Annotated in this window: 61 protein-coding genes and 5 pseudogenes (1 of these 66 cut by a window edge); 45 read left to right on the top strand and 21 right to left on the bottom strand. The window is 54.4% G+C overall.

What is annotated here, in order from left to right; all coding sequences use genetic code 11:
- The 8 genes from IEY38_RS19865 to IEY38_RS19830 all read left to right on the top strand — a co-directional run.
- Window positions 1-148, top strand: the 3' portion of a protein-coding gene (locus IEY38_RS19865) for a DEAD/DEAH box helicase (protein WP_188980550.1). The gene continues 1601 nt to the left of window position 1, outside the view; the window shows 148 of its 1749 coding nt (coding positions 1602-1749); its start codon lies beyond the left edge, outside the window; it ends in the stop codon at window positions 146-148.
- The gene (locus IEY38_RS19860; protein WP_188980548.1) at window positions 141-1298 is read left to right on the top strand and encodes a hypothetical protein; all 1158 of its coding nucleotides are present in this window, start codon (window positions 141-143) and stop codon (window positions 1296-1298) included. The genes IEY38_RS19865 and IEY38_RS19860 overlap by 8 nt, the downstream gene beginning before the upstream one ends.
- Before the next feature lie 131 nt (window positions 1299-1429).
- Window positions 1430-2467, top strand: a complete 1038-nt coding sequence (locus IEY38_RS19855) for a hypothetical protein (RefSeq protein WP_188980546.1) — start codon at window positions 1430-1432, stop codon at window positions 2465-2467.
- Window positions 2468-2519: 52 nt separating this feature from the next.
- Complete coding sequence (locus tag IEY38_RS19850; RefSeq protein ID WP_188980544.1) at window positions 2520-3398, top strand: beta clamp domain-containing protein; 879 nt, start codon at window positions 2520-2522, stop codon at window positions 3396-3398.
- Window positions 3399-3519: 121 nt separating this feature from the next.
- Window positions 3520-3783, top strand: a complete 264-nt coding sequence (locus tag IEY38_RS19845) for a hypothetical protein (RefSeq protein WP_188980540.1) — start codon at window positions 3520-3522, stop codon at window positions 3781-3783.
- A gap of 46 nt (window positions 3784-3829) precedes the next feature.
- Window positions 3830-4039, top strand: a complete 210-nt coding sequence (locus tag IEY38_RS19840; protein ID WP_188980531.1) for a hypothetical protein — start codon at window positions 3830-3832, stop codon at window positions 4037-4039.
- Between the two features lie 180 nt (window positions 4040-4219).
- A complete protein-coding gene (locus tag IEY38_RS19835) occupies window positions 4220-5179 on the top strand; it encodes an ArdC family protein (RefSeq protein WP_188980529.1) in 960 nt (319 codons plus the stop codon).
- A 74-nt stretch (window positions 5180-5253) separates the two neighbouring features.
- Window positions 5254-6006, top strand: coding sequence for a hypothetical protein (locus tag IEY38_RS19830; protein ID WP_188980527.1), 753 nt, complete (start codon window positions 5254-5256; stop codon window positions 6004-6006).
- Here IEY38_RS19830 and IEY38_RS19825 read toward each other — a convergent pair.
- Window positions 5991-6857: an HNH endonuclease signature motif containing protein gene (locus tag IEY38_RS19825; protein WP_188980525.1), complete on the bottom strand. Its 867-nt coding sequence runs from the start codon at window positions 6855-6857 to the stop codon at window positions 5991-5993. The genes IEY38_RS19830 and IEY38_RS19825 overlap by 16 nt on opposite strands.
- A 100-nt stretch (window positions 6858-6957) precedes the next feature.
- On the opposite strand from IEY38_RS19825, the gene IEY38_RS19820 reads away from it, so the two are divergent.
- Window positions 6958-7899: a DUF6610 family protein gene (locus IEY38_RS19820; protein ID WP_188980523.1), complete on the top strand. Its 942-nt coding sequence runs from the start codon at window positions 6958-6960 to the stop codon at window positions 7897-7899.
- 499 nt (window positions 7900-8398) lie between these two features.
- Here the strand turns inward: IEY38_RS19820 and IEY38_RS21715 are convergent, their stop codons facing one another.
- Both IEY38_RS21715 and IEY38_RS21885 read right to left on the bottom strand, forming a co-directional pair.
- On the bottom strand, window positions 8399-8521 hold the full coding sequence (locus IEY38_RS21715; RefSeq protein WP_268238781.1) for a hypothetical protein: 123 nt from the start codon (window positions 8519-8521) through the stop codon (window positions 8399-8401).
- 57 nt (window positions 8522-8578) lie between these two features.
- Window positions 8579-8860 (bottom strand): annotated as a pseudogene (locus tag IEY38_RS21885) (HNH endonuclease); the annotation flags it as partial.
- A 200-nt stretch (window positions 8861-9060) separates the two neighbouring features.
- Between IEY38_RS21885 and IEY38_RS19810 the strand changes: the two are divergent.
- The 5 genes from IEY38_RS19810 to IEY38_RS19790 all read left to right on the top strand — a co-directional run bounded on the left by IEY38_RS19810 (window position 9061) and on the right by IEY38_RS19790 (window position 12257).
- Window positions 9061-9741 (top strand): hypothetical protein, encoded by a 681-nt coding sequence (locus IEY38_RS19810; RefSeq protein WP_188980519.1) that lies wholly within the window; start codon window positions 9061-9063, stop codon window positions 9739-9741.
- 35 nt (window positions 9742-9776) lie between these two features.
- Window positions 9777-10241, top strand: a complete 465-nt coding sequence (locus IEY38_RS19805; protein ID WP_188980517.1) for a hypothetical protein — start codon at window positions 9777-9779, stop codon at window positions 10239-10241.
- Between the two features lie 38 nt (window positions 10242-10279).
- The gene (locus tag IEY38_RS19800; protein WP_188980515.1) at window positions 10280-11047 is read left to right on the top strand and encodes a hypothetical protein; all 768 of its coding nucleotides are present in this window, start codon (window positions 10280-10282) and stop codon (window positions 11045-11047) included.
- Window positions 11044-11571: a hypothetical protein gene (locus IEY38_RS19795; protein ID WP_188980513.1), complete on the top strand. Its 528-nt coding sequence runs from the start codon at window positions 11044-11046 to the stop codon at window positions 11569-11571. The genes IEY38_RS19800 and IEY38_RS19795 overlap by 4 nt, the downstream gene beginning before the upstream one ends.
- A 134-nt stretch (window positions 11572-11705) precedes the next feature.
- The gene (locus tag IEY38_RS19790; protein WP_188980510.1) at window positions 11706-12257 is read left to right on the top strand and encodes a hypothetical protein; all 552 of its coding nucleotides are present in this window, start codon (window positions 11706-11708) and stop codon (window positions 12255-12257) included.
- Between the two features lie 300 nt (window positions 12258-12557).
- On the opposite strand, the gene IEY38_RS19785 is transcribed toward IEY38_RS19790, so the two are convergent.
- Window positions 12558-13946: an ApeA N-terminal domain 1-containing protein gene (locus IEY38_RS19785; RefSeq protein ID WP_188980508.1), complete on the bottom strand. Its 1389-nt coding sequence runs from the start codon at window positions 13944-13946 to the stop codon at window positions 12558-12560.
- A gap of 194 nt (window positions 13947-14140) precedes the next feature.
- Between IEY38_RS19785 and IEY38_RS19780 the strand changes: the two genes are divergently transcribed.
- From IEY38_RS19780 to IEY38_RS19740, 9 genes are all read left to right on the top strand, one after another.
- The gene (locus IEY38_RS19780; protein WP_188980506.1) at window positions 14141-14431 is read left to right on the top strand and encodes a hypothetical protein; all 291 of its coding nucleotides are present in this window, start codon (window positions 14141-14143) and stop codon (window positions 14429-14431) included.
- Window positions 14428-14742 (top strand): hypothetical protein, encoded by a 315-nt coding sequence (locus IEY38_RS19775; protein ID WP_188980504.1) that lies wholly within the window; start codon window positions 14428-14430, stop codon window positions 14740-14742. The genes IEY38_RS19780 and IEY38_RS19775 overlap by 4 nt, the downstream gene beginning before the upstream one ends.
- Window positions 14733-14939: a hypothetical protein gene (locus tag IEY38_RS19770; RefSeq protein ID WP_188980502.1), complete on the top strand. Its 207-nt coding sequence runs from the start codon at window positions 14733-14735 to the stop codon at window positions 14937-14939. Before IEY38_RS19775 ends, IEY38_RS19770 begins: the two co-directional genes overlap by 10 nt.
- A complete protein-coding gene (locus IEY38_RS19765; protein ID WP_188980500.1) occupies window positions 14936-15166 on the top strand; it encodes a hypothetical protein in 231 nt (76 codons plus the stop codon). The genes IEY38_RS19770 and IEY38_RS19765 overlap by 4 nt, the downstream gene beginning before the upstream one ends.
- Window positions 15167-15223: 57 nt before the next feature.
- Window positions 15224-15427, top strand: coding sequence for a hypothetical protein (locus IEY38_RS19760; protein ID WP_188980498.1), 204 nt, complete (start codon window positions 15224-15226; stop codon window positions 15425-15427).
- The gene (locus IEY38_RS19755; protein WP_188980496.1) at window positions 15420-15635 is read left to right on the top strand and encodes a hypothetical protein; all 216 of its coding nucleotides are present in this window, start codon (window positions 15420-15422) and stop codon (window positions 15633-15635) included. The genes IEY38_RS19760 and IEY38_RS19755 overlap by 8 nt, the downstream gene beginning before the upstream one ends.
- Window positions 15636-16053: 418 nt before the next feature.
- On the top strand, window positions 16054-16740 hold the full coding sequence (locus IEY38_RS19750; protein ID WP_188980494.1) for an SWIM zinc finger family protein: 687 nt from the start codon (window positions 16054-16056) through the stop codon (window positions 16738-16740).
- 55 nt (window positions 16741-16795) lie between these two features.
- The gene (locus IEY38_RS19745; protein WP_188980492.1) at window positions 16796-17695 is read left to right on the top strand and encodes a transcription initiation factor IIB; all 900 of its coding nucleotides are present in this window, start codon (window positions 16796-16798) and stop codon (window positions 17693-17695) included.
- A gap of 798 nt (window positions 17696-18493) precedes the next feature.
- The gene (locus IEY38_RS19740; protein ID WP_188980490.1) at window positions 18494-19423 is read left to right on the top strand and encodes a hypothetical protein; all 930 of its coding nucleotides are present in this window, start codon (window positions 18494-18496) and stop codon (window positions 19421-19423) included.
- A gap of 279 nt (window positions 19424-19702) precedes the next feature.
- Here IEY38_RS19740 and IEY38_RS21445 read toward each other — a convergent pair whose 3' ends face one another.
- Window positions 19703-19918, bottom strand: coding sequence for a hypothetical protein (locus IEY38_RS21445; protein ID WP_229775395.1), 216 nt, complete (start codon window positions 19916-19918; stop codon window positions 19703-19705).
- 106 nt (window positions 19919-20024) lie between these two features.
- Between IEY38_RS21445 and IEY38_RS19730 the strand changes: the two genes are divergently transcribed.
- The 4 genes from IEY38_RS19730 (at window position 20025) to IEY38_RS19715 (ending at window position 21985) form a co-directional block, all read left to right on the top strand.
- Window positions 20025-20465, top strand: a complete 441-nt coding sequence (locus tag IEY38_RS19730; RefSeq protein WP_188980488.1) for a hypothetical protein — start codon at window positions 20025-20027, stop codon at window positions 20463-20465.
- Between the two features lie 53 nt (window positions 20466-20518).
- A complete protein-coding gene (locus tag IEY38_RS19725; RefSeq protein WP_188853918.1) occupies window positions 20519-20791 on the top strand; it encodes a helix-turn-helix transcriptional regulator in 273 nt (90 codons plus the stop codon).
- 57 nt (window positions 20792-20848) lie between these two features.
- The gene (locus IEY38_RS19720; RefSeq protein WP_188980486.1) at window positions 20849-21667 is read left to right on the top strand and encodes an N-6 DNA methylase; all 819 of its coding nucleotides are present in this window, start codon (window positions 20849-20851) and stop codon (window positions 21665-21667) included.
- Between the two features lie 63 nt (window positions 21668-21730).
- Window positions 21731-21985 carry a DUF7389 domain-containing protein gene (locus IEY38_RS19715; protein WP_188980484.1) on the top strand — a complete coding sequence of 85 codons (255 nt, stop codon included), beginning with the start codon at window positions 21731-21733 and terminating at the stop codon, window positions 21983-21985.
- Window positions 21986-22114: 129 nt separating this feature from the next.
- Here the strand turns inward: IEY38_RS19715 and IEY38_RS19710 are convergent, their stop codons facing one another.
- The 4 genes and pseudogenes from IEY38_RS19710 to IEY38_RS19700 form a co-directional block, all read right to left on the bottom strand.
- A complete protein-coding gene (locus IEY38_RS19710; RefSeq protein ID WP_188980482.1) occupies window positions 22115-22504 on the bottom strand; it encodes a hypothetical protein in 390 nt (129 codons plus the stop codon).
- A 295-nt stretch (window positions 22505-22799) separates the two neighbouring features.
- Window positions 22800-22904, bottom strand: a pseudogene (locus tag IEY38_RS21880) (site-specific integrase); the annotation flags it as partial.
- Between the two features lie 624 nt (window positions 22905-23528).
- Window positions 23529-24071 (bottom strand): hypothetical protein, encoded by a 543-nt coding sequence (locus IEY38_RS19705; RefSeq protein WP_188980480.1) that lies wholly within the window; start codon window positions 24069-24071, stop codon window positions 23529-23531.
- A gap of 173 nt (window positions 24072-24244) precedes the next feature.
- Window positions 24245-24691 (bottom strand): hypothetical protein, encoded by a 447-nt coding sequence (locus IEY38_RS19700; RefSeq protein WP_188980478.1) that lies wholly within the window; start codon window positions 24689-24691, stop codon window positions 24245-24247.
- A 105-nt stretch (window positions 24692-24796) separates the two neighbouring features.
- Between IEY38_RS19700 and IEY38_RS19695 the strand changes: the two genes are divergently transcribed.
- The 3 genes and pseudogenes from IEY38_RS19695 (at window position 24797) to IEY38_RS19685 (ending at window position 26535) form a co-directional block, all read left to right on the top strand.
- A complete protein-coding gene (locus IEY38_RS19695) occupies window positions 24797-25267 on the top strand; it encodes a hypothetical protein (protein ID WP_188980476.1) in 471 nt (156 codons plus the stop codon).
- Window positions 25268-25382: 115 nt separating this feature from the next.
- A pseudogene (locus IEY38_RS19690) lies at window positions 25383-25571 on the top strand (site-specific integrase); the annotation flags it as partial.
- 169 nt (window positions 25572-25740) lie between these two features.
- Window positions 25741-26535: a hypothetical protein gene (locus IEY38_RS19685; protein ID WP_188980474.1), complete on the top strand. Its 795-nt coding sequence runs from the start codon at window positions 25741-25743 to the stop codon at window positions 26533-26535.
- Between the two features lie 655 nt (window positions 26536-27190).
- Here IEY38_RS19685 and IEY38_RS21440 read toward each other — a convergent pair.
- The gene (locus tag IEY38_RS21440; RefSeq protein ID WP_229775394.1) at window positions 27191-27685 is read right to left on the bottom strand and encodes a hypothetical protein; all 495 of its coding nucleotides are present in this window, start codon (window positions 27683-27685) and stop codon (window positions 27191-27193) included.
- Between the two features lie 333 nt (window positions 27686-28018).
- Window positions 28019-29041, bottom strand: a complete 1023-nt coding sequence (locus IEY38_RS19675) for a tyrosine-type recombinase/integrase (RefSeq protein WP_188980472.1) — start codon at window positions 29039-29041, stop codon at window positions 28019-28021.
- Between the two features lie 580 nt (window positions 29042-29621).
- Between IEY38_RS19675 and IEY38_RS19670 the strand changes: the two genes are divergently transcribed.
- The 3 genes and pseudogenes from IEY38_RS19670 (at window position 29622) to IEY38_RS19660 (ending at window position 32930) form a co-directional block, all read left to right on the top strand.
- The gene (locus tag IEY38_RS19670; protein ID WP_005533831.1) at window positions 29622-31070 is read left to right on the top strand and encodes a cytochrome ubiquinol oxidase subunit I; all 1449 of its coding nucleotides are present in this window, start codon (window positions 29622-29624) and stop codon (window positions 31068-31070) included.
- Window positions 31063-32058 carry a cytochrome d ubiquinol oxidase subunit II gene (locus IEY38_RS19665; protein ID WP_005533830.1) on the top strand — a complete coding sequence of 332 codons (996 nt, stop codon included), beginning with the start codon at window positions 31063-31065 and terminating at the stop codon, window positions 32056-32058. Before IEY38_RS19670 ends, IEY38_RS19665 begins: the two co-directional genes overlap by 8 nt.
- Window positions 32059-32165: 107 nt before the next feature.
- A pseudogene (locus IEY38_RS19660) lies at window positions 32166-32930 on the top strand (deoxyhypusine synthase family protein).
- Between the two features lie 90 nt (window positions 32931-33020).
- Here the strand turns inward: IEY38_RS19660 and IEY38_RS19655 are convergent.
- The 7 genes from IEY38_RS19655 to IEY38_RS19625 form a co-directional block, all read right to left on the bottom strand.
- Window positions 33021-35456, bottom strand: coding sequence for a heavy metal translocating P-type ATPase (locus IEY38_RS19655; protein WP_005533828.1), 2436 nt, complete (start codon window positions 35454-35456; stop codon window positions 33021-33023).
- A 1-nt stretch (window position 35457) separates the two neighbouring features.
- Window positions 35458-36285 carry a sulfite exporter TauE/SafE family protein gene (locus IEY38_RS19650; protein WP_390182275.1) on the bottom strand — a complete coding sequence of 276 codons (828 nt, stop codon included), beginning with the start codon at window positions 36283-36285 and terminating at the stop codon, window positions 35458-35460.
- 605 nt (window positions 36286-36890) lie between these two features.
- Window positions 36891-37304: a hypothetical protein gene (locus tag IEY38_RS19645; RefSeq protein ID WP_188853970.1), complete on the bottom strand. Its 414-nt coding sequence runs from the start codon at window positions 37302-37304 to the stop codon at window positions 36891-36893.
- Window positions 37305-38132 carry a ParA family protein gene (locus IEY38_RS19640; protein ID WP_005533825.1) on the bottom strand — a complete coding sequence of 276 codons (828 nt, stop codon included), beginning with the start codon at window positions 38130-38132 and terminating at the stop codon, window positions 37305-37307.
- A 332-nt stretch (window positions 38133-38464) separates the two neighbouring features.
- Window positions 38465-38995: a hypothetical protein gene (locus IEY38_RS19635; protein WP_188980471.1), complete on the bottom strand. Its 531-nt coding sequence runs from the start codon at window positions 38993-38995 to the stop codon at window positions 38465-38467.
- Window positions 38996-39004: 9 nt separating this feature from the next.
- The gene (locus IEY38_RS19630; RefSeq protein ID WP_005533816.1) at window positions 39005-39589 is read right to left on the bottom strand and encodes a DUF7437 domain-containing protein; all 585 of its coding nucleotides are present in this window, start codon (window positions 39587-39589) and stop codon (window positions 39005-39007) included.
- A 352-nt stretch (window positions 39590-39941) separates the two neighbouring features.
- Window positions 39942-40268 carry a PadR family transcriptional regulator gene (locus tag IEY38_RS19625; protein ID WP_005533815.1) on the bottom strand — a complete coding sequence of 109 codons (327 nt, stop codon included), beginning with the start codon at window positions 40266-40268 and terminating at the stop codon, window positions 39942-39944.
- Between the two features lie 122 nt (window positions 40269-40390).
- On the opposite strand from IEY38_RS19625, the gene IEY38_RS19620 reads away from it, so the two are divergent.
- The 11 genes from IEY38_RS19620 (at window position 40391) to IEY38_RS19570 (ending at window position 53021) form a co-directional block, all read left to right on the top strand.
- Window positions 40391-40660: a hypothetical protein gene (locus IEY38_RS19620; protein WP_005533814.1), complete on the top strand. Its 270-nt coding sequence runs from the start codon at window positions 40391-40393 to the stop codon at window positions 40658-40660.
- 68 nt (window positions 40661-40728) lie between these two features.
- Complete coding sequence (locus tag IEY38_RS19615; protein ID WP_188980469.1) at window positions 40729-41562, top strand: hypothetical protein; 834 nt, start codon at window positions 40729-40731, stop codon at window positions 41560-41562.
- A 44-nt stretch (window positions 41563-41606) separates the two neighbouring features.
- On the top strand, window positions 41607-42803 hold the full coding sequence (locus IEY38_RS19610; RefSeq protein WP_049943795.1) for an ABC transporter substrate-binding protein: 1197 nt from the start codon (window positions 41607-41609) through the stop codon (window positions 42801-42803).
- A 318-nt stretch (window positions 42804-43121) separates the two neighbouring features.
- A complete protein-coding gene (locus tag IEY38_RS19605) occupies window positions 43122-44606 on the top strand; it encodes an ABC transporter substrate-binding protein (RefSeq protein ID WP_229775393.1) in 1485 nt (494 codons plus the stop codon).
- A gap of 156 nt (window positions 44607-44762) precedes the next feature.
- Window positions 44763-46286 carry an ABC transporter substrate-binding protein gene (locus IEY38_RS19600; RefSeq protein ID WP_188853945.1) on the top strand — a complete coding sequence of 508 codons (1524 nt, stop codon included), beginning with the start codon at window positions 44763-44765 and terminating at the stop codon, window positions 46284-46286.
- A 5-nt stretch (window positions 46287-46291) separates the two neighbouring features.
- On the top strand, window positions 46292-47242 hold the full coding sequence (gene nikB, locus IEY38_RS19595; protein ID WP_188853943.1) for a nickel ABC transporter permease: 951 nt from the start codon (window positions 46292-46294) through the stop codon (window positions 47240-47242).
- Window positions 47239-48129 carry a nickel transporter permease gene (nikC, locus tag IEY38_RS19590; RefSeq protein ID WP_005532835.1) on the top strand — a complete coding sequence of 297 codons (891 nt, stop codon included), beginning with the start codon at window positions 47239-47241 and terminating at the stop codon, window positions 48127-48129. The genes nikB and nikC overlap by 4 nt, the downstream gene beginning before the upstream one ends.
- A 2-nt stretch (window positions 48130-48131) precedes the next feature.
- Window positions 48132-49223 carry an ABC transporter ATP-binding protein gene (locus IEY38_RS19585; protein WP_188980467.1) on the top strand — a complete coding sequence of 364 codons (1092 nt, stop codon included), beginning with the start codon at window positions 48132-48134 and terminating at the stop codon, window positions 49221-49223.
- The gene (locus tag IEY38_RS21875; RefSeq protein WP_188980465.1) at window positions 49210-50295 is read left to right on the top strand and encodes an oligopeptide/dipeptide ABC transporter ATP-binding protein; all 1086 of its coding nucleotides are present in this window, start codon (window positions 49210-49212) and stop codon (window positions 50293-50295) included. The genes IEY38_RS19585 and IEY38_RS21875 overlap by 14 nt, the downstream gene beginning before the upstream one ends.
- A gap of 1061 nt (window positions 50296-51356) precedes the next feature.
- Window positions 51357-51941: a hypothetical protein gene (locus tag IEY38_RS19575; protein WP_005533807.1), complete on the top strand. Its 585-nt coding sequence runs from the start codon at window positions 51357-51359 to the stop codon at window positions 51939-51941.
- A gap of 66 nt (window positions 51942-52007) precedes the next feature.
- Window positions 52008-53021 carry a hypothetical protein gene (locus IEY38_RS19570; protein WP_005533806.1) on the top strand — a complete coding sequence of 338 codons (1014 nt, stop codon included), beginning with the start codon at window positions 52008-52010 and terminating at the stop codon, window positions 53019-53021.
- Here the strand turns inward: IEY38_RS19570 and IEY38_RS19565 are convergent, their stop codons facing one another.
- The 3 genes from IEY38_RS19565 to IEY38_RS19555 form a co-directional block, all read right to left on the bottom strand.
- Window positions 53022-53513 (bottom strand): DUF3368 domain-containing protein, encoded by a 492-nt coding sequence (locus IEY38_RS19565; protein ID WP_005533805.1) that lies wholly within the window; start codon window positions 53511-53513, stop codon window positions 53022-53024.
- Window positions 53503-53748 carry a UPF0175 family protein gene (locus IEY38_RS19560; RefSeq protein ID WP_005533804.1) on the bottom strand — a complete coding sequence of 82 codons (246 nt, stop codon included), beginning with the start codon at window positions 53746-53748 and terminating at the stop codon, window positions 53503-53505. Before IEY38_RS19560 ends, IEY38_RS19565 begins: the two co-directional genes overlap by 11 nt.
- Window positions 53749-54350: 602 nt before the next feature.
- Window positions 54351-54545 (bottom strand): hypothetical protein, encoded by a 195-nt coding sequence (locus IEY38_RS19555; protein WP_229727367.1) that lies wholly within the window; start codon window positions 54543-54545, stop codon window positions 54351-54353.
- A 460-nt stretch (window positions 54546-55005) separates the two neighbouring features.
- Between IEY38_RS19555 and IEY38_RS21425 the strand changes: the two are divergent.
- A pseudogene (locus tag IEY38_RS21425) lies at window positions 55006-55330 on the top strand (hypothetical protein); the annotation flags it as partial.

The following is a 55330-nucleotide window of genomic DNA, read 5'->3' as shown; positions in this document are numbered from 1 at the left end:
GGTCAACGCTAATTCCGAGGTCGATCTGGAGAATGATTTCGATGACATGGCTATTAACCTCCAAGAGCAACGAGATCTTGCGGATAAATTGGAGGAGTTCAACAGCGGCGTATTTGATGGGTTCGACTTGGGGGCCAGCGATGACTGATGCTGCTGTTCCTGTCACACAGTCCGCTGTGGAAAACTTCGCTGAACAGTATCTTCGGTCAATTGGTTGTGATATTGATAAACAAGGCAATCAATGGACAGTAACTGCTCCAAACGAGGTTGATAACGAACTACTGACGGAATCAGTGACGTTAGTCTGTGGTGACAACGTTGACGATGAGGCTGCCGAGGAACTCCACCCAGAGAGTCCGTTTTTCCAGACACTTCTTTCGGAGGCAAGTGATAGAGCACCGACGGGAAAACTCTCTCTCGAAGCAGACAACGCTGATGCTCAACTCCCCGACTGGCTTCAGGAAAGTGATCTAGAGGTGAGTTCAGCGAAATTCACGCCATACTACGACCGAACGGCACTCGTGGTGCTATTCCGTGCGCGTGTTGAGACAGTCAGCGAATACCAGACTGAACTTCTTCAGGCTGTAGCAATTGATACTCGCTCTGAAAGCTTTCTGCCCACGTTAGAACAAGCCTTTCTCCAGAGGGTGTCGTCAGATACCGAATTAAAATCGAGTGACTCAATGGATATGCAGGCTGCTGACGTTCGGCCTCTTCTTGACACTGCGAGCGGGCAAGTTGTCGACCGGATTCAGAGGACTATCGATGAGATCCATCAGGAAGCTTCCCGAGCTGCCGACGCCGAAGTTGAGGAGTTTCGTCAGATGCAACAGCAGCGTATCGGCGAGTTGGAAGAGCAGCTATCGAACCTCTCCGCGAGAATTGCCGACCTGAGTGACCAAATCAATAGCAGCGACGAAAGCAAACGTGTCGAAGCGCTCAAAGAGCGCAAAACACTCAAAAATGAGCACGAAGATATTCAGGCCGAACTTGATGATTTGCGACAGCGGCGCGATCAGGGTTTTCCCAAGAGACAACGTGAGATTCGCGAGAGGCATGCACTGGACGTTCAGGTGGAGCCACTGACGATTACCGAAGTAGAGTACGAAAGGGGAGACCTCGAAATAGTATTGACCACTGACGAGCACACGTTGGAATTTACTGCTGGATACGGAACTGGCGTTGGAATTACTGAGACAGTCAATTGCAGCAAGTGTGGGAGAGCGTTCACTGATACAAACCCTGTTGAGGATATCGCTGGCGGATTGATCTGTCTAGACTGCTCTCCACAAGAGTAGGTCAGATATTGTTACAAAGCACAGTGCAACAGCTGGTTTTTCCCTCCTTCTCATGTGGATAGCTACGGAAACGATGGAGGGAGATCTCCGAGTTCAGTGCAAAATTTTGTGTTCCTCTGTCGGGTGAGAGGATGGCTGACTTGACACTCGGTACGTTCGGAGACGGAGACAGCGCCGACAACGACCTCGATCCCGATGCTGCAAGCATTGCCCGGTGCGCGACGACGTGTCGTGCCCCTGACCGTGACGACGGCAGTTGGGCAGCCCCGGACGAGGACTGGGGGCTGGCAACGCAGCGGCCGGTGTCGTCGATCAACACGTCGGCTGGTCGAGCAACCAAACAGCAAACGCGGTGGGCCGTCGACGGGGACGTCGGGGCATATGTTGAACAGTACGCGACCGGCGACCTGCTGCAAATCCCAAACACGTACGGCGAGTTCAGTTCGGTCGATACTCGAGTCACATTCGTCGATGGACTCGCTGACAGCTACGGGTACGGGATTGACGCCCAAGCACTGGAAAAGGCATTCCGGGTCCTCACTGGTGGTGGCCGATACACTGCGTCGCAATATACCGCCATCCCGTGCGGGAAACAGCCGTGGGTTCTGACGGGGCCAGAAGGGACGCTCCTGTGTAGTTGTATGCCCGTTGAGCGGCCGGAGGACTCATACACGAGGGAGCTCCGGACGTCAGAGACGACCCTGCAGATCGAGGAGCAGAACCAAACAGTTCGTACGGGGGCCGCTGAGTTTGCCCACCTGCTGTCCGACGCTCTCGGTGTCGATATTGAGGAGGTGAGGTACTCGACTGTTAGAGGGGACACCCAGCACACATTCGTCGGAGAGGAGGATAAGTACACGATCAAGGCTGGTGACTTAGCACAGTTGCATGGGTTGACACCCGATCCATCCGTCATCCAAGGGGGAGTCAGCAGTGGAGTCCAGCCCCCAGGTAGTGACGATCTAATCTCAGTTGAATGGGACGGCCCCGACCATCCGGTTGGATATCTCGACGAGGGAGATGTGGTCGCCGGCTACGAATTTACTTGGGAGCAGCCCGAGGAGTCGCTGGAAGACGTTGCAGTCGTTCGAGAATATCGGATAACACAGAACTACTCACGTTGGATAGTCGACTATCGCACCCATCGCCTCGCGTCGGTCGTTCCCTGACGTTGACGCCGCCCCATTTTGTGCGCCCTCCGGGAAGTGGAGGGTAATCGAGATGTCACAGTCCACAGCGGCCAGTAGCACCGAAGCAGCAACCACAGACGCCGAGGAGAGCATCCCAGAGACCTCGGCGGCTGACGAGACGCAAGCAGACATAGACAGTACGGACCTGCTAACGCTTGATGCGCTGAAGCATCTCCAGATTAGCGGCGAGGTTCAGCTGTTTGAGCGGATCTTCTCGGCGGCTGGCACGGTCACAGACAAGACGCGACTGGGGATTGCAGAGTCGGGAATCGCCATCCGGGCGGCCGATCAGCAGGGACACGCGATGGTCGACCTGCGTGTTTCTGGGAGTTCATTCAGCACCTTCGACGCGGGGACGGGGACGTTGGGAGTGGACGTCGGACGAGTTCGAGATGCACTCTCGATCGGCGATGCAGGCGACCTTGCACAGTTCGCACTCGATGCAGCGAATAGCACACTGGAAATCAACATCGACGGCATAACGCGCACCATCGAGCTTGATCCGGTTGAATCGCTCCGCTACCCCGTTGAAATGCCGGATATTGACATCCCGGCAACCGTCCACCTGAGTCCAGACGACATATCCCTCGGTCTCGATGCAGCAGATATGCTTGACGACCGGTTTGACCTCTCCGTTGACCCGGAATCCGGAGAAATGCAGTTTGCCGCAGACGGTGACACTGACAGTATGACGTACCGGAGGGAAGACACCGATCTAATTGCCTTCGAGCCTGCGGATGTCGAGGTAAAACTGGACTCGTCGCTCGTCAAATCAGCGAACGCTAGCCTTCCAGACGGCACGAATCGGGTGTTACGCATCGGCAACGAGGTCCCGCTCGTGCTGAAATCAGAGTTCCCTGACGCCGATGGAGCGATGCAGTTCGTGATAGCGCCGAAGCTCCCGAACTGACTCGGGTTCCCGTGGTTTTGCAGAAACGGTGGTGTGTCTTAACCAACAGCGACCGCCATACTCTTCCATTGTTGGTTAGCGCTAATTTTGTGTCTCCCCGGTCGAGTGAGGGATTTCCTTCATGGACCCGACCGAAACAGTTCCAGACTACGAGCGCTTCGAGCGTGAACAGATCGCCCAGGACCGCGACCGGCAGCGTCCCGATACTGTCGAGATCGACGAGCCACGAGGCCGTGAGGTCGTTACTGGTCTACTCAATGAGGGTATGGTTGAACCTATCCCTGAACACGAAGTCTTGCAGCACGTTCCATCCGGGCAGTGTTTTGACTCCGACATGGCGTTGGTGTACTTCCACAAGGGCTGGGAGGCTAGAAGCGAGGAGTAGACAAACGCGAGAAACTATTTATCAGAAGACGCCAATATGAATTATAATGCTCCGATCCAGAGCTGAAAGACTAGTTGACTGGGTTACTGGCTGCACATTTGGGGCGATTGGCCTTGTCCTCATGATGCCTTACTTCTTTGCAGCAGTGTCCGGCATACCAATTAATACGGATATAGGAAGCATGTGTGCCCTTGGATTCTTTATCTGTCTTTATGCACAGATGGAGATTCGCGGACTGCCAGTGTTTGGAATCTAATAACCACTGATTTATATCCTCTCGCGGTTGCGGAATGAAGTCACAGCATCGGCAGGTACAGCGAATCAGTGACTCCTTCCGCCTTCTGGAGCGATACGGGTCCCAACGTCAGTAGTCAATTTTCTGTCCCCCAGTGGAGGTGCGGGGGCGTGTCCGAGAGCGCGTCCCGGAGATAGATCAATGTCAACGATACAGTCAGATACGCCGGAGCAGTCCAGCCAGCAGACCACTTGCACCTTCGACGATTCCGACTCCCGGGACGAGGAGATGCGTGACAAACTCGATGCGTGGGTCGAGGATCTCGTCGACCTCACGAACGAGGCCCAGGCCAGCGAGCAGTTCCAGCAGTGGCTTGACGTGCAATCAAAGTTCCACGACTATTCGGCCCGGAACACGCTGCTCATCAAGCTCCAGTGTCCCGAGGCAACCCGGGTCGCCGGCTACAATACGTGGCAAAATGAGTTCGACCGGTACGTCCGGAAAGGCGAGGACGCCATCTGGATCTGGGCTCCAATCATCACGAAGAAGTGCCCTGCGTGCGGAAACTCGCCGTCGTATCACGAGAACACGGACTGTGAGTACGATGAGACAGACCCCGAGCAGTGGCGTCGAGGGTTAGTCGGGTTTCGGCCAACGTCGGTATTCGATATCTCCCAGACCGATGGCGAGCCGCTTCCCGAACTGGAGACAGAAGCCCACGGCGAACCAGATGGACTTGTCGAAGACCTGTTGGACGCCACTGACGAGATCGGCGTCGACGCGAGAATCGTCGCTCCCGAAGAATGGAAGCATGGGTCTGCAAGGGGCGTTTGCGAGCGTCGGAGCGTGACGACCACGAATCCGATAGTGGAAGCAATCGACCGGGATAATCGGGCCGCTCTTGCGAGTACACTGATTCACGAGTTCGCACACGCCGATCTTCATTTCGATGTTGAGGATGAGGCGGAGCGGTCGAAACGCGAGGTCGAGGCTGAGGCAGTTGCCTACGTGGTCAGTCGCCACTTTGGGCTGGACCCCGACAACTCGGCGTTCTACCTCGCGGCGTGGGACGGTGACGCTCCCGAGACGTTACGGGACCGGCTGGACCGGATCTCATCGACTGCAGCGGATTTGATCGATGCCGTCGAAGGTGACAGCTGAGAGGGAGCGGTGTCTTTCCAGTCGTGCTTGAGAGCCATATTTTGTGACTCCCCTTGGGAGTGAGGGAGTCCAAGATGCGTTCAACAGCAGCGTCGGGCGGCAGCCCTGTCGGACAGTTTCTGAGTGTCTTAGCAGAGTTACGTGACCAGATCGGCGGGCCGTACTACCTCGGAGATGTCAACGGTCGGTTAGAGTGGCCCGACCGGGGAGTCTACTTTTTCTTCTCGCCAGCAAGCGACCTTCGCGCAGCGACAGCGGTCGACTGGCGACTCTCCCGGATCGGCACCGTCGGTGTCAGTGCCGGCTCGTCGAATACGCTCTGGAACCGACTCAGGCAACATCGTGGGAACGTTCGCGGGAAGTACGCCGGCGGCGGCAACCACCGAGGCTCGATTTTCAGGTTGCACGTTGGACGGGCACTGATCGAGAAGCACGGCTGGCACGACGAGTATCCCCACTGGGGCGAGCAAAATCCCGACGCCGAGACGACTGCTGTTCGCGAGCAGGAACACGAACTTGAACAGCGTGTATCGGAGTATATCCGTGATCTGCCGTTTCTCTGGGTTGACGTTCCGGGCGACCCCGGACCCGAGTGTGACAGAGCGGTAATCGAAGCGAACACCATCGCGATGGTATCGCATCATCGTCGATCCGCAGGACCGTCAGACCTCGATTGGCTTGGATATCACTCGCCGAAATCTGAGGTGTATCAATCTGGGTTGTGGAACGTGCGACACGTCTCTGACGAGTTTGACCCCTCTGTCGTGGACCAGTTGTCGGCGTATATTTCGTCAACAGAAGCGCTGGATCATCAATCGCGAATCTGAGAACGGAAGTGGTTCCGAAGCGAGAACCCAGTCCGCTCAACGACGAGTCCGTAGGCAATCCCAGCTAGTGGCGCGATTACGGGGACCCACGCCGGTACTGACGGCTCCGCCGAGAAGACCTGCCAGAGTGCAGCATACATGCTGACTACGTAGGCGGACGCAACGGCTGTCGAGAGCCGCCATCGGACTCCGGTCACGAGCCCTGCCAGCGGAAGGCCGTAGAACGCTACGTCACTCACAAGCGGGGGCAAGAAAGAGGCGACAGCAATCGCACAGAGATATGCCAGAACCATCGCTGTCCCCCCGATGGACGCGAAGAGCACCCGACTCGATATAGCACGCTCGTCGGCAGTGCCTCCCTGGTCGGACTGCTCGTCGCTCCCCTCCGTCGTCGGGCGGTCGGTTGGAGTCCTCGTCGACCGTGGAATGTGGTTGACCTCCAAGCGGGAGGACCCTCGGGACTGCCCCGCCTGTTCGGTCACGTCAGTCTCAGTTTCCTCAGTCCTTGGGACGTCACTCTGCAACGGCAGGACTCTATGGGTGTCCTCTTCGGAACCGCCGGCTGGCTCTTGTGTAAGCGACTGTGGGAGGTTCAGACGGCCCTCCTGCTTGACATCGTCCTCACAGGTCGAGCACACTGTCAGTAGGTTCGTGGTTTTGTTCGTCCCGCCGTTCTCGGCAGGGATTCGTCGCAGGACCTCCAACCCTTCCGAGGGGTACTGCATCTCACAGTTGGCGCAAGTGTTGTTGTCCAACTGCTTCCGGAAGACGAGCCTGTAAGGCCAGTCCGGAGGGTAGTCGCCCCGGTAGCTATCAGGGTCGTCGTATTGTGATTCGATGCCTTCCTTCATTCTGACAGACACTTCCTCTCGTCTCTGTATTTAAGGCGTGGGGTCGTTTTTTGCCGCGCCTGCCAGCTGGGCGCGCCGGTGGGCGCGCTCGGTGATTTCGATGTCTTCTGAGGCTCGACACTCTTGGTCAGCGGCGGCTATCGGCGATGCACAGCGGGCTGAGTACATCGGGTTCCTTCATCGCGAGCCCTTCGTAATCGATGCTTACCGTCTCGGATTCACCGTCGGTGTTCGCGAGGACTACTCGTATCAATCCAAACTTCGGAACGTTGAGGTCCCGATTGAGATTCTAGACAACGACTTCCGGAATCCAGATTTGGACCGGTATATCAAGCGCTTCGAGCAGTCCGAGCCGTCGATTGGGATGCTTGGCGACGCATACGACCGACAGGAGGCAAGACGGTACAACCAAGCCGGACGGGAACTGAAACGGAAGTTTCCGGGGACTGAGGTCATCATCGTTCCGAAATGCCACGAAGCAATCGACGTAATCGACGAGGACATGATACTCGGCTACCCAATGGGGTATTCTGACCAGACTGCCGACGAGTACACGGACATCGTGGACTGGCGGGGGCGGCGCGTGCATCTGCTGGGAGCAAGTCCGACAAAACAGTATCCAGTGATCGAGGAACTAACACAACCGCGCGTGACCGGCGAGGAGCCAGCCGATATCGTTGGTGTGGACTGGAACGGGGTCCACTTAGCGGCACTTCACGGGGAGTATTTCTCACCACACGGCTACGGGAGTGCGGACCATCTCTCGATCCGAGAGACGGTTCGAGAGAGTTTGCGACACATCCGGTCATACTGGAAATCCCGGGGTGTGTGGCCGACCGTGGAGAAAGACCGGACCCCGCTAACAGCGGAACCGATGGACCCCGTCTGGGCTGCTGACGGTTCGAGAGCGACTGTGAATGGCCTTGAGGATGCGATTGTCGTTGAGTACGAGAACGGACAGACGCTCGCGTACCGGAGCGAGCACGAGCGAGACAGAGTGGAATACCGGGCCGGACTCACTCCCACTGAGGTTCACGATTAGACGCGGTACTGACGCTGAGGCTCTTACCAGACTGGATAAAACAGTGTTGTCTGAGATATGTAATAAGCGCTGGCGATGTGTACTGTGCACGTGTCCCCCACCTAGTTAGCATACAATTTCACCAACTCAAATTGCTCAGTACAGAGTGCTCATTGAGCGACTGAATCGAGCTACATCGACCAGAATGAGTCATCGTGAGACAGTTTACTTCTTTTTGTGGTCAATGTTTGAGTTGCACCGCAGCAAATCGGTTGTGAACATTTCTATGACATCCAGTCTTAGCGTCATCGCAGTATAGACTTATTATGCTCCAAGCCTGAATTCCAAGTGGCATAGGACGGGCCCCAGAATTGCTGGGTGCCCTACTTTACGTTCGCCAGCAATTGCTAAGTCGTCACATGTAGTGGTGAGTTCTTTGCGCAGCGTACTCGACATCGTCTCGATCGGTAAGCTGCTCCTCCAAATGGCGAACAGTCCCCATCGGGATGTGGCGGCCTTGCTACGGCGTGTTGTCGTCGATATTGACCAGCGGCTCGACTCTCTGGCCGATGGCCGCCTCAGTTAGTGCGGGGAAGATTTCGTCCCAGAAGTGTCGGAACCACCGAAACTCAGAATCAGACATATCTCCTGTCGAAATGAACCGAATTGTCGGCGCGATCTCCCGCTCTCCGTGCTTCGCCTCGTGACAGTCCCGGCAGAGTGAAGCGATATTGCTGTGGAGGCTCGAGCCGCCAGCTCCTTGCGGTACAATATGATCAGCGTCAAGATGCGAGGGCTGCTCGTCGAAAGCTGCCCGGCAATTGAGACATCGATACCTGTCTCGTCGGTGGGCTTCGAGCTTGGTCTGGTACGTATCTCTTCTGAATTCATTCGCTCCGATCGTGTTGTCTGATGACCGCTCCTGATCTGGTTCACTTGAATTGTTCTCCTGATCTGATCGACGCGAGTTTTCAGTACTCATCGCTATTGGTGTGTCGAGCCAGTTGAAACCCGAGTGGTCTATGGCGGGCCCCGGCAGGCGATTTTATTACGCTATCGCCGTTCGACATCTAACTCCCGCGGGAGATCCTTTAAAAAACGTTCGCTGAGGGTCACAAATTGTGGACAAATATGATATGTTATTGAACCGAACAATTTTGTGTTCCTCTGGTGGCTGAGAGGATGACGACAACTAATCCGAGTCAGACGCAGGACGGACAGCTAGACCAGCAAGCCGGGTTCGACTTCAGCAAGCCCGGCCAAGAGCATGAAATCGAGGTGTCGTACACTTGGAGATACGTTGACCGCATTTATATGGACGACAACAGGGAAGTCGTCCGCTCACAGGACACCGATGGCTACTACGGCAACGATGAATCGTTCGAGTGTACTTGTGGGGAGACATTCGGTTCCGAGGCGGACGCAAAAGCACATCTCCGAAGTGAGGGCTTCCGAGGGCCGCCCGTGCCGGTCGCCGGTCATCCAGAGGAGTTGACTTGGCAAAACGAGACATCGAGCGTGTTCGAGGGGCAGGTGGAATGCGTCCCGGATGTGGCGAACTCAGCTGCCAAGGTTGTTGACGGTGCTGAGTTCCTGATCGCAACGGCCCGGACAACGCTGACGCCGCCAGCAGACCACGAGTTCGACAGTTGGGAGCCACTGCAATCTGGCCGCCTATCGAACCACCACGGCGACCCACTGTTCTCGGCACGGCTCTTGTCGAAGGCCATCGCGACGCTTTCGACCGGCCATCAGTACGTTCCAGAGCGATACACCCTCTACTTCCGGGGGCACACAGCACTGTACTTAGAAGGACCGGGAGGTGGGATTCTCATCGCTGAGCGGCTCCCCAGTCTCGACTAGCACAACAATTTTCTGTTCCTCCGGCGGGCGAGAGGATGAGAGAACACACATCCGAAGCCAGTGACGGATCATCCACGAACAGCGACGAACCGACTTTCGACGAGCAACCAATTCCAGTCGTTAAGCCACCGTCGCCGTTTGTCTGGAAGGATGAAGTAGTCTCTGCGTTCGATGGCGCTATCACCGTTCGTCCGGAGTCTGCTCGCTATTCTATAGCCGGAAAAGTCGTCGACGGTGCGGAGTATCTTGTTGCGACGGCCCGAGAGACGTTCACCCCTCCAGCCGACTACCAGTTCAAGTCGTGGGACGTGCTCCAGTCCGGTCACCTTGCCCTCCGGTCAGGCGAGCCACAGTTCCCGCCAGCGGACGTGAGCCGTGCAGTCGCCACGCTTGCGAAGCATCCTGCGTACCAGCCAGAACGATTCACGATATTCTACAGGGGGTGTGAACCAGTATATATCGAAGGCCCAGACGCTGGCATTGTCATCACCCCCTGGTGACTCGATAGCGGTTTTGTGTTCCTCCGGTGGGTGAGAGGATGTCCACGCACTCAGCGTTGACGCGAGCACAGTCATTCCAGCATCGCCCGCCAGCGGAGACAGAGCAGTGCTCCTGTCCGATCCACGCCGATGGAGACCCGTTCACCGCCCCTCTGGGGATTCGGTTTGCCGATCATGTCGGCGTCGAACCAATCGACAGGGACACCGCAGCTGCCGTGTACGAGTCCCACCACTCATATATGGGGTCGCTGCCGTCGGTCAATCTCGCCCATCACGGGCTATACTTCCAAGACTCACTCGTTGGAGCTATCACGTATCGCTACCCACTGATTTCGAAGAAGCGAATCCGATACGGCGTCGACGGCCAGCTCTGTCCCGAGCCAGTCGAGATCGACAGTCTTCCTGCAGAGATTCGAGCGACCGCCCGGCGAGTGCTTCCGTCGACGGACACACCAGTCGTTGACAGCGAGGTGATTTCTGGCGACTCGCTTGTTGAGGCCGCGCGGATCTGCATGGGCGTTCAGATGCCCAATCTTGCCTCAGCAGCGCTGGCTCGCTCTCAAGAGCGCTTCTTGCAGGCTGACGACCGCGACACTCGATTTCTCCTAACGTGGGTTCGCTCGGATTATGACGGGGCGATGGTTCGAGCACTGAAAGACAAGGGCTGGACCTGTACGGGCTACCGAGAACCAGGGCAGGCAAGCAACCGCGAGGACAAGCCGATTCGAGAGCGCTACAAATGGCGCTTTCTGTGCCCCGTGGACACTGCTCGCGAACAATCAACACTTGCACGGTGGTCCCGATGAGCGGCGTCCAGCCCGAGGCAACGGCCGAGTACTGTCGATTCTGTGGAGACCGAGCTGACATCTCCGGTGAGGCGTTCACCTACGTCCGGTGGCCCGATGAAGTCGACCAAGAGGATGGCGTATTCGAGTTCACGATTTGTCGGGACTGTGCGCTTCAGGACCGCGACAACGTTGAGCAGGCGGTGTCGCTCTTCCACGAGGCAGATAGAGACCATCTCCTCACCTGCGACGTCTGTGGGGCCGTTGGCTGTGGGTCTGCTAGTACTCGCCGTCCAGCAGCAGAAACGTATCGGCTCGCAAGCGTCATCCCCTGGTCGGTGAGCATCAACGGCTTCGACGGAACAGCGACCTCTTGCATTGAGTGCAGTCCTATCGTGACGGTTGACTGTGTGAAACGTCCCGACCGGACATACGACGAGGAAGTGCCCCATGTCGTCGAGCCACCGTTTGACTCAGCTACGAAAACGGCAAACGATGCTCCAACAGACAGTGAACAGGTTGTGATCGGTGGGTGGATTGAGTAGCCGGCGGTAGTTCTCTGGAACCGGCGAGCCTGCTCACTTACCAATGAGCAGTACATCTGAGTAGAGTGTCAGATTCAAGTAAAAAGACCATCCGCAGCCAGCAGTATTAAATGTGAGTATAGATAGGTAAAACTGTGTCAAGCCGCCCAGAGCCAACAAAAAACAGTGGTAGAAATTTTATTGCTGAGAATGAGAGTCCGCAGTTAGAGTGGAATGGAACTGTAAAGAAAGAAGAAAACAGCTATTCGGCAGATTTTATAGCTACAAATAGCAGACTAATTTTCTCACGTGGAGAGGGTCACTTCAAAGATTTAGGTCTAGAAAGCATTGAGTCAGTAGAGACAGGGGTAGGCACAAGAACAGAAAGAGAAGGAATTAGTCCAAATGTGATCATAGCTGCTAGTGTAATCTCAATTCTTGGTGGACTGGGCTGGCTTGCTTTTCTCTATCCTGGTGTATTTAGCGCTATACTCGGTAGTATTTTTATTGCGCTGGGTCTTCAGGGACTCCGACACGGAATAGGCAACTATGACGAATTAAAAGAAAATATGGACATCTCAGAGTACCGAATTTACAATGTAATTCTTAGGACAAGCCCTCAGAGTAAATTTTCAGAACCTCTTCACATTGAAACGCGAAAAAATATTGGACCGGATCTAAGCAGAATAATACAGGAAAAATCTTAAAAACCGAATCATACGATCATACTTCTACTCTTCACTTTGGAAAGTGACCTACATCTTTGTTGAGATCCTCGGTGTCCGAAAGGAATGGGGTGCTGAATACAATGCGTGAATGCAGCATGTCGCACGCCGAGAATCGGGGTCGCCTGATTCGGTCAGCATCAGCGGATATTGACCTTAGTTCAAAGACTGAATAGCGGTAACCGTGAAACACGGCAAACATTTTATATTCACTCTCGAATCCACCGACATAGCATTGATCAAGCAATGGAACCGGCAGATGATTGGAAGACTTCGAAACGCTTAGAATCCAGCTTGATCCCCGTTTATTTCCAACCGGTCTGTTAGGTCCTGGTGTCGAGATGCCAGTGCATTAGGAAGGTGATCTGCTGGCACTCCGATTTCTCTGGCTAACAATGCTTCTAATACTAATTCAAGCTTCTTGGACAGCATATAGTGTTCGTTTGGTGTCGCCTCAATAGAGCCGTGAGCAACTTTATTTCGTTGAATCCGAGCTTCAGATGCCAACTCTCCGGTGTCAAAGAATGTCTCGATAAGTTCCTGCTCCGATTCAATTAGTTTGACCAGTTTATCCTTGATGGAAAGGTCGTTAGCCACGTTTTCCAGCAGTCCGTGCATCTGTGCTTGTATATCTGTTCCATCAGGTACCACCTCCATGATATCTGATCTTATTTCGTCGAACTCTTTTTCCTGTAAGTAAGTTTCATCTGGGTGCTTTGATTCATATAAGGCCTCGAGCGCAATCACAGTGGTAAGGAATCGAATCCTTGGTGAAAGATTCGAGCGATGTATCAGCAATCGGTAGTTCTGGTGCACTTCTGAAGCACTCTCACAGTGGTTCAACCAGTTCTGAAGTGTGGACTCAAAATCAGTATGCGTCGGGCGAAACAGGTACTCAGCTCCAGAAGAAGACCGGTCTTTAGTGTAGTCTAACAGAGTGTAGTACATGTCCAGTGGCTTTTGATCCAGATCAGTGTAGAGCTGGACTTTATCGGGGTAAATCCCGGTCCCAATCGCGAATGAAAGGTACTCTAAGGCACGGTCACCGCATTCCGACAGGGTATTGACCGATGCTTCATCACTTGCTATGACTCTGAGAACACCTACCGTCTCCATCTCAGTCGAATTACCGCCTGTCGAAATCCTACTGTAATTTGAAAGCTTGACTTCTAAATCCCCAAGATCCGCCACATATTCTTCGGCACCTGTTGCTGCGTAGACTGCCTCAATTTCTCCAAAGTCAACGGCTTCTTCCACTGACTCCCTGTCAATCACCGGTCTTACTGTTGAAGCGTCCGTCCAAGCCGGAATTTCGTCTACGAAGAAATCCACTCTCTCAAACGAGGGGTTTTCAGACAGGTGCTCTCCAACCACCATCGTTTGGGCAAGATACTCCTCAGATTTGCTGTATCCGCCAGAAACTGCGGAAGTGATAGTTGCATTCAATACGGTCACCGGCCCATCCTGACCAAGATCACCGTGCAACAGAGGATAGTCCTTCGACAATTCCATCCTCAACAGCTCCTCATCTTGCTCTCCCTCAAACGGCAGTTTCCCATTCAAACTGAGAGACACTCCTTCTGTTGGTGTGAAGCTCACTTCTCCACTAACCCTTTCCGACGAAGCACCAGGAACCCACCAATCACCACTACTCTCAAAACCTTCCATCATACCCCCGGAAAACACGCCTAGATGAAAACGCTTGCCACCAGTATATTCAGCTCAAACCGACAAGAAACGACTGTTAATTATGCAGTCTTATTGAGCAGGTATTTCAGATAACACGGTCTGCAAAAAACGCCATCCACAGCAGTGGTGAGGCCCAATTTTGTGTTCCTCTGGTGGGTGAGAGGATGTCTCGAAATATGTCCTGCAGTCGTTCGGAAGGCCCGTCTCAGCCAACCACTCCGAAGTTCGTCGAGTCCATCGCGACAACCGTTCAAGGGCAGTCCGAGAGCGCCGATCTTGAAGCAGTCGTCCTCCGTGCGGTGGCCCAGCAGTCGGACAGCATTGCCCTGCCGGATGTACTCGAACTTCGCTCGCTTCTAGACGTCGACGGTGAGCAGGCAGACACTGTAGAGGAACAAGTCACGACCATCGTCAGCGCCATCGAAACAGAACTCGCTGGCTGGGACCGCCGGGAGGTCCTCCCATGACGCCAGCAGGAACAGCCACTCTGGGCGATTTCGGCGCTGGTGGCCCGCGTTCGGACACGTTGATTGACAAGCAAAGCGCGGCACAAGAGGCCGCCGTCGGTGAATGGGAATTTCTCGCTGTCGGCAACGACACGATTGGCTGGCATATCCCCGACACCGGGGCCACAGTCCTGCTCAAGCGAAGCGACACTGGATGGAAACTCGAACGAGCGACCAAACTGGTCGGGACGCGACGCACACTCGATGCTGGGCTGGATCTTGCCAGCTCATACATGGCAGACCGACCGGAGGGGGCCTCGGCATGGCGATGATCGAGCGCGAGCAGTGGCATCATGAAGAACGCCAGCGTGTTGGGGCAGCACTGGCACGCGCTCGGTTCTGGCAGTCGGTTGTGCCACACAAGGTCGGCTTCTGGGAGGCCGTCGACGAGACGCTTCTAGCTCACTACCCTGACTGTCGGTACAGGCGTAGGACAACGCTCGATGATTTCCGGGAGGATGCCACATGAGCGACCCAATTCTCGACAAACTCCCTCCTGAACGGCTGTTAGACGCCGACCACCTCCAGCCAATCGTCGCTGGCATCAACTGTATGCACTCCATCGAAACGATCAAGCAGTATCTCGCCTACGAGAATCAGCACGAGAGCCGGACGCCAGTCCAGTCTCATCTCCGATTGCGGGCACGCGAAGTCCGTCGTGATGAATCGGATGCCGAGGAGAAAGCCGTCGCGTAATTTCTGTGCCCCAGTGGGGTGAGGGGCATCCCACTGAGGGCGCTCTACATACCGATTATGAGTGAAAACAAGACAGACGAGACGACTGCACAGCAGTACGACAACTATCCTGATCCCGACGCTATCATTCACTTTGGCGATGTCTCGGAGGCACTGGTCGAGTTAGTCGAGGAAACGCTGGAGACTTCCGAGGACCTGTCGACCTCCCGCGATCCATTGACCGAAACGACGCTACTCGTCGAGGAGGTCGACAATGAGTGACGGCCACCTGTTCATCGTTGTCGAGGGGATTGGGCCAGCTGACTTCCCCGAAAACGAGGCGAGTGCCACCAAGCAAGACGAGGCTGTTGCTCTCGCGAACGATATCCACGATCTAATTCGTGAAGAGTACGGCAAGGAGGATATCGAGGGCGTCATTCCAGTGGTCAATCCCGATGCCCACGAGCAGATGCAGGTGACCGAGCTCTGACCGGGCGGTGAGAAGGCAGTTTCTTCAGCCATGGTGCTGGCTGCAACGCCTGCTCAGTAAGCGTGCGTATGCACCATCCCCCAGCCCTTATATCAGGATAGCACATACGTATCCTCCATCATGTATTCCACTCTACAAATTGGGCTTGAGGGGTCGGGAAACCCGATAGACTTTCTTATGGCCGCGGCAATCTGGGTCGGTGTTTTTGTCGTCGTCCTCATTCTCGGCAAGTTAGTTGCTTCCCTTGTTTGATCTGAATGGTATTGACATCTGGTACCAGTGGGTTGGTCGATATACTCTCTGTACTGCCCACTTCTGCCCGATAGTAGACTTACGTCTTCACAAACTCTAATCCTCGAATTTTCTGCGCCCCTGTGGGGTGAGGGGCGTCCCAGAGAGGGCGTGCCGCTTGTCATTCATGGCTACCACAGAATCCAGTAGCGACGCCGGCAGCATCGACGAGAGCGACATGGAGGAGGCTGGCCCGAACAGCCGCACTGTTTCGGCGCTGACCGAAGTGATGACCGTGATGGACTCGGTTGGTCGGGCACGAAACGCTGACGACCTCTTCCTGGTCAACTCTGGCTCTGGTTCAGAGTACCTTGTCGACGCTCGAACAGGGAGTTGCGAGTGCCCGTGGAAGCAGTACAATCCCGGAAAGGAGTGCAAGCACGAGAAGCGAGTCGCCTTCGCGACCGGCGAGCGACCGATCCCACAATGGGTGGACGACGAAGCATTCGACGACCAGTTCGGTATGCACGTCGACGGCGAACCTCGAAAAGCGGTCGCTGACGGTGGGGTCATGCAGGTTCGGTTCAACGACGGCGGCGTCACAGACCCCAAAGAGGACCCATTGGCCGTCACCTCAGAGGATGAACCGCGTACGAAGCGAGCGAAACGGGAAGATATGGATGTCTCCTTTCTCACAAAGCCCGGTCGCTACGAGGTCCACTCGGCGTCAGAGAGCCGGTACGAGGTTGACGTGCTTGAGGAGACATGCAGTTGTCCCGATACCGCCGAGCGATGCAAGCACCGTCGCCGGGTCGAGATCGAGATCGAAGCCAAGCGAGTCCCGCGCCCGGATGGAAAACTGCCCGACGCCTGACCGGGCGCCACAGCGTATTTTCTGAGCCTCCAGTCGGGTGAGAGGTATCTTCTCAATGTCTTCCCAACCTGTCCAGACAGAGCTCTTTGCAGTTGCACAGGGCTGTCCCGAGTGTGGCGGCACGCTCGATAGCAGTGGGCGGGAAACGTACTGCGAGAACTGTGGCCTGGTGACCGAACAGGATCAGATCGACTACGGGCCGGAGTGGCGAACGTACAATCGGGCGGAACAGAAGCGGACGGGTGCTCCCCGGACGGCCACTCGCCACGACCGAGGCCTGTCGACGAACATCGGCTCGGCTGAGAGTGCAGATGTCTCTCCGAGACGGCGTCGACGGCTTGCTCGCCAGCGGCGGCTCCACGGTCGGTCGAAGTACTCCAGCAAGCGCGACCGGAATCTTGCCCACGGGCTCGGTGAAGTCCGACGCATTGCGAGTGCGTTGTCTGAGAGTCGGTCGGTGAAAGAGCAGGCATCCACGTTCTTCCGGGAGGCCCAGGATGCGGACCTGCTAATCGGACGGTCGATTGAAGGCGGTGCAGCGGCCGCTGTTTACGCTGCCTGCCGATGCAACGGGCTCGTGACGATGGATACCGTAGCTGACGTTGCTCGGTGTTCCGACTCACGTATATGGAACTGCTACCGGACGCTCCTCGTGGAACTCGAACTCTCGATTCCGGTATCGCTCCCGGTGGACTGGGTGGCACGGATTTGTTCGGATCTCCCGCTTGATGTTGCGCCGGAGGTTCGACAGCAGGCACTCGAACTGGCAGAGCGGGCAACCGAGTCCGCTGAGGTCAACGGGCGACCGGATGGCGTTGCAGCCGGCGCTCTGTATCTTGCTGGTCGGGAGTCAGACATCCGACTCACACAGGCGACGATCAGCGAACCGCTGGATGTGCACCCAGAGACGATCCGCCAGTGGTTCCAGCAGATCGAGGAACACATCGTTGACTGAAGCGTCGTGACGGGCTGTTTTGTGTGCCCCGATGGGGTGCAGGGCGGGCCAGAAAGCGCGTCCTGAGAGAGAACGTATGTCTGTAACTGATACTCCCGAATCGGCGGCACAGCACGACTCCGAGACTGCTCTTGGGTCGGTCCCAGCGCTACGGTCGCCAACGAAGGTCGTATCGTTTGTCGAACGAGTTCTCGTCGAGCTTCGCCACGAAGCGCTGGCTGCTCGGTATGTGACCGATCTAGGGCAGGAAGGGGAGAAGACAATCTGGTGTCGGGTCGAGCACACGCAACTGGACGTCGACGCGGAGTATGTTCAGATTCGGGACGATCCACGAGTAGGTGTTGCTATGGAACCGTGTTCGCGAGCGACGGTTCGGAGGCGACTGTGCCAGTGTCTTGACCACGACCGGTCTGGACGTGTTGATGTCCGGCCACTGGCCGTCATACAAGTGAGTGATGACTGAGTTGTAGTTCGGGTAGACTATTGATACTTAAAACACGCTTCCTGTATCCAGCACTTGTATTTGAAAGGAATCCAGTGTACACTCTTTGCTGCCAAACTGAGGCTTCTGGAAAGACTCTGTATATTTTGAGAATAGCTCGTAGCTAGACCAGTCTAACACTCCAATTTCTTCAGGCACGGCATTAGCGGGTGGCTGCGAATAGCAGTTGAATGGCCTGTCGACACTCACTGACTGTAATCAACAACAACTATTATTCCTTCTAGTACCTCAACTGTGCCGTGGCTTCAAACACATCCCCATGGAGCTGTAAGATCTCAGATCTTACTCCATGTCACTTGCCGAAGGTCGAAGAAGATCTTCGTGAATTGAATCTCGTCGGCGTTGATCATCATGGAGATACCCCGTACCCAGCGAGTGCGCGCAAGGATGATTACGAGAAGCGTACTGCAAAGGGTGAAATCAACTCGCTCAACAAAATGGTTGAGCAGAAAGGCCGGATTGCAGTCCAATATAATTCATATCGCGGCGAAACAATCGTTGGGCACGTCTCTGAGAGTGATCACGTTCATATTGTTATTTATAAAGCCAGCGAGCGGGTCGCTCACAAAACCGTCCCTCCGCGGACTCGACTCATAAATGACGAGTTTGCTGACGTCGATATCACACAAGATGATATTCTGCCGCTCAAAGCTATTAAGTACGACCCAGTAAGGGTCGCTACCGCTGAAGATTATCCGGCACTCTACAACGAAGCACCTCGCAATCCTGCTTGTCGCGCAGACGTCTTGGATGGGAAGGTCCGTCCAGCAATTGATGGAACCGGCCGCACACCGTCGGCCTCGTCACTGACCAGAAATGAGGTTGAGGTGCTGGCAGAAGAGTGGCTTCGACGGACTGACAAAGTTCCGTTCGATCAGATCGCAAATACGATTCCCAGAGGTGGGAGAAACAAAGATATTGAAAATCTAGCTGTGACACCAGCTGACGAATTAATATTCACCCAAGTGACAAAATCTGACGATAGTTCAACGGTACAACATAAAGCTGAAAAGCTTCGCGACTTTGCTCTTGAGTACGATCTGGCGGGTCAAGCTGTTGACCGAAGTCTCGCGCAAAAACATCTCTATATGTTTGCCTTCAAAGACGAAGTAGCGAAGGTGGATAGCGAGGTTCCCGATGTCAATTTTTTCACGTTGGAGACACTCTACGAAGACTGTCAGGACTGGGAGACTACCGCCGCAATGCTGGATCAAATGCTCGGGTAAGGCCCCTGACAAGATTTATCACAGTGTTAGTTCGTCCTCACTGATGCCCAACAATTGTTCCGAAACCTCCTCTAGAGCCAGGCTGTCGCTCCTCGATCCACCGTAAGCCGTCTACAACTGCTCAAGTTTAGGCCTGTTCTCGCATTGGCAAGTCGAGATCGCCGAGAGCAGCGTACTGGCGAAGGACACAGAGATGTGGTCAGATGGTTGTCGCCTGGAAGACCTCGCAGTTGCACCAGCCAGCGTGGATCCCGTTGGGATGCTCTGCCAGTGAGCAATTCACGGGACAGTCGTCGTCGACGGAGACAAGGAACAGGTCTGGACAACCCCCTCCGTTACATCGACATCGGCATCGAGCGCAGCGTTCCACGTTGCTGACCGGTCGTCACGAATCTGCCGGAAATCAAGATCGCGGGTCCCGCTGGGCTGGCGGGATATCCACTGGTCTGGGGGCGCACACTCGCTAGTCGTGGTGGCGGACTCGGCTGTTTTCATAGTGAGTCCTCGTACTAACACATATATACTCAAACAGCAAGAAAGTTGCTATAGAGGCAACGAGAAGCGAATTTTGTGTTTCTCTAGCGACTGAGAGAATCCAATAATGAGCAGTAAATACCGACGTCGCAATCGCGGTCAGAAAAAGCTCAAATGGCGCTGGAAAGACGAGACAGACAACCGGTTGCTGCCCCAATCGTGGGCTGATAAGGGTCGCATAGAATCTCCCGAAGAAGACGAGGTACAACTGTACGCAATCCAGTGTCGGGCTGGGCTTTTGCTTGAGTGGCTGGTTAATACACGAACTGGGAAGCTACTCAGAGGACCACTGAGCGAGAAGCCGGGGCTTCGCGTACTGTACGTCACCGCTGACGGTGAACACGCGCTGATGAAAGAGCTGGATGCCCGGGAAACAGACGACAGTTGGAAGCCGCCCAAGCAGTTCGCCAGTGTCATCGCGAAGGACAGAGAAGAGGTCGATCCGGTTCCAGACTCCAGCCAAGACTGCTACCGCCGCTTGGCCGAAAACCTGTATGGCGTGGATTGAAAACGGCGATTTCATACCAATATGCTCATGTATGTAATATTGTAACCGCGAATATGCATGACCTGACAGGATTCCAACGAGACTTATTGTTCGTAGTCGCTGGGAAATCCAAACCGGCTGGTGTCGCGATCAAAGACGAAATGGAAGAGTACTACGAGAAGACGGTTCATTACGGCCGACTTTATCCAAATCTGGATACGCTCATCGACAAAGGTCTCGTTGAGAAAGGGAAGAAGGATCAGCGGACGAATGCCTACCGTATCACCAATCGTGGGCGTCGAGAGATTCAAGCCCGGCGTGACTGGAAGAATAAGTACTACAACTGACTAGATTCACGACTGTCGGCAGGCCAGGTTTTGTGACTCTCTCTGGGCTGAGAGAGCATGGCTTCTCCACAAATCGACGTCGACGAGATTGTTGAAACGCTTGAGCAGATCCGTCAACGAGGGCACAGCGCCCACACGGTCTTCCAAGACTGGGTCAACCTCATGCTGTTTGCGCTGCAGCGCCGGGACGATCCATATCTGGAGATTGTCGACGACTACCGCACGCGCGGCGACATGGACCATCCCGAGGGGAAACGGTCAGTCGACCTCTTCTCGAAAGCGTTCGGCCAGCTCCAAGAACGAATGGTAGCCACCGATGCTGACGTTCTGGGCGCTGCTTACGAGGAGTATGGCATGTCAAGCGATGCCTTCGGCCAGCACTTCACGCCGCATACGGTCTGCGAGATGATGGCTGAAATCGCCGGCGTTGCAGGCGAGAGTGAAACTCACGGCCGGCAGACGGTTCTTGACCCGGCCTGTGGGAGCGGTCGGATGCTACTAGTCGCCGGTCGAAAACAGCCAGACGCGCTATTTTTCGGGCAGGACAAAGACCCTCTTTGTGCCCGGATGACAGCGCTGAACTGTTGTTTCCTGAATCTGGACGCCTACGTTATCCAGGGCGACTCGTTGACTGTCGAGTTTCAGCAAGCGTGGCAAACCTCGTACTCTGCGTTGGGTGGCAGCGTTCGCGAGCTCGACGAGGAGGAAGTTTCTGAACTTCGTGAGTGGGTGACCGATGCCTTCGAGAACACGGTCGAGGACGGCACCCAGTCCAGAGCAACAGAGAGAGCGGGCTCGGAGGATCGAACAACTCCGGTTACGGCGTCTGTTCCGAGTGAACAGGCCAGTCTGGGTGCGTTCGAGAGCAGCGATTAGGGGCTGTTTTGTGTGCCCCAGTCGGGTGAGGGGCGTTCCAGTGAGAGCGTCCTGAGAAGAACCATGTCAAACGAAACAGACGAAGATCCAGACTCAGTTGAGAAAGTAGAACGAACAGATGTCGGCTGTAGCATGGAGGCTCGGCTGAAACGAGGAACCGGGACACGAGACGAAGACACTGTGACGATCAAGGCGAAAGGTGAGACTGCTGAGGAAACGATTGCAGAGTTCCACACGCTCTTAGAAGAGCACGAAGAGGATATCAGTGGCCGACTCCGGGATATTCAGCCCAAACAAGACGAGGAAGTCGACGAGTAAGACTCTCTGCTTGGCTCCTACCGAAGATCCTGAAGCAGTTTTATCCAGTTTCTGTTATACAGCAAGGTGCCGCGAATATTCTCAGCACTCCAGACTAATGGTCGATGGTTGGGACTTGGTGTATTCAGTTCACATGGGGCCGTCAATTAGATCATTTTTAGACCCGCTCCTACTGCTCCCAATGACAGTGGACCCTGATTTTGAGTGGGCAGAAAACGTACTGCCATTCTTACTTCTTGGCGGCTTATACGGATTTTCACCGCAGAATTCAAGCTGAACAGGCATTTCTGTCTTTCTTGGGAGAGACGAGAGGCGGCGTCCATTGACTGGAATGGCTCCGTTCTTTCTCATGACCATTACTAATGGAAATTCGCCATCTAAAAACATCTTGATACGAGAACTCTGGTCTGGGGCAGAATCCATTGATAGAGCTCTCATAAGTGCATCTAATTCAACGCCCAGTACGTTTGCTACAGCTGAGTGATCTACGTGCAAGAAACTGCCGTATGGAGATTCCATCAGAATATTCTGACTTGAACTTAAGCGAGAAAAGCAGCACCATACAACATCTAGTGGGGACGGGCTACTAGGATTAGATACCAATTTCCAATTTGTGGACATCATTTCAATTCCTATTAGAAGCTATATGATATTTGGGGTTACTTTGCACACCTCGTGATCAGCCGATTCAGTTGATACTTCCTGAACCGGAGTATCTCGATTGCTGTATGGAACTCCTATATTCAGCAGTCGATACTGAATAATACCACCTAATGAGCAGTTTCTCGACAGATTAGGTAACAGCCCTCTGTTTTTATTCCCCACCACCGATGATATCGTTCGCTTCGTCCCGCGTTCGTTTCGCGGCCTCCCGTGCGTAGCCTTCGTATGTTGTCTCGATGGACTTGTGCCGCAATACGCCTCGAGGAGGGCGAAAACGCCCGCAAGGGCATATTCGACGGCCACGAGTTCTTGTTACATAGGTGGTGTAAAAGATGTCAATGTGCATTCTCTGAATCAGCGAATGCAAACAGGAGTTACTGAACAAGCGACTTCACCAGCAACGACTTGTCCAATAAGCCGTGAATCGGTCAGTACAGAGTATGTAGTCAGCATAACGTCTGAACCTTTTTTAGAGATCGCTCTTGTGGCGTAAATTGTTGGTGACCACTCCGTCGTTGGGGTCTGGCCGATAGGTCTCCTTGTTCGGCCGGCCCCGCTTCATATCTGGAGAACCGTGTCGCCAGCTCAAAGTATAGAAAATCGCCGGACTGCTCTCCACCAACAATGTTCTACACAAGAGCGTTAGAGATTTCTCGTATAACTGGAATTACGCTGCTCTGAGGCAAGTCTCTCTCCTATTTAAGAGTCGGCCTCTGTCGTCGGCCTCCGGTACAGAACTTCGGTGGAGAGTAGGTGGCGATAGGCCGTATAAACGGCCCTAACGGAGCACGTGCTACAGTGCGGATTCAGAAGATGAATGATGGCTTGCGTTGTCTGTGAGATTTGACGTGGTTTCTCTCACAAAGACCATTTAGCAGAATCAGTCGAAGACCCAATATTCAAATTCAACATTGGTCTCAGAAGATGACTCTCTAAGCCGTAATACGAGGGCATATCGACCATCCATCTCAACTGGGAACTCATATACGGACTGTTCTGGGTCTACTGGAATCGTTTCTAGAGGGTCACCCGTTTCCCAGTCGCCCCCTTGTTCAACTTGATCACGAATACGAGTCCATTCTTGATATGTATACAGCCCAGCGAATCCACCAACTGTGGGAAACTCGGGTATCCGGACTCTGAGTGTATTTTCGCCGGTATTGCGAAAGGTTTCAGCGAAACCCTGTCCGGGTTGTAGCAACACGTTTTGTCGTTCATGATATAGAGTCTCAGACTGTGCCGACGGTGTCGCTTGTAGATCTTCGAGAGTCCCGACATCATCAAGGTCAACACCATCTGTTCCTTCGCTTGACTGATTATCGCTCCCTTCGGCAGATTGGTTGCCAAAATAATCCCCACCGGCTTTTAGCGCTCCTACCCCGAGAAAAACCGCAAGCAACACATTTCGACGACTTTTACCCATGCTCTCATCTTAGAATTATGTGACATATATATTTGTATAAATTTCATATCGCGTGTTAGTTGAGAAGTTGGGAAGCGAATAGGCTGTGAGACAGCAGGGTTATTGAACTCACAGACTGGCTCATCGATACAGTAGAAATGCCCGGTGAGCTTCCATGAGAGTGGAACATCCAATTAAAGTCGAGCCTGCAGGTCTTTGATTAGGTTCAGAACCTCCGCATCCTCGAGAGTCTCAAATTCGATCTGCGCAAACGGCCGTGGACCCCCAGCTGGGCCTTCAACAGTAAATTCATCCTCAGCAACTGCCAGGATACCGAGTCGGATTGCTTCCCGTGTTGCCGTGTTGGGTTTGTTGTCGAACTCGGAGACGAGTTCGTCCGCCAATGCATCAGAAATCTCTGTCCGAAGTTCCCCCGTTTGGTCTCCCAAACTGATTTTCGCAAACGGGCGTGGGATACCGAGTGGTCCTACAATCTCCGGTTCCAGCTCCTCTTTGCGGATCGTAACTCCGATCTGGATGAGATCAGCCGCAGTTTCACTGATAGTATGGTCACGCCCAGCGAGGTCCGATATGAGTTCTTTAAGTTCGTATTCAACCCGTGGGTTCAGTGAGGTTGCCATGCTTGGAGTAACCGAGAGAAAGATAAAAAGTCTTGGCAATATATCGAATCGTCTATTCGACGATTTGGCGAAAAGTATAATACAGTGGCTATGAATCGTATCCGTATGGCCAACAGTCGACGCTCGCGCTCAAGCCGCAAAGGTGAGGATGCAAATGTCAGCTATTCCATCGCGACTCCGTTCACGAACAAGGACGCTACGATCTTCCTCTTCGACAACGACGATGGGACAGTTGAGGTTCTCATCGGCGACATCCCAACACCGTCTCGATATTATAAGAACTACCAGACCGATGACCGTGAGAAGCACTACCAGCATGGTGTTGCGAGGTGGATACTCGACGATGCAGGCCGAGAGCTCAAGCAATGGGATTACAGTACGTCTTCATCGAAATCCCGGAATCCGAATTACTACCTTTGTGATGTGTACTTTGAATGTGACGAGGCTGAAGTCAATGAGGCAGTACTCGCTGCGAAGCGGTTCCTCACCACATTAGAAGAGAAAGTAGTCATGCAAAAGCAGCAGTTTGGGTCGAGCTTCACCGACTCTCCACAGCAAGCCCTCTCCTCCCGTTGATTACGGGTATCAAAAGACCTCGCACGCGTCGGAATCAGGCACGTTTGGACACGAAGGCGAACCGACTGCACTACCGTTGGCAATCGGACCTCTCTCGGTAGGAAGCCAGGCGGCCGACGACGACTTTCAGAAAGTGAGCACCCACGATCTCCGGCGGTGGTTCGCACAGCGCCTGCTGGTAGACGAACAGATGAACCCGCGCGTGGCTATGGCGGTCGGTGGCTGGGATAGCTTCGCCGCGATAGAGCCGTACCTGAACGCTCACAGTGCCAGCGTCATCGACGACGCTTTCGCAGAACTATGAACACCTCCTTGCCTGAGGGACAAAGGACCCTGTTCCACTGGTGAAAGGCACGGAGCGGAGAGATCTACGGTCACTACCAAGACGGGCGCGTATATACTCGGTGAAAATCATTTAGAGAGGTATAATTACCTATGGGCATAGTTTGTTGGAAATATCTATTGAGGGTTAGATGAATAGAATCACCATGCACTTATCACGTCGTCAGGTGATTGCCGCTTCAACTATTCTATTTGCAGGGTGTGCAAGTAGTAGTTCGTCAGAGAGTATAGAATCAGAGACTACGACCGAAAGGCGACAAACAACGAATAGCAAGAAATGCTATCCACAGCCGTATATAGAAACTCCCGCCGATAGAACAGAGTATGCGGTTGGTTTGTATGAAGATGGTTATGATGTTCTTGAAAGTGCACAAGAAAATTTAGGAGTTATAATGGGGCCCGACGGGATAATGTTGAAAGAGAATACGGGTGTTGACGCAAACTATATTCAGGGCTTAGTGGTGGAACGGAGAGACGAAGGAGATACGGTCATCTCATTAATTGTAAGGACAACAGATCAAAGTGCTTTGTACGATATGAGAAATGACCGATTTTATGATGCCATTGAAAAACTTCGAGAGCTACAAGAATACTTAGACAATCGAATTAATGGAACGACACACTTTGACCCGCCTTGGGAAGAATGTGAGCAGTTTATTGACCAGTGCGATGTTAAGAATCAAGATTTATTCGTGAAACCAGTAAGAAATGGATTAGCAGCGACAAGGCATCTGAAGTCTGCTGCCTCTCTGTTCGAGAGAGAATGTAAATCATATTTAGATAATGATGCCAGCTTTGAGGAGAGTGTTTCTGAGGCAGAAGATCTTCAAGAAAAAGCGATTTCAAAACTATATTCTGCCGCAGATAAGTATCCACGGACTCCAGAAAGTCTAGAAAATGAAGCATTAGTATATCGTAGTGATTAGCGCCGCGTTCTTATGGAGCAAATTATTTCGGTAATCTCGCAGGCTATCAGGACGTATAACCGGCATGCTGCAATTGAACGAACCAACGAATTATTGAGAAACTCCATCTCGGGCGGACGTACTCCCGAGACCGCGTCTAAACCTGAGGTCAAGCCTTTTTCCACCATCCCTCTGTCTCGTCGTCGCGATCATCAACTCTGAATGCGGAGACAATTCAGGAAACACAGTGATCACAGTATGTCAGGGTTTCTGTAATGTCAGTGAAGAGCTATTACTCAGAATCGGGCTCAGAAGTCGATCTGCGATTTGGTTCCTTTTGTCGTTCTCGCAATTTATTTGTAAAGCTACCTTCCACTTCGCCATCGTATTCCCCTTTCTGTTGAGAAGCTTGGGTACTACTATTTCTCATAGCGATGATTCCGACACCTCCTATAATAGATAGAATTCCAATCCCAATTGTCGGTCCTCTTATTGGATTAGTAGTTTTCACTGAGCTGGTGTAACAGTCTTGTCCAAAGCTTGTAGGGTCGTCAATGCATGCCTCTGACGTATGCGTCGACGTTGCAGGCATAGTGATTCCAGTCAATAGGGTTACAATTCCAACTATTGAAATTAAAGCACCAATAGCTATGACTTTCTGACTATCGCTCATATTTTATGGCATCATCGCTGCGGTCATCATTAACCCAAAGAGGACAGTAAATGCCATCATAACGATGAATGTAATAATAAATCGGACGCCCATTGTTGACTGGTCATCTCCAAATTCGCTTGAGTTCGCAACTTCTTTGGATTCTTGGGGAGATATATCTTGAGCTAAATCATCAAGAAGGTCGTCTACATTCTCTTCTCGGAGATCGTTAGCTATGTCAAGAAACTCTGATTTAATATCCTCTGGATTTGTAGCCATGTCCATAGATACCTGCTTCTCAGCGTTCACCTCGACAACCGTTTTATTTTCACTTTCCTGCATCTCAGGAATATCTACGGTTAACCGGGCACCGTTGCCTCCAGTTAAAGAAGCTTCCTGTTTTCCGACAATACGTTGACCTTCATCTGTATAGGCATCAATTGACTGCATCCGCTCCATGCTGGCACAAATAATTGTCTTCGAATCTTCACGGGAATGCTCAAGCGCAACAGTCGTCATGTATTTTGGATGAGTTTTGTCTTATAAGTAAGTTTATGTTCCTAGATGTAAAATTAGTATATTAGATTACATTATATAATATGTCGGTTATCTATATTTTCTTATCTAAGCGGATTGTAATATATCAATTTACATATATTAGTAGCGTCTGGAAAGCCAGTCTAAAATGTAGACATATCGCTGACACTGACTGGCACTCACCTATCATACTACGAGCGCACCATTGACCCGTACGGGGCCATTTGGTAGTAAAAGCTCTCAACCAGTCCAGTTGTTGTCAGTAGCAGAGGTGTATGAAGTATTCTATGACTGGCTGGGTTTGACTCACTCAGTCTACTCACCGCTGATGATATTGTTCGCCTCGTCACGGGTCCGCTTCGCGGCTTCTTGCGCGTAGCCCTCGTGTGTTGTCTCGATGGACTTGTGTCTGAGTACGTCCTGCGCCAGCTGTGGGTTTTCGCGATAGATTTCTCGCCCGAGGCCACGGCGAGCGCCGTGTGGTTTCAGCGGTTCCTCGAAGTCATACTCAGACCACTCACAGAGATCGGCGAGGATGTTGCGGGCTGACTGAGTTGTGATCGACGGCGTTGGGTCCATGGCTTTCGCCGCGTTGTCGAGTCTGGGGAACACGGCTTCGTCTTCATCCGGCTCTCGCAGTCGTTTCCAGCGGCGGAGTGGCCGGAGCGCGTCGTCAAGGATCGGCGCAGACTCACGAGTTCGGTTTTTGCCGAATACCTGCATCGTGCCAGCATCGAGGTCGACGTGTCGCCACCGCAGGCCGTTCCGTTCTTCATCATCAGAAACAGCGACGAGTTCCGCACTACGTGCACCTGAGTACGCGAGTAGGAAGACGAGTGCCTGATCGCGGTATGCCGCCGTGCGGTCGACGTCGCTGCTTTCGCCAGCTTCGTCGACGCGGGCAGTGGCAGTCGCGCAAATGGCTTCGCGGTCGCGTGTGGTCCAGTACTGTTGGTCAGTTTCAGTCTCGTCGGTCGGAAGCGGGCCTTCGGCGTGGTTGGTCTTGGCTGGGTTCGTCGGAATCAGGCCCTCGTAGACAGTCCACGTGAGAAATGAGCGGACGTAGGCGAAGTAGCGGCGGGCAGTCTCAGGTGAGATATCGTCCCGATCGTCGGCTCGGGCTAGATCACGAGCGTACTGCCGGCAGAGATCATCGTCAATGTCCTTGGGGGTGGTGATACCATGCTGGTCCCGACTCCATGCCGCGAACTTCCGCAGCACGCTGGCGACGTTCGTTCGGTAGCGTCCGGAGTCGATATCGACCAGTCGTTTCTCGATGGCTGCTTCGAGGGCGTCACCCCCGGGCGTAGCGTCGTACTCAGGCGGAAGCCGATCCATGCTTCCCGTACAGCGCCGGTCCGGGTAAAACTGGTGGTGCTTATTTCCCTAATACAAACCTAACCCAAAACCAGAATATCGCCGTTTCAGTATCCTCTATACTGCATTTATTGGCTTTACCGACATTGGTAAATGGCATACCGCTATACGGAATTTGAAACCTTGGAAGTTGAGACTACAGCGGGTTTAGCGGGACTGTAATGCGTACATTTGGACGAATCGTCGAACGGAACCGCTCCAGAATAGCTCTCAACCACCCGTTCCTGCTGAAATACTAACCACATCTCCGAATTCCGAAGACTTCTAAGAGTGTTGCCACCCAGACGCCGCACTATCACGGTGGAAAACCTCACTATCCGATTCCGGTTTCCTTCTTCAACAGCGTCAGCGTATTATTTGCCGTCACCATCGGCGAGTGTTCGTACTTACCAGTCAACTCTCTCTATCAGATTTCGTCTACTCATCCTGCAATTGAGGTGTAGAAGAAGTACGGTTCTAATAATGGAATACTTTGTGGTGAATTCTCCAAAGTGGAAACCGAGGACCTATTCATAAGCTATTGTGCTGTAGCGTGAGGTGAATGGGTCCAATCATACCACTGAACGCCGTCAGCCCAGTGTGGGCGGCGTCCCTCTCTCCGAAACTCGCGAGCCGCATGCAGTTCGGATGGACAATCTCCGTTCACATCATCTTCGCGTCCCTTTCGATCGGGCTCGCCCCGTTTATTATCTATTTCACTTGGAAAGACGTACGCACGAGCGAGCAGCGGTATGCGCGATTGCGCTCGTTCTGGGTGAAGGTTTTCGCTGCCGGCTTCGTGATGGGTACAGTTACCGGGATTCCGATGAGCTTCCAGTTCGGCACAAACTTCCCACAGTTCGCCGAGGTGGCCGGTGAACTGATCGGCGGCCCACTGGCCTTCGAGGCGAAGATGGCGTTCTTCTTAGAGGCTGTCTTCCTTGGCGTGTTGCTGTACGGCCGCGACCGCGTTGAGGACCGAACATACCTCATCTCGTCGGTACTCGTCGGCTTCGGCGCTTGGCTATCGGGGTTCTGGATCCTGATCGTTAACGCCTGGATGCAGACACCACGGGGCTACGAGATGGTCACCCGCAACGGGATGGAGGTCGCCAAACTAACCGATCCGTTCGCCGCGTTCCTCACCCCACGAATGCCTTGGATGTACGTCCATATGATGAACGCGTCGGTTATTTCGGTCGCACTACTGGTTGCAGGCGTTTCGGCGTACATCGTATGGAAAAAGCCCGACACTGAAGCCTGGAACACCGCACTCAAGATGGCTGTCGTACTCTTGATTGTCTCCGCACCGTTCCAGGCGGTCCACGGCGACGCCTACGGCCGCCACGTGGAGGAGACCCAGCCACAGAAGTTTGCCGCGATGGAGGCTCACTACGAGACGGGGCAGGCCGACCTACACCTGCTTGCGTTTCCGAAGTCACCCGAAGCACTCACCGACCCGCGAGCCGAGAACCTCGTCACCGTGAGCCTCCCCGCAGTTGGGTCGTTCCTCGCCAGTGGCGGGGACTTTGACGCCGAGATCATCGGACTGAACGAGTACGATGAAAACCCCCCTGTAGCACTCGTGTTCTGGTCGTTCCGTTTCATGGTCGGGCTCGGGTTCTTGTTTATCGGGCTGGCGCTGTGGGGCGGGTACCTCATGTACCGCGGGCGACTGTCTGACAACACACGCTACCTGAAGGCGATGATCGCTGCATCGCCACTCGGCTACGCAGCGTTGCTCACTGGCTGGTACGTCACCGAGATCGGCCGCCAACCGTGGGTCATCCAAGACGAACTCAGGACTAGTGAGGCGGTCTCCTCAACACTAACCGGGACGGAGGCGACGCTGACCCTAGTCGGTTTCGTTGTCGTCTACGTCGGGTTAGTGTTGACAGCCCTGTACACCCTGAAGTGGCTGATCCGGGAGGAACTCCAGTTACTCGGCGTCCGAGAGTCGAGTGAGGGCCGCTGGCACGGTCCGCTCCCAGGAGTGAGCGATGATGACTGACTCGCTGTTGCCCGTCGACACCTACCTCGTCGAGTCGCTGCCGGAGATATGGTTCGGTGCCGTGCTGTTCGCACTGGGGATGTATGTCGTCCTCGACGGATTTGACTTCGGCATCGGAATACTGTACGCAACCCGGACGGACGAACACGAGCGGGAGACCTTCCTGTCGGCGTTCGGTCCAGTCTGGGATGCCAACGAGGTGTGGCTCGTCGCCTTCGGGACGATGCTGCTGGCGGCGTTCCCACGGGTGTACTCCCGCCTCCTTGCGGACAATTATTTGGTCGCAATTGGGGTGGTCCTCGCATTGGTGTTCCGTGGACTCGGCCCGGAGCTTCGCGAGCAGCGCAATGATGAGCGGTGGAAGCGCTACACCGACTACGCCTTCGTCGGGGGCAGCGTGTTCGCGCCGCTGCTGTTTGGAATGCTCGCCGGCCGCTGGCTGTTCGGCGAGGCGACGCTGCCGGTTGTGCTGACTGGTGTCGGCTTGGTCGCGGTCTCGGTCGTCACAGGTGCGGCGTTCCTCGCGGCCAAAACCGAGCCCGGCCTAGCGTCAGAACTACGTACGTACGGCATCGGTGCAACACTGGCATACCTTAGTGGGGTTATCGTACTGCTGGGAACTGTTGTCCTGACCGACGCGGGTGGCGCCGCTGACACAGTGCTCTCGCTTCCCGTGGCTGCAGTCGTCGCCCTCTCGGTCGCCGTGGGGCTGATCGGGAGCGTGCTGGCCAGACGCGGCCAGTACCGGGCCTGGCTGGCGAGCGCACTGGCGCTCCCCACACTGTTGACGATCTTGGTCGCAATTCTGCTGTACCCGACGATCTATCCGCCGACCGGGCTGCTGGTTAGGGAAGTGGTCGTGTCGCCGCTAGCGCTGAACCTCGTGACCGTTCTCGGATTCCCGGTGCTGCTGCTGGTGCTGTGGTACTTCAAGTTTCTCTACGGCGTGTTTAGCGGCCCAATCGAGGGTGAGGGCTACGGGGGGTAACCCCACCGACTTCTTGCCGTCCCGTTCTCTGCTCAGTACACTTGTGTGTACCGAGAAGCAACGACCAGTCTCGAACGATTCAAACCGGCATCCTGCTAATTGCCGATATGGACGACGAGTCACACGAGCATATTGTTCCGGGAAGTGACGAATTTCTGTCCACGCTAGACGTGTAGGGCTATGATTTCCGTGGAGAATTTGATTTTCAGGAGTCGTTGGAGGCATATGCAACGATGGGCTTTCAGCTAATGCGACTCGCGGAGGCTATCGACATCGCCGAGTAAATGCAAGACGCCGATGCCACAATCTATCTCACATGCACGTCGAATATCATCTCATCGGGGCAGCGTGAAGTTGTCGCCTATCTCGTTCGCGAAGGATACGTCGATGTGCTTATTACGACTGCGGGGGTACTGGCGGAGGGTATCATCAAGACGGCGAAGCCGTTCAAAACGGGGAGTTGGATGCGTACGAAGCCGCGCTCCGGGAACAGGGTATTAACCGCCTTGAAAATCTCTTCGTCCCTTCCGACCGATACGTCTGGTTGGGGCAATACCTTCAGGACTTCTTCGATGATTTGACTCGCTTATCGAGGATGGGATGCTTGCTGATACGACAGGCCTGACCGCAATCGGAGGCGGAGTCCCGAGAAACCATGGGTTCATGACAAATCTGTTCCGAGGTGGGGCTGATTATATCGTCTCCATCTCGACGGGTATGGAAGGGGATGGATCACTCTCTGGAGCACCCCGAACGAGGCAGTATCGTGGGGAACAAAAATCAAAGACGATGAACAGACGAATTATACGCAGGTTGAAGCAGAAGCAACGCTCGTCTTCCCACTGCTTGTAGCGGGTACTTTCAGCGAGTAGGTGCGAACCGCTGACTAAATCGCGTGCTGTAGCAGACTGTAGCTAGAAAGCGTAGTAGGATGGTTACCGATGATGCTTGCGTTCGAGCACTCAGTCCGAATGTGCTGGAGGGCTGGTTCGCTCAGTGCGTTCGCTAGAGTCGGTTTCACCTGAATGCTCTCCATTCGCTGGGACCAAGCGGCGCTTCGAATTAAAGACGACAATAAGGCTACTGATAGCCATCAGAACGGCGGCGATCAGCGGCGTGATCATGCCGATCATCGCCAATGGAAGCACTATCGCATTGTAGCCGGCCGCCCAGATGAGATTCTGTTTGATCCGGCTTCGAGTTACACTCGCCAGCTCGAAGACTTCGGGAACGGCGTCGAGACGGTCATCAAGCACTACTGCATCGGCCGCCTCAATTGCCAGATCGGTGCCGCTTGACACCGCGATCCCGAGGTCGGCGCTTGCGAGTGCGGGCGCATCGTTCGTTCCGTCGCCGATCATTGTCGTCGTCCCGCGCTCGCGGAGTCCTTGGACGATCACTTCCTTCGACTCGGGGCGCACGCCTGCGAATACGTGATCAACTGCGGGATGGTTCGCAAACGTCTCGGTCATCCGCTCGTCGTCGCCAGTCAGTACGACGATATCCCGGTTCGCGTCTGTGATATCTGAAACGACGCGGTCCCAGTTCTCCCGCGGCGTATCTCGGACTGTAACGATTCCTTGGACGGCGCCCTCCCAAGCAACAGCCGTGGGATGAGTGCCCGACTCGTAAGCGTGTGTAACGGCTGCTTCTATCTCCGTGGGAATCGTCCACGCGTCAGCATCGAAGGAGTCTGGATGGCCGATAACTACACGCGTATCGTCGACGAGTGCGGACACGGTACGGTCGGCGCTTTTGAAGCTTGACACCGAGCGCGTGGTCGGTGGGGCGGCATCGTCGATCGCAGCGGCGATGGGGTGGCTTGACCGACGTTCGACGGCAGCCGCCATCGCAAGTACTTCGTCAGGATCGTCGCCAACAACGTCCACAAGCTCCATCTCCCCAGTAGTGAGCGTCCCAGTCTTGTCGAACACAACGACTGAGGAGTCGTCGATCCGCTCAAGTACTGTCTCATTGAGAATAAGTGTGCGATTGTCCGTGGCATCGCGGGTAGCCGCCGCAAGAGCAAGTGGGGTGGCGATACCGAGCGAGCACGGACACGAGACTACTAGCACGGAGACACCGGCCATTATAGCTGTATTCGGATCGTTGCCAAGGACGAACCAGCCAGTGGCAGTCAGCGCGGCAAGTCCAAGTACGAATGGAACGAACAGTACCGCAAAGCGGTTGACAATATGCTGAACACCTGTGGCAGAGCTCTTGACGTTCCAAAGGAGCTCAACGAGGCGATCCATCGTACTGGTTTTTTCTGGACCAACTTCAACGACGATCGCATTGTCTGTAAGAATCGACCCGCCGAGTACACTGTCTCCTTCAGATTTTCGTTGTGGGAGGGATTCACCCGTGATGAGTGCCTCGTCGATCGCGGCAGTCCCGTCGACGATATGGCCGTCAACCGGGACCCGTTCACCAGGTTTGACTAACAGCCGGTCGCCAGGCTCACACTTTGCAATCTCGATGGTTTCAGTGGCCTCACTGTCATCATCGAGCCGGCGGGCCTTATCGACGCGTGAATCCGTGAGGTCGGCGCGATTTCCGAGCGCAGCGTGTTTGATCCGTGACTCAAGGTGGTTTCCGATGGTGACGATTGCGAGCACCATCACTGCGACGTCGAAGTACGGGTCACGCCCGCCCGTAAAGTAGGCTACCAGCGAATAGAGATACGCTGCGAGTACCGCGATAGCTATCAACACGTCCATGTTAGGGCGACCGACTTTCAAGCTCACGTAGGCTCCACGGAAGACCGGGTATCCAAGTCCGATGAGTATGAGTGTGCTCCAGACGATTAGTGGCCAGAACACCATCGCCTCAACAGTACTCCCATAGAGGAAACTCTCGGGATAGATGCCGAGATATACCGGGTATATGAACAGAACGTAGAGGATCAGCACAGGCATCATCAGAACCGCCGCGAGCACCGAACGGTATTTGCCGAACTCGACGCGTGAACGCAGTGAGTCGTTTTCTTCATCGGGACCGTGGGCTCGGTAGCCCAGTCGACTTAGTGCCGCAGCGATCGCGTTGCGATTGATGCAGTCAGGGTCATACACCACCTGCGCCATTTCTGTCGCATAACTCGCGCGTGCCTCGTGAACGCCTTCCTCTTCTTCGGCAAGGAGCTCAATGAACCCTTCACAGGTCTGACAGTGCATTCCGTCTATCGAGAGGTAGGCCGTTTCGGCGCCCTCGGGGACATCGAGCCTGGAATCCTCGGCCTCAACACGGTCACGGACGGCCGCAACTGAAAGGTCGACATCCTCGCCGTTGTCGACCAAGTGTGCGACCTCTAGACAGCCCCGACAGCAGAACTCACCGGCAATGTCATCGTCGGTAATCGGGTCTTCGATAGGGAGGTCACAGAGTGTACAGGTGGACATGTTACGCAACCGCCCCCGATTCGGAGATCGGCTGATAGTACGGGATATCTGGTAACGGGAGCATGACGCCAAACCGCATGAATCCCATTGCTACCAGTATGTATCCAAGCCCAACGAACAACACACCGAGTCCGTAATGGACTACCTGTCGCTGGCGCGTGCTCACTGATTGGATAACTGTTCCGTAGAGAAACACACTGGGGACCGTCCCTGCCCCGAGCGCACCGAGCGAGAGGAGGCCATATACAGGTGAGCCCTGAGCAAACGCGTACAGGAATGCCGGATAAAGAAGCATACACGGCAACAACCCATGAAGCGCGCCGAGGCCGATGATGCCGATACTGTTGACCCAGCGGTCGACCCGTGTTGAAATGACTGCGTAGGTCCGCGCGAATAGTGAGCCGATACCAGTACCGGCAACAACTCCTTCAACGGCTCCTTGTTTGTAGCCAGCTAACCGGGTGAGTCCCATAATAATAATTGCTACGCCGATGCAGATACCGACGACACCCTGAGCTGGCCGCAGAAATCCAGCGAGCCCGATGGTTCCGTACAGTAACGCGCCGGCAGCCCCGAAGACGCATCCGATGGTAGCATAGCTCATCGTCCGGCCAATGTTGAACAGCGTGTGCTGACGCACCTCATACAGAGTGAGTGCGCTCGACCACCGGTCCTGAGTTTCCATACGCTCAGCATAGGTTGCAACGAGCGGGCCACACATTCCGAGACAGTGTGCACCCCCGAAGAGACCAATCAGAAAAAACACCACCAGTCCGTAGCCACTTGTGATGCTGATTTCACTCAGCTGTACGAGAACTGCGGATATCATACTTAAGGCTGGCAATGCCAGCATAGATTAGGGTGTACCAATCGTCGTGTGTAGTGGGTTTCGGTTCAGGCCGTGGCTGGGGGATCGCTAACGTGAATTAGTACAATGGTATGATACCACAGCTAATCCGTTCTCCAGAAGGTCGACTCTTCGATCCGCCCAAGGCAGATTTCAGCCCTCAAAACGCTGTTATGATAACCCACACACGCTCGGGGCTTGCAAGTTCGCTCTAGTTCTTGTTCATACTCCGTTTCGGGTACGCGGACTTTGTACGGTAAACTTCTGTAACACGTCTTGATGTGTGCAGTTCATAACACCAAGCAGGTGATAAAACAGTGAAATCACGCGAAATCTAGCGATTCACCACGGCCTTTTGAATGAACTGCGGGAAGCATAGCCGTATGCATTGAGAGCACCAGTCTCAACTAGTGTGAAACCTTCTACTTACAGCCGTGAAATTATACGCATTTGAGTTGCTGTAAATGCTGACCTCATAGTTCGGTTGCTCGTACAACGGCTTCATACGGTCTGGCCAGCCGACTATACAACAGGCTCAAACTGTGCATCTAGAGAATAGTGGCACGTATATTTTCAACGCGGGATGTTCACTCTGCGTCGTAGCCCCACTCTCGTAGCCGGTCTGCGACGTCATCGAGATGCTCCTCAAGGGCAACCTGATACGCCGCCTCGCGAAGGTCTAACGCCAGGACATTTTCGTCAAGCCGGCTTTCGAGCTCTGACTGTGCGACCTCCTCGGCAGTCTGGGTCTCTTCTTGGAGGAAGAACTGGACCATCTCACGACCGTCCTTTGCATTCGAGCGCGAGTACTTCCACGGAAGTCCCGACACACCACTGTTGCCGCTGTTGTTAGCGTCTTCGTCTGTCGGGTCATCGTTAATAATAGGATCAGACTGAGCCGTCGTGTCGTCGTGGTCTCCCGTTGGGTCATTATCTTCAGTAGCACTCTCGATGCCCTCAAACGGGTCCTCGCCGGAACCGGACTTCATACCGTTGCCCATCTACGCCACCTCCTCAATGTGCGTCGCGAGGTCATCCAGTTGAGCAAGTGTCTCCTTCTCGTAGTCGTAGGCGCTTCGGACCTCCTGGACGTAGTGGCCCGCCGGCAGTTGCGTGTCCCAACACCCCTCGAAAAGTGAGGAGCGGTCGGCAATTGCGACTGGAGCGTCGAAACCGAGGTCACCGATCCGTTCAAGATACTTCTGCTGGTCGCTCGTTGACCCGATGCCATTCGGGATCACAGCCATCACGCCGATATCGATATCGAGTGAGTCTTGCAGGTTAATGACGACATCTTCGAGCCCCTCAACGGACTGCATACCCTTACCAGTCGGTTCCACCGGGACCACGAGCGACCGCGTCGCGTGAATTGCGTTGTACAGCTGTGGGCCCGCAGTCGCTGGCGGGTCAACGACGATAGTGTCGTAGTCTTCCATCACACCGGCATCAACGAGGACCTCAAACAGACGCTCGTTTGGCGCAAAGAACTCACCGAGGTCCTCTGCCATCTCTTCAGCTTGGCTGAGGAGGCTGGGCAGGTTCTCCAGCATGTCGTGGTTTGGGACGAGGTCAAAACCATAGTCCGTCTCTTGGACGATGTCAGCGAACGGTCCAAGTGGCCGGTCGATAAGATGTCGAGCGATGTTGTCTGCATCCCCATCGTTGCGCGGCGCATCGACTCCTAACAGGTATGTCAGTGACCCCTGCTGCGGGTCAAGGTCAATTGCCAGAACATCGCGATCGTGTTCAGCGTGCGCTGTCGCGAGGCTCGCAGCGAGCGTCGTCTTTCCGACGCCGCCAGCCTCACTGTAAATGGTGTACGCGAGCATGTTTCACCTATAAGTCTAACCCAATATAAACACTCGTCAGACACACGAAAAAAGCCAACCAATTAGATCTGATAGTTAGGATGGATAGTTATGATTGATGATTAGACTGTACGGTTAGACTAATGAATTAGACTGGGCGTTTAAACTCAAAGGTTAAACTCAAAGATTATGCTAGAAGGATAGACCCGATAGTTAGGCTGAAATGAAACTACGTAATAAGTCCCCACCTTGGTATAAATTCGGTGTCTGCAGGTACATCCTATCAGCACTGCATACTGATACAATAAGTTCAAACAGAAATGAGGACCAAGCGTACCTCAGCGACAACCCGACTACGTAATTTCGTTGATCAACTCAAATCCGTCTCTGAACTGAATCCGGTCTTCGAAGCCGTTAGCTACAAGTGCTGCGACGGTGCCTTCACCCGCATCAGTATCCGTGGTCACAACACAGGCGTATCGAACGTCACTGTTGTCGAGAAGGGTTGCTGCAACAGCGCCGAGGGCAGTATCTGCCTTCTCAATCTGGTCCTCAGGTCGATTTGATGACCGAGCAATATATGACCGGATGTCATCCATCACCCGAGATACTGTGCTGTTCGCATATTCGGGTTCAGCAGCAACTCGAACCCAGCCAGCATCGAGTGCACTGTTAATCGGCGTCTGTCCCGGTGTGCTGCGGTCTGGCGCTCCGCCGAGTTCCTCGTAGACGCGTTGGGGGATCACAAACGTAAGGTCGTTCTGCGCGGCGAAGCGCTCAAGAGCAGTGTATTTATTATTCTCCTGGCGACCACAGGCGATGAAGAATCCGGTATCTGCGACCCACGCTACGGTCTCCTGAAATGGGTCGAATGGCGTGCTCATCGGTGCCCGTCAGTCCTCAGATGACGGTGGTTGGTCGCGAGCATTCCGGATATCCTCAAAGTATGGGTCAACGGCTTGCATATCTTGAACCACATCTCGAAGCGCATGCAAGACTGTAATCGCGAAGGCCTGCTGCAGATCGAGCTCCCGAGCCGCGACTCGTTCAGACATCTCACCGTTGGTATAGGGGATGGCGTACGTGAGCGCAGCCGCGAGTTTACCGAGCCCGTATCTTTCCAGGAGGAGGTTGAGATCCTGGTCGTGTGGTGAGCGACCGACGGCCTCGATGAGAGTGGGAGTGACGGTATACTCGTCACCATCCAGATCTGCAGTAAGCGTGATCGGGACCGCCGAATACGTGTGTGTCTTCTGCTCTTCATCACGGGTCACGACACCGAGGTCAACAAGCGTCCCCATATCCGAGTACGCTGTCGTCCGGGGAATCTCTAATGCAGCGACGATATCGTCGATAATCACTTCTCTCTCACGAAGGACGAACGTGTAGAGCCGGGCCAAGCGTGGCTCTTCCAGCAGTTGTGCAATCGACAGGAGACCATTGATAGCTCGCTCTGGGTCCCCGGCAGCTTTCGACATACAATTCATAATTCATGTATTAGGTAATAACTGTTGGGACAGTGTCTTCAGCACTATACATATCTACCACCGACCGGATACCGGGTTGGTTCCGGGTCAACGCCTCTCGCAACATCATGCTTCAAACGTAAGAACCTCGAAGAGCGGGTTGCCGAAGAGTAGCAGTCGAATCGACGGGAATTTTCTGCAACCTCTGACTCGAATGTCATCACAATACCGTTGCCTCTTCCAAGCTCTGTCTGTGACGTTTGGCCCAGCGATGAGGTGGGACAATTGAAATGCAGTCTGTACACTCATCTGTCAAGCATGGGCGCTTCTCCGGAGAGCCCTGTCTATCTCTTTCAAAAATCCACTACGGAGATAGCTCACTGATCGGAGCCAAGTACTTGTCCTCCCATTCTCGATGGGCCTGAAGCTCTCGCACGCCACGCTTCGTCAACTGATACTTATTCTCTCGCCCGTTCTTAGCCTTCTTTTTGATTAGCCCCTTTGCAACTAGATCATCCAATTGCGGATAGACACGTCCTACCGTAATCTCCTCAGAGTAGTATTCCTGCAGCTCCGCGGTCAGTTCTGTCCCCATCGGACTATCCATGCCCGCAAGAACGACCATCATATCGCGTTTGAAGCTATTCACGTCATACATCCTGTCAAGCCAAGTACCACTCTCGGGAGTCATAATCTTATCTGTTCGTACTTACTAGAGCTCGACTCAATGGCCGTTTCAAGCACTGTATTGCCATTTCACCTTATTCGCAAGGTTCGTTTTATGCACACCCTGTCAAGTGGAGGCTCCAAACGATGTCCAATCCAACAGACGAGGAATTGCTGACCGAACTCGCAACCTACCAGAACCGAAAGCTCTTGCTCTGGCAGCTTGCAGCAGACGGACGTACGTTCTGTGGCATCCGGTTCATCGCCCGGGAGTATGACCTGCAGGCCGCGCCCGCTGACGAACAAGTCCAAGCCTTCGTTGATGATATGCTCTCGGACGGAGAGGTCAGACCAGAGTACGACTCAATGGCTGACTGGGACGCTCTAGAAGCGAAGCACGGCGACACTGCCGACTAGTACCTCTCGACCTAACGCCGCCTCAGAGCGATTTTTTGTGCGGCCTCACTGGCTGGAGGCTTTCCAGTATGTTGCCAACAGCCGAACCACCGTTCGACCCGATTTTCGTCGAGGAACCGTTACTTATCCCAAACTACAAACAGACGATCATCAGCAAAGTCGGCTTGCCATTCTATGCTGATGTTGACCGTCCCGATAAAGTGCCCGCTGACGAGCGCGAGCGAACCATCGACCTCGCGGAACGAATCCTGCGCGCCGGCGGCGTCCGAACCGGCTTCGGTCATCACGAGGAAGTACGGGTCTCGATGGAGTCGTGGGCTCCCGATGCCGGTGAAAATTGCGAGGCTGGTCCCGGCCACTGGCGCTCGCACGTTCTCTTGATGTCTCCCAAGGAGATGAACTTCGGGCAGTTAACCGGCGAACCCGAGGAAAAGCACAAGAAAGCCAAGACGGTGCTTGCCTGGGCCAGTGAGTGTATCGACAGCGATGTCCTTCAGGAGATCGAGCAGTCTCAAGTAGAGGATACCAAACAAGCGTGGCGGGATGCAGCAGAGGCCAAATTGACACAGCGTGAGATCGAGCAGTTTGCTGAGGACCCGCCGGACAAACTCGATGGCTGGACGAAACTTGACGCCGACCACGACACTATCAAAGTGGCCTACGCCGCTGACAACCATGGGACTCCATCGGTTGCAGCTGTCTTCGAGAGTACCGACGGCGAGTTGAAGACGCTTGAGTTCACGCTGGAGGACTGGAAAGAGAGTGACAGCAATCCTCGTGAGGCGAGGGTAGGTCGTAGTGTATTAGTCGACATTACACGCTGTGATCAAGAGAGCGACCCTGTGATTCACCGTGATTTCATCACAAACCACCAGCCAGTTGGGATTTTTCAGCGGTACTGAGCTAAAACCACAAGACATAAGTTTATTTTAGGGCAGCCTAAAATATGCAGAATGATGATGGCTTAGACTGCTGTCACCGTCGAAGGGATATTCTAAAAGCTGGCTGTAGTATCGTTAGCGCTGGGATAGTTGCCGGTTGTCTCGGCACTAGCAACGGCTCGTCGTCGGATGACACCACAGCTACGTCCCCGTCGGACGACCAATCAATGACAGAAGCCGACGACCCAACGCCGTACGAAGTGACGGTCAAACCAGCCGGCACATATACGTTCGAGTCAGTGCCCGAAACCTATGCAAGTTTTCCCGGGGCTTGGATGGATATCGCGATGGCATTGGGCATCAAGCCATCTGCGATGATGTCCCTTGAGGAAGAGCAACTGAAATACTACGATGCACTCCCTGACGTTGCTATTGATCTGGATTCTGTAGAGTCCCTTCTGGATTCCAGTGACTCAGAATTCGACAAGGAAGTGTTCTACGAGGTTGATGCTGATGTACACCTGATGGATCCGCGGATTCTCAAGCGGTACTCGGGATGGAATGATGAGGATCTCGAAGAGATAGAGCGCAACGTCGGTCCAATATTGGGATCAATGATCCGCTTTCCATACGAACGAGACCCGTACTATACACTGTATGATGCCGTCGAGAAGGCAGCAAAAATCTTCCAGCGGCAAGACCGGTACGATGCATGGATCGCTTTCAAAGAGGAGGTGTTTGCCGAGATACAGTCGCGACTTCCGGATGACAAACCGACCGTCGGCGCGTTCATCATAGACTTCGATATTGAAGGAAAAACGTTGCGGGCGGCGGAGATCGACGCATTCCGAAACGATACAAGAACCTTGCGCAAACTGGGCGTCAACAGTGCGTTCAAGGGAGATACCTACGTTCGGTACAAGGAGATCGGGTACGAAAAGCTCCTTGACGTTGACCCGGAATACATCGGACTGATCGATAATCTGACCACGGGGAATAACGAATCCTTCCAGCAAACGCTCCAGGCAGCCAAGAATCACGAAACGTTGAGTGAATTGACTGCAGTCCAAAACGAGAACTTCGTACGGTCGGCTGGGACAAACATGGGGCCGATCATTGACCTCTTCTCGGCGGAGGCGGTTGCGATGCAATTGTACCCAGATGAGTTTGGCGAGTGGCCTGGGTCTGTCGGCGACGTTCCCACTGAACACCAGTTATTCGACCGACAGCGGGTCGCTGACATTATCAATGGAAGGGTGTAAACTGGTGATAAGAAGTGGCCTGTGCCAATAGGCACCGTGAAATCTCTTCCTAGAGCATCATTTATTATATGGTCTGAGAAAAGAGAATATCCGGTGCACCTTACACAAACTCATTTTAGTTAGCTAAACCAAAATTGTTTTACTGGCTACCTCTCCGTATATCTCACATGATGTCGATATTTGTACAATATTTCCCGGTAAGCAGCCGCGTGGAATTAGATCCACCTATCTGTGTTGATGCTGTCCACATGCGGCTCAGAAGCAAGGTGACGGCCAGTGCCTAAACTCTGTTCGAGGCGGGAGCTCTTAGGCGGCACTTTGGCCGGTGCCGTTGGCCTGCTTGCAGGCTGTAGCAGCTCAGAGGCCGACGCCGACGACTCATTTACTGTTGCGTTGACGCGAGATCCAACACGGGAGAAATGGGATGTCTACAACGGTATCACACCCTACTACACGCATGTGTTTGAGCCGCTCGTTGACACCACGACGGAGATGGAAACCGCACCGCTGCTTGCTACAGACTGGGAGGCCGTTGACGAGACGACGTGGGAGTTTTCATTACGCGAAGATGTCACATTCCACAACGGAGCCTCGCTGACAGCAGACGCAGTTGTCCACTCCTTCAACCGGGTTTTTGAGCAGTGGGCGTGGGTCCCGGGCTGGATCGGTGTCACGTCTGACGGCGTCACGGCAGTAGATGACACCACTGTTCGGTTCGAGACAACGGAGCCCTTCCCCGCGTTTCCTGGTACAATATCACACCAGTACTTTGGCATTCAGCACCCTGATGAAAGCGAGACGCCGACTGGGACAGGCCCGTATCAGGTTGATGAGGTCAAGCCGGGACAGTCGATAAGGCTTACCCCGTTTGCTGGCTATCGGGACGGCACGGCTAACCCCACAGAGCTCACTTTCGAGTGGATAAAAGACCCTAACACGCGCGTACTGTCTCTTGAAAAAGGTTCAGTTGATGTCGCACAGCAAATCCCGAAAAGTCGGGCTACGGCGCTTGCCGACGCGCCGGAGACAGCGGTCGACACGTATCTCACACCTGAAGCTGGTCTCGTTGCGGTGAATCTATATCGGTCCCCGACCGATGACGAGCAACTGCGAAAGGCACTCAACTGGGCTGTCGACCAGAGCCAGATCGTCGACAGCGTCCTCAACGGCATCGGTAAGCCAGCACGTGGGCCGATTTCGTCTACTATTCCGTGGTCAGTTCACGATGACCTCCCGACCTACGGACCAGACAGGGATCGGGCACGGGAGCTTGTTGCGGCATCCGGATACAACAACGAAACACTCTCGATTCTGATCAACAGCAAAAACACCGACGATAGAACGATCGCACAGACGCTCTCCGGGTGGTTCGAAGAGATAGGCGTCACAAGCGAGATTCGGCAGGTCGACCCAGCATCTTTCAACGACACGTTCACCGCCGGGGAAGCGAACCTGACGCTCGTCGGTTTCGGATCGAACAGCGCTGCCTGTGACTATCTTATTCGAGCAATGTTCCACTCAGAGGGCAGTGACAACCGGAAACGCTACCAGCAAGATGGCACCGGTATCTACAATCCTGGCCCCGAAGTCGACCGTCTCATCGAACAGGGATACCGGGCAGAAACGCTGGAAGCAAAACGAGACTACTACGCTGAAGTCCAGCGACGCGTGGTCGATACCGGAGCGGTCATTCCGCTGTACTACAACGAGTCCGTCTTCGGCCGGCAGGCGGATGTCGCCGGTATCGACGGCCATCCAGTAGACAACATGATCGAGTGGTCCGGGCTCACGCGAGAACAATGAACAGGAATAGCATGAGCGTGGGTTTCCTGCGTTCCAGCTCAGGTATAGACTGGATTCACGATCTGGGGTCGACATACTCACCGCCAGCAGCCAGTGGACCAAGCCAGATGGTATCGACGAGCAATCGAGTGAGATGGAGAAAGTGTGTGATGTCGTATGTATAAATTCACGCGACGACAGGCATTATTTGGAACCGCGGCCGGCATTTCCGGTCTCGGTGGGTATTGGCTACGAGGCAGCGAGAGCAAAGACGATGACACGTTCAGAGTTGGCTCACCCTGGACACCGGATTCGATAGACCCCGTGACAAACGGCTGGCTCTGGCGACGCATCAACGTGCTTGAGCCACTGCTTACCGTCGATTACGATGGGACCGTGTCACCGGGCCTGGCCACGGACTGGCACATGGTCAACAACAGGACATGGGAGTTCACACTCCGTGAGGGAGTCACGTTCCACGACGGTACCGACGTGACCGCAGCAACTGTTCTCCCATCACTCACGCGAGCATTCGACTCAAGTTCGATGGCTGCAGTCCCGGTCGATGCAGTTGAAGCCACTGCTGACCGGACGATTACAATTCAGACAGCAGTTCCGTTCTCGCCACTACCAGCACACTGCACCCGTGGGATTACCTGCCCTGTTTCACCGGCCGCAATCGACGACGATGGATCAGTCAATGAGCCGATCGGTACTGGACCGTTTCAATTCGAAAACTGGGAGGCAGGCTCGACAATCACGGCAACCGCCAACCCGGACTACTACGGTTCGGGCGCGCACATTGACACACTCATCTATGAAGGGATCACTGACGACCAGACTCGGCGGCTGAAACTCGAAAACAGGGAACTGGACATGGCACGTATTCTGCCGAACAAGGCAGCGGATACGCTTGCATCCGATCCCGATCTCACTGCCCACACGTACAAGATCCCCCGAGCCCGATACCTCGTGTTCGACCTCGACTCGGCACCGTTTTCGGACAGAAAAGTTCGCAGAGCGGTGATGCATGCTATCGACCGGGACCACATCGTTGCGTCGCTGTTGAATGGGCTGGGGTCGAAAGCAGTTGGTCCGTTCCCGTCAGACGTAACGGAGTGGGCTGCAGAGCTCGAACCGTACGAACACTTGCCTGAGAAGGCACGGAGCCTTCTCGCTGAAGCGGGATGGGAAGCAGATGGAGACAGCCGTATCCGCGATGGCGAGGAACTGTCTGTCTCGATCTGGACGTACAACACCCGTCCATTACTGCCCACGATTGCCGAAGTGATACAGACACAGCTTCAGGCGGTTGGCTTCGATGTCGATATTTCGGTCATGGAGTCCTCGACAATCAAAGAGCAAGCGAAAAACGGGGAGTTCGACACCGTTCTATGGTCGAGTTCAGTGCTATGGTATCCCGATCCGGATCGACTGTCCGACTTCGTTCACTCGGAGACGGCGACGATGTTCAGTGGCTACGAGAACGAAACGGTCGATCAGCACCTCGAAGCAGCCAGACGGACAGCTGACCGTGACGAACGGTTCGAGCGATACGCAGCGATCCAGCGGCGTATTCAACGCGACCTCCCGCTCGGCTGGCTCACCTACTACGCAAACGTCATCGGGACACGTGCCGACGTTGAGGGCTATCAGCCCCATCCTATCGAATCCTGTTACCATCTGGAGGATGTCACATAGCAGCGATGAACGGGCAGGAACTATGCAAGCGACTGCTGACGATGGCAATCGTTCTGCTTGGTGTGTCGCTTCTCACGTACGGACTGATCTTCATCACGCCGGGCGATCCGGCACGAACGATTCTGACCCAGCAGATGGGTGGACAGATCCCATCTCAGGAAGCGGTGGAGCAGTTCCGAGCTGAAAATGGGCTTGACGATCCATTCCTAGTTCAGTACGCCCACTGGATGGGGGACGTACTGCAGGGCGACCTCGGTCACTCGTACTACAACGACCGGTCTGTCTCCGAGATGATTATCCAGCGGTTGCCGAATACAATCGCACTCGCTGTTGCATCGATATTCGTCGCGCTTGTGATAGCTATCCCGGCCGGAATCGCCAGCGCGAGGAATCCGGGAAGTCAGGCTGACTACGCCGCACAGATCGGCTCGCTAATTGGGGTCTCGATGCCAAACTTCTGGCTTGGCTATCTGCTTATTATCGTCTGTTCGCTCCGACTCAACCTCTTTCCGGTGGCCGGCGCGGCTGGACTGGAACATCTGATTCTCCCCTCACTGACGCTCGGCTCCGGAATGGCTGCGGTTATCGCACGACTGGTCCGAACAGCGATGCTCGATGTTCTGGACGATGCGTACATTCAGGCCGCCAGAGCGAAAGGGTTGCGAGAACGGATTATCATCTACAAACACGCGCTCCGGAACGCGCTTGTGCCCGTCGTGACGATTATTGGGTTACAGTTGAGTTACGTCCTCAACGGCGCAGTCGTCATCGAGGTGGTCTTTCAGCGTCCGGGGCTGGGGACGTTACTTGTTGATGCAATCTTTGCTCGTGACTACCCGGTCGTGCAGGGCGTGACACTGCTAATCGGCGTCATCTTTGTCCTGATGAACTTTGCCGTTGACCTGACGTACAGCCGACTTGACCCACGAATCGATCTCGGAGGTGACCCAACATGAGCGACCGCGCAGCCAACAGAAGAAAACGGCAGGCCGACAAGCGACAGGGGTGGACTGATGGACTCACAGCTGACCGCCTCGGACAATTTGGGATCGGAGTTGTGCTCACGTTACTCGTTCTTGCGGCGCTTGGACCAGTTGTTTCGCCCTACGATCCAGCCGAACAGGATCTTTCGAACAGGCTTGAGTCACCGTCGCTGTCCCATCCGTTCGGGACCGATCAGCTCGGTAGAGACGTACTGACCAGACTTCTTCACGGTGCGCGGTTCTCGCTCGGTATCGCCGTCGCTGTAACCACTGTGCGCCTTCTCGTGGGGACGGCAGTCGGTCTTGTCGCCGGCTACGCCGGTGGCTGGGTCGATGAGGCGTTGATGCGACTTGTCGATACGCTGCTTGCGTTCCCCGGAATCGTCCTTGCACTCGTCATCGCTGGGATTCTGGGACCGAGTCTGGTGAACGTGATGCTTGCACTGGCGGTCGTCGGGTGGGCATCGTACGCACGGTTAGTTCGGAGTAGCGTTCTCTCGCTTCGCGAACGCGAGTTTGTGACCACCGCACGATTACTCGGCCGGTCGCGGATGCATATCGCAACTCGCCACTTACTACCGAACGTCGTTGCACCAGTTGTCGTTCTGGCAACGCTCGACATCGGCAGCGTCATTCTTGGCACTGCGGGACTCTCATTCCTTGGGCTGGGCGCACAGCCACCCACACCTGAATGGGGGACGATGCTTGCATCCGGACGCAACTATCTCAGACAGGCATGGTGGCTTGTCAACGCTCCGGGCCTCTGTATCATGGTCACCGTGCTCGGCTTCAATCTTCTCGGAGACAGTCTTCGAGATATGCTTTCACCCACGCAAACAGCCCAGATGGAGGAACTATAACAATGAGCGAATCACTGCTTCGCGTCGAGAACCTGCATACTCGTTTCGACAGCGATCAAGGGACCGTTGACGCGGTCAACGGGGTGTCGTTCACTGTTGACCGCGCCGAAATTGTCGGCATACTGGGCGAAAGTGGTAGCGGCAAGTCCGCTACTGCCCAATCAATTTGCCGACTTGAGGCCCCCGGAAAAATCGTTGACGGATCGATTACCTTTGCTGGGAGAGAGCTGACAACTGCTGCTGAAGCGACACTGTGTCGACTACGTGGAAACAGTATCTCGATGGTTTTTCAGGACCCGACGGAAACGTTGAACCCGGTGTTTTCGGTCGGTGAACAGATCGCTGAATCGGTTCGAATACACGAATCGAGTGGGAAACAGCGTCTGCTAGATTTCCTCGGTGTATCACCGTTCCGGGATCGGTCAGCGTGGGAGAACGCACGCGAGCGCGCTATCGAATTGATGGAGCAAGTTGGCATCCCGAATCCGGATGCAAGCGTGTCGTCGTTCCCCCACGAGCTTTCCGGTGGGCTCCGGCAGCGAGCCGTTCTCGCAACTGCACTCGCAAGTGAGCCCGCGTTACTAATTGCCGACGAGCCGACAACAGCGCTTGACACGACTACACAGGCAGATATCCTCAGGCGATTGCGCTCGCTACGTGACGAGCAAAACACCAGCATTCTCCTGATTTCCCATGATATTGGCGTGATTGCACAGACCTGTGACCGCGTCGTGGTGCTGTATGACGGACAGGTAATGGAGGCTGGCCCGGTTGAGCGGATACTGACCGCACCGAAACACCCGTACACGAGAGCACTGCTTTCGTGTTCTGTCCGCAACAGCGACGCTGACGAGCGAGGGCACTCTGCCATGGCACGTCCACAGGACCACACCGGCAGTCACGAGGGCTGTCCGTTCGCCGACCACTGTCAGCACGTGACCGACGCGTGTCGTTCGGGTCCGATTCAAACAACGGAGGCCGCGTCGGATCACCGACTGGCCTGTGTGGAAGCGCCAGTCTCTGAAGCCCAGTCAGTGTCCGAACAGCAAGAGAGACCAGCAGCTGACGGAGGGCAACAGCATGACACAGCGTAGCCAGACTCCAGACGATGCACAGACCGGTGCTCCTGTGGTTGAAGTACAGAACGTCTCGAAAGCGTTCTCACCGAAGCGATCTATCCTCGACCGGTTGCGTGGCAGAGATCCATCGGCGAAAGCGGTCTGTGATGTGTCTCTGGCGGTCCAACATGGTGAAACGCTGGGGCTTGTTGGTGAGAGTGGCTGCGGGAAGTCAACGCTCGCGAAACTCACTACCGGGCAGCTCACCCCGGACGATGGCCAAGTTTGTCTCGATGGAACCCGTGTCGGTGACCTCTCAGAGCGTTCCACCGCACAACGGCGGCGAGTCGGCGTCGTGTTTCAACACGCCCGGGGGAGCTTTGATCCCCGGTGGCCTGTCGGCCGGTCAATTGCTGAAGCCACTGGCGATGCAACCACGGCGTCGATACATGGAACTGGGCCTGACGACGTTGCTGAGCTCTTGTGTAGCGTCGACCTCACTCCAGAAATCGCTGATCGGTATCCGAGAGAACTCTCTGGTGGACAGATACAACGCGTCGCTCTTGCCCGGGCTATCGCGCACGACCCTGACGTAATCGTCCTCGATGAGCCGGTTTCCGGACTCGATATGGCAACACAGGCGAGAGTGCTGTCACTTCTTGCGGACGTACAACAGCAGTTTGGTGTCGGCTACCTGTTTATTTCCCATGACCTCGATGTCGTCAGGTTCCTTGCCGACAGGGTCGCGGTAATGTATGCTGGCGAGATCGTCGAATTCGGGCAAGCAAACAAACTGTTCCAGTCCCCTAACCATCCATATACTGAAGCATTAATTCGTGCGATTCCAAGTGATGACCCACGAGACACCCCACCAATGCCGCTTCGCGGTGCTCCTCCTGACCCAGCAGACCGACCAGAAGGATGTCCGTTCCACCCACGTTGTCCAGCTGTGACACAATCGTGTGAGGAACAACATCCTTCACTCGAAGCGGTTCAGAACACACGTGTCCGGTGTCCTCATGCTCCAGAAGCAACGGGCGAAGCAGACACAGACGACAACGAGAATGTACTGGACCGAGACTTGGCTTCAAATCCCGGCCGAAGCTGAGCTGTATGCACTGGGTATGGGACTCGAATCAGGGGTGGGCGTTCCATCGTCAGTAAGCGTGGCTATACGGTCTCCACATGGACCCTCATCTGGGTCGTATACGCCCCAGTTGGGTACTTTCTCCGGGTCGGCTTCACGAATAGCGTGGAGAGGCCCTTGCTATTGCATCCCTGAACCATATCCATACGCTTGGTTGAGCGTCACCTCGACATCATATAGACCTTTGTCACGCCGCTGCTCTTACACCCCACACTCCGACCGCGACTACGTGCCGGGGGCCTGTTAGAGAGGCCCACGATGGCGTGAGTATGTATTCGTAGCTGACGAGCGACTGATGCGTAAATCCTCTTGGACCTCCAAATGGGTGGCTCGCTAACCAACATACGGTGGTAGCAGCGGCATAGTGTTGGTTAGTTAGAAGCTGTTATGATCAACTATTCTCTCGTCTATATCCGTCAGTACGGGGAAAGCACTTACCGGAGTTACCGGAGAGGTTAGTCGTGAAGCGACGGGAGCTACTTCATGTTACTGCGGGTGGGGGAATCGGTCTACTAGCGGGCTGTTCCTCTACTGGTAGTAAGGGGTATGCGACGATGCAGAAACTCAGTTTCGTAAACACAGAATCTACTACAGTCCCAGTGGGATTACGGATAGAACGCACTGATACTGATGAAGTAGTTCATACGGAGACTCGTGAACTCACAGTAGACCCTGATTGGATTATCATCGATTGTGTCTGGCCAGATACACCGTTAAAAATAATGACTCGCCATGAAGCTGGGGAGTGGAATAGCTTCAATACAGAAGATCGAGACGGCTGTGTAAGTGTCATAGCTGGAGTCCAGGACCAGACAACGTCATTTTATGTGCATAGCGCTGACTGTCCGATCGACAACCCTACTTGTCATACTGACTAGTCCGCAGGTCTACCCTGCAGTTGGTTCACTCGCTTTCACAGGTGAAGAAACTATATTCAACGATTGGTATCACAGGCATGGGACCCATTTTTTCGCCCCCAGTCAGGTGAGGGGCGTTCCAGTGAGAGCGCTCTCGACCATACTATGGCATCAAAGACCAGCAAAAGCGGTCAGAACGGAGAACAGCACCCAGAAACCGAATCCACCGAAGCGCAGTTTCCAGAACTCACAGTCCAAGCCGAAGGGACTGCAAACCGACTTCGGCGCGTCGACGAAAGTTCGCAAACCGATTGTCTCGAAACAGTCGAAGTCGAACTAGTTATCGAGCACGAGATCGACTCCCTTGACGAGTGGAAAGACCTCATCGACCCAACCTTTCGCAAAAACAGACGAACGGGTAACAAGGGCGCGATCATTGACGGCTTACTCGACAGAGTTGAGGGACACTACCGCCGGCAGTCGTCGTCAAAGGTTGAAGCCGACTGGGACCTCACAGTGACTGGTTCGTCAGTCGCCTGGAGACGCCTCTTCATGGAGTTTTACCAGCTCCGTGGTGAAGGCTACGACCGTGCCGGCAAAACTGTGATTCGTCTCCGACAGTTGGTCAACGCGGACCTTGCAGGCACAAATGCAGCATTGGCTGGGCTGGAACTGGTCAATCAGTACGACATCGACGAGCCGACAGACTCGTTTGTATCGGAAGTAGCCGAAAGCACGAACGACGACTAGCAGGCCCTCTCCCTGTGTTGGTCTCTATTGCTTTTGTGCTCCCCTCTGGCTGAGGGTTTAAATACGATGACGAACGCAACCATCCGTGTGACTGACCGGAATCCTGAATACGACCCCGAGGATATCCGTGGTTCAGCAAGTTCTGATCCTGAATCGAAGGGGAACGGACGGGAACGCATCCTCGAATCCCGTGGCTATCCAAGCGAGCCAGAAGATGCCTCTCGAACCTGTGCGACCTGTGGGAAAGATATCCCCCGGGATGAGCGCCAGTGTCCGTTCTGTGCTCACACCAGTGTTTCAGAGACGCCTACCAACGACGACAGTGACGGCCCATTCGGCGAGTGGACATTCGGCCGAGTCGTGCTCGCGCTCGTCGAGGCGAACACTACCTTCCACGCACGAGCCCTCGGCGCTGCGGCCTTCTCCCTGTCTGATAGCATCGCGAGCGGCGAGGACACCTCTCATGGGACGGTGAAGTGCCGTGCAGCGTTCGGGAGTGAGCCAGCCACCAATCTCACCAAAGGGTGGCCCGAGCTTCCGACCGAAACCACGATCGACGAGGACCGCGGAGGGGCCCTCTTGGAGACAGCCGACGAGCAGACCGATTGGGACGGGGACGACGTCCAGCCACGAATCTATCTTGAGGACGGGTCGCCGGTCACCGACCGCTCGGAGTTCCAGCGCCTCAAAGACGAGTTCCAGCAAGACGACAGCACGTACTGGCTTGTTCCCGGCATCGTGCAGCGTCATCAGGCGAGATCCGAGCTGGGGACACTCGGCGTTGAGTTCCACTGTCGACAGTGTGGCGCCATAACGGGACACGAGTCACACGGGCTCGACGGGTTCGAGTGTCACTCACACCTTGACCGTATGATCTGGACCTGCAGGGAGTGTGGACAGCACCGCCACGAGCCCGAGCGGGAGGACGACACGGAGGAGGCTACGGACTATGAGCACCTCCCCGACGGTGTCTCTCCCGAAGACATCCACGGCGACAAGCCAGACTTCCAGGAGCAGGAGTTTCAGGACCAGATCGAAGCCTATCGCGAGCGTCATGGTATCTTCCCGTGGGAACGGTAGCTATTCTGTTGCTTCAGATAGGACTTTGGAGTAGAGGTCATCAGAAATCCAGAATCCGGCGTCACGAAGAGCGTCGAGTTCGTGCTTTAATTCAATATTTCCAGCGTTGGCTCCGCGGAGCAATATCCCGATGACTCCTGTCACCGTCAGGTCGTGTCTTCGAGCCACCTGTCGGCCGTCCTTTTCATCCAAGAGGATGAGATCGGCATCCTGCTCAATGGCATGACAAATAGCGGCTGTTTCGCCAAGATCCAGCTCGTGGAAGATTTCAGTGAAGAGGTGTGACTGTTCGACCTCGGTGATCGTCAGGAACGCATCGTCATGCAACGAGCGGAGCGCGTCGACACCTGCCTCTCCGTCAGTGAGTTCCTCCCAAACCTGACGTGGGATAGTGATGCTCGAAAACTGCGATTTGAGGAGCGTGAGTTGATCGATAAGTGCAAGATTCAGCAGTGGTGATGTGTCCGAGACTACAAGCTTGTTATTCGGCATAATCAAGATCTTCGGCAAGTTCAGTGTCGGTGTAATGACGTGGGATTTCGCGGTCTCCGAGTAATGCTTGGAACTCTCGGTGGGATAGCTCTGCCAATGCACGCGCTTTCCCGAACGAAAGGACATCACGTGCGTACAGCGAGACAGCCAACTCTTTTTTCATTGCCTGCGACCGTTCGCCTTCAGGAATTTGGAGTGCCTCATACACCTCCTCGTCAATTTCGATAGTAGCCATACTCGTCTGTTGGATAACCCGATTATTGAGTGTTTGGCCGCTCTATCTGAATAGGAAGAAGTGTAGTTCCGTCTGTGCGATCCACGAACTCTGTATTGTCAGCTGAGAGTGCAATTTAGGGACGATACTACTCTTTCTGAACGCACGCGACTGAGTGCTAACAACACCACGGACTGCTGGCAAGTACGACGACCAGTGGTCAGTACAGTGAGGTTACCAACCGGAGGCTGCAGAGAGAAGCGTCCCGAAAAGAGCCAGACAGGCAGCACCGATATTTAGAACCAGCATACTAGTAGAAACAGTAAAATCATCAGGGTCGGTTCGAAGCGACTGAGATACAGCACCAAGAACCAGTCCGCACCCACCAATAGTCATAAGCAATATTGAGATACTCCACTCTCCAGCAATGATTGAGCGCACTGCTGGGCCTCCCAGTGAGGCTCCGACTATCACGAGTGCGGCGTTATAGATATAGAGGCGTTGCATACCCGTTGTAGATAATGGTAACTCCAGTGAACAATATATCTTCGATACATTTGCAGTCTTATTGAGCAGACATTTCGCACCCTTTTGATTCATAAAGAGACCGTATCACGGCACTGTTACTCCGGCAGTAGTCGGTCTAGAACAACACTCGTCCCGTCCTCTGTCCGGGGCACTGTATTCTCCAGTAGATGCTCACCACTTTCGTCGACATCGAGGATTCCTGTTTCGACGATGCGGGGGCTGTCCTCCCGCTCGCCGGTGAGGTTCAGGCACAGCTGACCGTCGAACTTCCTACCGGTGATGGAAATCACCTTGCTATCTTCGAGAAACGAGGCTATCGTCCAGCTGTCAGGCTTGTGAGCTCGCAATTTAGCCAGTCATTCTCACTACAGTAACAATCGAAACGATTTACACACCGATTGGACTGCTATCGTGCGATCAGGTGTGCGTTGATTTTCAATGGCTACTATGCTGCTCCCGTCGCTGTCAATATCCTGTGTGAAAGTTGTGTACTACCTCAGTTTTAGGCCGGTCTAAAATCCGCCACACTTTTGTATGTTAAGGCTGGCCTAAAAATGTGTACAAGAGGAACAATATTCACATTATTGAATCGAAATCGAAAAAACACCCGTATCAACGGAAGCTATACCAAGATCCCACAATCACCCCGCTGAGTGTTGGGCCAGAACTCAAGAACTCGAACCAGACAGATCTACAATGCTCTGATGTCTGTGTACGACCGCTCGCCGCTAATTACACTCGAACCAACACATGATGGGAGAGAGTGCTTACAGTCAAATTATCGCTGTTGTCTTTACGATTCTCCTTGTCAGCAGTGCTGCAGCACCTGGGGCAGCAGCACTGGCGGCCCCCGAACCTGGCGGACCGGGCCATGACACTTCCACTGTACAGAATCTTTCTATAGGTAGTAACTCCTCAGAAACAGAGCAGTCTGACAATACCTCTGAGCAGACGCCAGACAGGACCAACAACTCATCTGGTAATGAGCAAACACCGCCCTCGGACAATACCACAGAAGCACCTGAAAACGAGACAACGCCGCCCTCGGACAATACCACAGAAGCACCTGAAAACG

The organism is Haloarcula sebkhae (genome assembly GCF_014647415.1).
GTDB lineage: Archaea > Halobacteriota > Halobacteria > Halobacteriales > Haloarculaceae > Haloarcula > Haloarcula sebkhae.
This window is presented reverse-complemented; position numbering and strand designations above follow the sequence as displayed.

Excerpts from the sequence above, each read along its gene's own strand:
- IEY38_RS19560 (WP_005533804.1), bottom strand. The coding sequence starts at position 53,748 with ATGGCTACTATCGAAATTGACGAGGAGGTGTATGAGGCACTCCAAATT.
- nikB (WP_188853943.1), top strand. The coding sequence starts at position 46,292 with ATGAACGGGCAGGAACTATGCAAGCGACTGCTGACGATGGCAATCGTT.
- IEY38_RS19795 (WP_188980513.1), top strand. The coding sequence starts at position 11,044 with ATGAGCGGCGTCCAGCCCGAGGCAACGGCCGAGTACTGTCGATTCTGT.
- IEY38_RS19615 (WP_188980469.1), top strand. The coding sequence starts at position 40,729 with ATGTTGCCAACAGCCGAACCACCGTTCGACCCGATTTTCGTCGAGGAA.
- IEY38_RS19620 (WP_005533814.1), top strand. The coding sequence starts at position 40,391 with ATGTCCAATCCAACAGACGAGGAATTGCTGACCGAACTCGCAACCTAC.
- IEY38_RS19575 (WP_005533807.1), top strand. The coding sequence starts at position 51,357 with ATGGCATCAAAGACCAGCAAAAGCGGTCAGAACGGAGAACAGCACCCA.
- IEY38_RS19770 (WP_188980502.1), top strand. The coding sequence starts at position 14,733 with ATGGCGATGATCGAGCGCGAGCAGTGGCATCATGAAGAACGCCAGCGT.
- IEY38_RS19710 (WP_188980482.1), bottom strand. The coding sequence starts at position 22,504 with ATGGAATCTCCATACGGCAGTTTCTTGCACGTAGATCACTCAGCTGTA.
- IEY38_RS19850 (WP_188980544.1), top strand. The coding sequence starts at position 2,520 with ATGTCACAGTCCACAGCGGCCAGTAGCACCGAAGCAGCAACCACAGAC.
- IEY38_RS19695 (WP_188980476.1), top strand. The coding sequence starts at position 24,797 with ATGGCCAACAGTCGACGCTCGCGCTCAAGCCGCAAAGGTGAGGATGCA.
- IEY38_RS19800 (WP_188980515.1), top strand. The coding sequence starts at position 10,280 with ATGTCCACGCACTCAGCGTTGACGCGAGCACAGTCATTCCAGCATCGC.
- IEY38_RS19860 (WP_188980548.1), top strand. The coding sequence starts at position 141 with ATGACTGATGCTGCTGTTCCTGTCACACAGTCCGCTGTGGAAAACTTC.
- IEY38_RS19585 (WP_188980467.1), top strand. The coding sequence starts at position 48,132 with ATGAGCGAATCACTGCTTCGCGTCGAGAACCTGCATACTCGTTTCGAC.
- IEY38_RS19650 (WP_390182275.1), bottom strand. The coding sequence starts at position 36,285 with ATGATATCCGCAGTTCTCGTACAGCTGAGTGAAATCAGCATCACAAGT.
- IEY38_RS19780 (WP_188980506.1), top strand. The coding sequence starts at position 14,141 with ATGTCCTGCAGTCGTTCGGAAGGCCCGTCTCAGCCAACCACTCCGAAG.
- IEY38_RS19700 (WP_188980478.1), bottom strand. The coding sequence starts at position 24,691 with ATGGCAACCTCACTGAACCCACGGGTTGAATACGAACTTAAAGAACTC.
- IEY38_RS19705 (WP_188980480.1), bottom strand. The coding sequence starts at position 24,071 with ATGGGTAAAAGTCGTCGAAATGTGTTGCTTGCGGTTTTTCTCGGGGTA.
- IEY38_RS19805 (WP_188980517.1), top strand. The coding sequence starts at position 9,777 with ATGAGAGAACACACATCCGAAGCCAGTGACGGATCATCCACGAACAGC.
- IEY38_RS19630 (WP_005533816.1), bottom strand. The coding sequence starts at position 39,589 with ATGTCGAAAGCTGCCGGGGACCCAGAGCGAGCTATCAATGGTCTCCTG.
- IEY38_RS19725 (WP_188853918.1), top strand. The coding sequence starts at position 20,519 with ATGCATGACCTGACAGGATTCCAACGAGACTTATTGTTCGTAGTCGCT.
- IEY38_RS19825 (WP_188980525.1), bottom strand. The coding sequence starts at position 6,857 with ATGAAGGAAGGCATCGAATCACAATACGACGACCCTGATAGCTACCGG.
- IEY38_RS19625 (WP_005533815.1), bottom strand. The coding sequence starts at position 40,268 with ATGACTCCCGAGAGTGGTACTTGGCTTGACAGGATGTATGACGTGAAT.
- nikC (WP_005532835.1), top strand. The coding sequence starts at position 47,239 with ATGAGCGACCGCGCAGCCAACAGAAGAAAACGGCAGGCCGACAAGCGA.
- IEY38_RS19785 (WP_188980508.1), bottom strand. The coding sequence starts at position 13,946 with ATGATGGAAGGTTTTGAGAGTAGTGGTGATTGGTGGGTTCCTGGTGCT.
- IEY38_RS21875 (WP_188980465.1), top strand. The coding sequence starts at position 49,210 with ATGACACAGCGTAGCCAGACTCCAGACGATGCACAGACCGGTGCTCCT.
- IEY38_RS19750 (WP_188980494.1), top strand. The coding sequence starts at position 16,054 with ATGGCTACCACAGAATCCAGTAGCGACGCCGGCAGCATCGACGAGAGC.
- IEY38_RS19655 (WP_005533828.1), bottom strand. The coding sequence starts at position 35,456 with ATGTCCACCTGTACACTCTGTGACCTCCCTATCGAAGACCCGATTACC.
- IEY38_RS19855 (WP_188980546.1), top strand. The coding sequence starts at position 1,430 with ATGGCTGACTTGACACTCGGTACGTTCGGAGACGGAGACAGCGCCGAC.
- IEY38_RS19755 (WP_188980496.1), top strand. The coding sequence starts at position 15,420 with ATGAGTGACGGCCACCTGTTCATCGTTGTCGAGGGGATTGGGCCAGCT.
- IEY38_RS19565 (WP_005533805.1), bottom strand. The coding sequence starts at position 53,513 with ATGCCGAATAACAAGCTTGTAGTCTCGGACACATCACCACTGCTGAAT.
- IEY38_RS19730 (WP_188980488.1), top strand. The coding sequence starts at position 20,025 with ATGAGCAGTAAATACCGACGTCGCAATCGCGGTCAGAAAAAGCTCAAA.
- IEY38_RS19745 (WP_188980492.1), top strand. The coding sequence starts at position 16,796 with ATGTCTTCCCAACCTGTCCAGACAGAGCTCTTTGCAGTTGCACAGGGC.
- IEY38_RS19765 (WP_188980500.1), top strand. The coding sequence starts at position 14,936 with ATGAGCGACCCAATTCTCGACAAACTCCCTCCTGAACGGCTGTTAGAC.
- IEY38_RS21715 (WP_268238781.1), bottom strand. The coding sequence starts at position 8,521 with ATGTCTGATTCTGAGTTTCGGTGGTTCCGACACTTCTGGGACGAAATC.
- IEY38_RS19775 (WP_188980504.1), top strand. The coding sequence starts at position 14,428 with ATGACGCCAGCAGGAACAGCCACTCTGGGCGATTTCGGCGCTGGTGGC.
- IEY38_RS19760 (WP_188980498.1), top strand. The coding sequence starts at position 15,224 with ATGAGTGAAAACAAGACAGACGAGACGACTGCACAGCAGTACGACAAC.
- IEY38_RS19715 (WP_188980484.1), top strand. The coding sequence starts at position 21,731 with ATGTCAAACGAAACAGACGAAGATCCAGACTCAGTTGAGAAAGTAGAA.
- IEY38_RS19635 (WP_188980471.1), bottom strand. The coding sequence starts at position 38,995 with ATGAGCACGCCATTCGACCCATTTCAGGAGACCGTAGCGTGGGTCGCA.
- IEY38_RS19645 (WP_188853970.1), bottom strand. The coding sequence starts at position 37,304 with ATGGGCAACGGTATGAAGTCCGGTTCCGGCGAGGACCCGTTTGAGGGC.
- IEY38_RS19600 (WP_188853945.1), top strand. The coding sequence starts at position 44,763 with ATGTATAAATTCACGCGACGACAGGCATTATTTGGAACCGCGGCCGGC.
- IEY38_RS19835 (WP_188980529.1), top strand. The coding sequence starts at position 4,220 with ATGTCAACGATACAGTCAGATACGCCGGAGCAGTCCAGCCAGCAGACC.
- IEY38_RS19570 (WP_005533806.1), top strand. The coding sequence starts at position 52,008 with ATGACGAACGCAACCATCCGTGTGACTGACCGGAATCCTGAATACGAC.
- IEY38_RS19810 (WP_188980519.1), top strand. The coding sequence starts at position 9,061 with ATGACGACAACTAATCCGAGTCAGACGCAGGACGGACAGCTAGACCAG.
- IEY38_RS19720 (WP_188980486.1), top strand. The coding sequence starts at position 20,849 with ATGGCTTCTCCACAAATCGACGTCGACGAGATTGTTGAAACGCTTGAG.
- IEY38_RS19665 (WP_005533830.1), top strand. The coding sequence starts at position 31,063 with ATGACTGACTCGCTGTTGCCCGTCGACACCTACCTCGTCGAGTCGCTG.
- IEY38_RS19640 (WP_005533825.1), bottom strand. The coding sequence starts at position 38,132 with ATGCTCGCGTACACCATTTACAGTGAGGCTGGCGGCGTCGGAAAGACG.
- IEY38_RS19610 (WP_049943795.1), top strand. The coding sequence starts at position 41,607 with ATGCAGAATGATGATGGCTTAGACTGCTGTCACCGTCGAAGGGATATT.
- IEY38_RS19685 (WP_188980474.1), top strand. The coding sequence starts at position 25,741 with ATGAATAGAATCACCATGCACTTATCACGTCGTCAGGTGATTGCCGCT.
- IEY38_RS19845 (WP_188980540.1), top strand. The coding sequence starts at position 3,520 with ATGGACCCGACCGAAACAGTTCCAGACTACGAGCGCTTCGAGCGTGAA.
- IEY38_RS21440 (WP_229775394.1), bottom strand. The coding sequence starts at position 27,685 with ATGACGACTGTTGCGCTTGAGCATTCCCGTGAAGATTCGAAGACAATT.
- IEY38_RS19670 (WP_005533831.1), top strand. The coding sequence starts at position 29,622 with ATGGGTCCAATCATACCACTGAACGCCGTCAGCCCAGTGTGGGCGGCG.
- IEY38_RS21445 (WP_229775395.1), bottom strand. The coding sequence starts at position 19,918 with ATGAAAACAGCCGAGTCCGCCACCACGACTAGCGAGTGTGCGCCCCCA.
- IEY38_RS19830 (WP_188980527.1), top strand. The coding sequence starts at position 5,254 with ATGCGTTCAACAGCAGCGTCGGGCGGCAGCCCTGTCGGACAGTTTCTG.
- IEY38_RS19675 (WP_188980472.1), bottom strand. The coding sequence starts at position 29,041 with ATGGATCGGCTTCCGCCTGAGTACGACGCTACGCCCGGGGGTGACGCC.
- IEY38_RS19840 (WP_188980531.1), top strand. The coding sequence starts at position 3,830 with ATGCTCCGATCCAGAGCTGAAAGACTAGTTGACTGGGTTACTGGCTGC.
- IEY38_RS19820 (WP_188980523.1), top strand. The coding sequence starts at position 6,958 with ATGTCTTCTGAGGCTCGACACTCTTGGTCAGCGGCGGCTATCGGCGAT.